The following is a 57449-nucleotide window of genomic DNA, read 5'->3' on the forward strand; positions in this document are numbered from 1 at the left end:
AGCCGGTGGAGCATCTGACGTTCAGCGGTTCGCTCGGTTATCTGCAGAACGGCTTCCGGAACTTCATTTCGCAGGGCTCGGTCAGCCCGCTGCAGCCGGCCGTGCGGACGATCGACTATTCGAACGTGGACATGATCTACGCGCCGAAGATCACCGCCTCGCTGAACGCCGAATATGCCCAGCCGCTCGACTTCGGCAAGTGGACGACGAACGTCGGCTACCGCTTCATCTCGCGCTACGACCAGCAGGTCGCGCTCGATGCGACGGCCACCTATCCGGCCACCGGCACGCTCGTGATCCCGCGCAACGATCCGCGCGTCCGCTCCGATCGGCAGAACCTGCTCGACGCCAGCACCTCGCTGACGTTCGATCTGGGCGGCAACGAGGCGCGCGTCACCGGCTTCGTCCGCAACCTGCTCGACGATCGCGGGCCGAACGCGGCGTTCACCGTGGCGGGCCTCTGGTCATTCTCCTCGGGTCGCGAGCCGCGCACCTACGGCGTGCAGCTCGGCTACAAGTTCTGATCTCCGCGTGCGATCGCGGGGAGGGGCGGGTCCGCTTCTTTCCCCGCGATCGCCGACGGTTCAGAAAGCGGGTAGGGGGGCCTGCCCCGGCACGGCTTCCCGGCGTAGTGGGGCAGGGCCGGCGTAGCTCTTCTCCTCGACCAGCTCGGATTCCAGCAGCGCATTGATCCGCCGCTTGATCGCAGCCCGCTCGTCGTTGCGCTTGTAGACCGCGCGGGCCAGCCGGATGAAGTCGGCGCCGAACCGCGCATCCGCCTCCTCCTCGCGGATCGCGTCCTCGATCTCCCACAATGTCTCGTTCACCTCGCGCAGCGCCGCGACGAGGGGCGTCACATCGGCCCGGCGCAGCGCCGGCCGGCCGATCGCGCGCAGCAGGCGAAGCTCCCGCGCCACATTCGCGCGCGCCTCCGGCCGGGCGATGCGGGCGCGCTTGATCTCCAGAATGGTGATCTTGTCGAGCAGTTCGCCCCAGGAAACCGGCACCGCCGGGCTCGCCAGTTGCTTCATCTCCTATCCTTTCGCCACGCAGAGGGTGCGCGCCGCCAGATCGCGCTCGATCCGCTCCACCACCGCCGCCCAGTCGCCCGCGCCCGGCTGGGGATAGAGGCGGATCGAGGGATACCAGGCGCTGCCGGTCTGGTCGGGCGCCCAGCGCCAGTCCGGCTCGTCCTTCAGCATCAGCCAGGTCGGCTTGCCCATGGCGCCGGCGAGATGGGCGATCATCGTGTCGACGGTAACGACCAGATCGGCCCCGGCCACCAGCATCGCGGTCGCCCCGATATCGAACGGGCAACCCTCCGGGTTCAGCACGGCGAGTTCGGTCGGCTCGGGCATCAGCGTGACGACGGGCGCGTGGCGGCACAGCGGCGCGAGCAGCGCCGGCGGCACGCAGCGCGATCTGTCCCAGTCGCCGGCGCCGTAGCACAAGGCGACGGTGCCGGCGGGCAGCACCGCCCGGCGAGAGCCGAGATAGGGCGGCGGCGCATCGGCGGGCGCGGCGCGCAGGGCGAAATCGAGCTCGGTGATCTCGACATCCACCTCCGCCGGCGGCAGCGGATGCGCCTGATCGAACGGTTTCAGCGCGATGCCTGTTGCCAGCGGCGCGATCAGCTCCATCAGCCGCGGCTGGATCTCCAGCGTCACCGATGCCGCCCGCGCCGCCAGCAGCGGCAGGAAGCGGGCGAACTGGATGGTGTCGCCAAGCCCGTGATAGCAGCGCACCAGCACGTGCCGCCCCTCCAGCGGCCGGCCGTCCCACACCCAGCGCAGATGGTAGGGCAGGCTCGGATCGTCGCGCAGCGCCGGATCGCGCTCGGCCAGCGTCTCGCCGGCCAGCGCCCATGCGTCGGCGTAGCGCCCGCCGCGCATCGCCGCCACCCACATCCTCATCCGATCGGCCATCAGGATGCAAAGTCGCGCGCCGCGCGGCTGGTTCCACGGCCCGCGCGATAGCAGCGCGATCGCGTGCCCGCCGCCGGGGAACAGCCGTCTGCGCTGCCCGTTGGCGAAACGAGGCGGGCCTCTGTAAGGACTGGTCCATCGAACGATTTGGGCGGCCGCCAGCGGGCTGCCGCCCGTGAAGCCAGGGGGTGCCGTTGAACCAGATCGTCGACCTCGCCGAGATGCGGGCGGACGCCGATGCGCTGCGGGGCAGGATTGCAGCGATCGGCCCGTGGTTCCACAATATCGATCTCGGCGGCATCCACACGGCGCCGGATCATTTCCTCGGCGACTATCCGCGCGACAAGTTCCTCCGCTTCGCATCGGCGCTGCCGGCCGATCTCACGGGCAGGACGGTGCTGGACATCGGCTGCAACGCGGGCTTCTACTCGGTCGAGATGAAGCGCCGGGGTGCCGCCCGCGTGCTGGGCATCGACAGCGACGAGCGCTACCTTGCGCAAGCCCGGCTCGCGACGCAGGCGCTGGGCTTCGAAGGGGTCGAGTTCGCCAACCTCTCGGTCTACGATGTCGGGGCGCTGGGCGAGCGGTTCGATCTCGTGATCTTCATGGGCGTGCTCTACCATCTGCGCCACCCGCTGCTGGCGCTGGACCTGATCCGCGAGCATGTGGCCGGCGACATGATGCTGTTCCAGACGATGCAGCAGGGATCGACGGCGGTGCTGGACGTGCCGGCCGACCATCCCTTCTTCATGCCCGGCACCACGACGCCGCCACCCTTCTTCGACGATCCCGGCTATCCCCGGCTGCACTTCATCGAGCGCGAGTTCGCCCACGACTGGACGAACTGGTGGGCGCCGAACGCCGCGTGCACGCAGGCGATGCTGCGCGCCGCCGGCTTCTCCGTGCAGACGACGCCGGAACCCGACGTCTATCTGTGTCGCACGACGCCCGTACCCTACGCCAAACACGGGCCGGCGACGGTCTACCCCGCGCGGCGGGCCGGTGGCGCTGCCGGCCCGGCGGTGGCCGGGTGAAGGTCGGCGTCCTCACCTTCCATCGCTGCATCAACTATGGCTCCTACTGGCAGGCGCGATGCCTGGTGGAAGGGCTGCGCGGCATGGGCCACGATGCGGAACTGCTCGACCACGATTCGCCGCAGGTGCGCCGGGCCGAGTGGCGCTGCGCCTTCCAGCCGCAGCTGCCGCTGCGCACCCGGCGCGACGATCTGCCGCGCTACGCCGCCAAGGGGCGCCGCTTCCTGGATGCGTTCGATCGGCTGCCGCAGTCGCCCCGCTTCGCGCTCGACCGGCCGGAGGATGCCGGCGCCTACGACGCCGTCCTGGTCGGCAGCGACGAGGTGTGGAATTTCCGCCACCCCTGGTACGGCTTCAAGCCGATCTTCTTCGGGGAGCGGCTGCAGTCGCGCCGGCTGGCATCCTATGCGGCCAGCTTCGGCAACCACGACGCCGCGCATGGTATCGATCGTGACTGGGCGGCGAAGCTGGAACGGTTCGACGCCCTGTCCGTCCGCGACGAGAACAGCCGGCGGCTGGTGCGCGATGGGCTGGATCGGGAGCCCGCGCTCGTCCTCGATCCGTGCCTGCAATTCCCCCCGCCGGTGCCACAGCCCACCGGCGAGCGATCGCCCTACCTCGCCCTCTACGGCCACGGCTTTCCCGACTGGTTCGCCGCCGCCGTGCGCGGCTGGGCCGGCCAGAGCGGCCGCCGCATCGTCAGCATCGGCTATCGGACGGAGTGGGCGGACGAGCAGCGGATCGAGGCCGGGCCGGAGGAATTCTCGTCGCTGATCGCCGGCGCGGATGCGGTCGCCACCAACTTCTTCCACGGCTGCGTATTCGCGCTGCATCACCGCCGGCCGTTCGTCTGCGCGCCGTCCGACTATCGTCTCAACAAGGTGCGCGATCTCACCCGGTCGCTCGCCGCCGGGCGGCACATGGTGACGGCGGAGACGTCGGCCCAGGACTATGCCGATCTGCTCGGCACGCCGCTGGATCCCGCGATCGACGCGCGGATTGCCGCGATGCGCACGCGATCGAGCGCCTATCTGGCCTCCGTCCTTGGCTGAGGCGCCGCTCGCCCCGCGCGACGTGGCGGCGGCGGGGCTCTGCATCGGCTGCGGCGGATGCGCGGGCGGTGCGGGCGCGATGGGATGGGATCGCTTCGGTCAGCTGAAGCCGGAGGGCGCCTGGGCGGCGGAGGCGATGCCGGCCTTGTCGCGCATCTGCCCCTTCTCGCCGGATGCCCGCGACGAGGATGCGATCGCCGCCGATCGCTTCCCGCAGCCGGCGCACCGCGATCCGCTGATCGGCAGTTTCGAGACCGCCTATGTCGGCCATGTCGCGGAGGGCGGCTTTCGCGCGGGCGGCAGCTCCGGCGGCATGGTCAGCTGGGTGGCGGCGGAGCTGCTGCGCCTCGGCCTCGTCGATGGCGTCGCCCATGTCGCGCCGGCCGATCCGGTCGGCGACGGACGCTTCTTCGGCTATCGCATGTCGCGGACGGAAGGCGAGATCGGGCAGGGCGCGCGATCGCGCTACTATCCGGTCGAGATGTCGGCCATGCTCGCCGAGATCAGGGCGGTGCCGGGCCGCTACGCGGTGGTCGGCGTGCCGTGCTTCATCAAGGCGGTGCAGCTGCTGCGCGCCGAGGAGCCGGTGCTGCACGAGCGGATCGCCTTCACCCTGGGCCTGTTCTGCGGCCACATGAAGAGCGCCCGGCTGGTCGACAGCTTCGCCTGGCAGCTCGGCGCGCCGGTGGATCAAGTGCGGGCGGTGGAGTATCGCCGCAAGGATCCCGATCGGCCGGCCAACTGGTACACCGCGCACCTGACCCTGGCCGACGGCACCGCCCGCTGGCAGGATTGGTGGCATCTGGTGGATGGCGACTGGGGCGCCGGCTTCTTCCAGAATCCGGCCTGCAACTATTGCGACGATGTGGTCGCGGAAGCCGCCGACATCGCCTTCGGCGACGCCTGGGTGGAGCCCTACTCGTCAGACGGGCGCGGAACCAACGTGGTGATCGTGCGGCGGCCGGAGGTGCAGCGCATCGTCGCCGACGCCGTGGCGGAGGGTCGGCTGGCGCTGGACGAGGTGGATGCGGCGTTCATTTCCGGCACGCAGGCGGCCGGCTTCCGCCAGCGGCGCGAAGGGCTCGGCTGGCGGCTGCGGGTCGCGCCGCCACGCCTGCCGCTGCGCAAGCGCGTGGCGCCGGGCGGGCGGGACCTGCCGTTCCGCCGCAAGCTCGTCTATGCCAGCCGGCTGTGCATCAGTGCGGGCAGCCACCGCATCTTCGCGCTCGCCCGTGCCACCGGCTGGCACGGGTTGTATCTCGGCTGGGCGCGTCTCTCGCTGCGCACCTACGAGGCGTTCGCCTATCTGCGCTGGCCGCTCGGCCGCCTGCTGCGCCGGCTGGAAGGCGGCGCAGCAGGCGAGTGACGGCGCGCCGTTACGTGCCGGCCAGCCGCAGCTTCGCGCCGACATACAGATAGCGGCCGACTGGCGAGATCGGGATGTTGGTCTCGAAGCCGATATCCGGCTTCTGGTCGGTCAGGTTGTTGACGCCGCCGTAGATCGAGAAGGCCGGAGCGACCGCCACCTGCGCCTGCACGTCATGCAGCCACAATTCCTTGTAGCGGAAGTAGCGCGGATCGACGAGGCTGGGATTATTGTCCGTCTCCACCCGCGTGAAGCGGCGCACGCCATCCTGCCAGCGCAGATTGTAGCTGATCGTCACCGCCTCGTACGTCCATGTCGGCGAGAAGGTGAGCGTGTATTTCGGCCGGAACGGCTGATCGACATTGTTCTCGATCGCGGCGCCGGGCGTGGCGATCTGCTCCAGCCGGTGGAGGTAGCCGCCGACCAGGCGTAGGTCGAACAGCCCCAGCCGCGCGGTGCGGATCTGGTAGCTGGCGTTCAGCTCCAACCCGGCCGTGCGGAATGCCGCCACGTTCTGCGGCTGCACCACATAGCCGTCGATGAACCCGGTGCCGCGCATGCGGCTGATCGCCCCGCAATAGACGTTGTCCAGGCTCGGCTGATCGACGCACAGATTAGCGACGACGTTGGCATCGGGCGTGTTGATCGCATCCTTCAGGCGGATGTCATACCAGTCCAGCGCGACGGTGAGGCCGGGCACGAAGCGTGGGCGCAGCACCGTGCCAGCCGTCCAGGTGCGCGCCACCTCCGCTCGCAGATCGCGATTGCCCTGCTGCGTGCCGGGGATGAAGATGGTCGCGTTCGGGTTGTTGGCCGCCGTGAAGGTGGCGATGTCCCCGCCCAGCCCGCCGATCAGCGCGCGGCAGTTCGCCTCGCGGAAGCTGGTGCCGCTGCCCCGGTTGGCGGCGTAGCAGGGATCGGAGAAGAAGTTGCTTGTGCCGGTCTGCGGGCGGAAGATCTCGCCCACGTTCGGCGCGCGCACCGATCGCCCGTAGGAGCCGCGGATCGTGATGTCCCGCATCGGCGCGTAGATGCCGTTGAACTGGTAGGCGTAGGTGCTGCCGACCGTGGAATAGTGCGAGTAGCGGCCCGCCGCACCCACAGACAGCAGCGAGGCGAACGGCCGATCGCGCAGCAGCGGCGCGTTCAGCTCACCGAACAGCTCGGCCACGTCGAAATGCCCGCTGGACGGCGTCGGGATGATATATTCGTCATACTGGTAGAACAGGTTGCGCGTGAGCGCGTCGGCCGGGCGGAAGCTGCTCGATTCACGCCGATACTCGCCGCCGGCGGCGAACTGCACCGGGCCGCCCGGCAGTTCGAAAAACTGGCCGAAATCCCCGGTCAGCGATGCGTTGACGACGTGTTGCGTGAGGCGCGCCTGGCTGGCCGGATTGCTGAGGTAGAAGCCGAAGGAGGCCGGATCCACCCTGTTCCCGCCAAAGGTGTTCACCGGCACGCACCCGCTGCCCGCGCCGGGCGTGAAGGTGAGGGACGGCGTCGACACCGCCGTGGGATCGAGGCTGGAGCGGCAGACCGGCTGGCCGGTGCGGGGATCGCGCACCACGTCCAGCGCCGCCAGGAAGCGATCGTTGAGCCTGTCGTTCAGCTTGGTCGCGCGCACGTCGGTGCGGCCGTAGGTGTACGACACGTCGTAATTGGCGTGATCGGATATGCGGCCCGAAACGTCCACCACGCCGCGATAGGTGCGGCGCCGGTCCCGCTCGCCACGGCGGGGTATGTCGAAATTGTTGCGGCTCACGTCGATCGCGGTCAGCCCGGCGGCCCGTGCGGCGGAGAGGATGCTCGCCGGGATGAACGGATTGTCGAGCGCGATCGTGGCCGGATAGTTGCCGCTATAGCCGCTGAACGTCGTCACCGTGCTCTGGACGAACTTGCCCTCCAGACTCAGCTTGAACGCGTCCGACGCCTCGTAGCGGGTCAGCAGATTGACGGCGTGGCGGCGGGTGCGCGGCAGGATGTCGCCGATGTAGCCGGCCACCGGCGTATCGTCGCCGCCCACCGAATAGCCGTCGTTCAGAAGGAACCGTCCCGGCGTGTAGATCGCCCCGTCGCCGCGGAACGTTTGGTCGCCGATGCCGATAATGCCCTGGTTGGAGCTGAACGGATAGCGCAGATCGCCGACCGGCCCGCGCTGGTAGCTGCCGGGCCGGGCCGGATCGTAACCGTCCACGTTCACGAAGTAGACACGCCGGCCTTGCGCCAGATAGTTGCGATCGTCGTTCGCCAGCGGATCGTCGGCATTATATTCGTAGGCCAGGGTCACGTTGCCGCGCCCGCCGGCGAAGTTGCGCCCGACGATGACGGAGGCGAAGCGGTTGCCGGCATCGCCGCGCTCGGAAATGCCCATCTGGCTGCGCGCCGCGATGCCGTCGAAATCGCGCTTCAGGATGAAGTTGACGACGCCGGACACGCCATCGGCGCCGTAGACGGCGGAGGCGGCGCCGGTCAGCACGTCCACCCGCTCGATCAAGTCGGCGGGGATGGCGTTGATGTCGACGGCGGCGGTGTCCGGCTGGCCGGCGACGTGGCGGCGCCCGTCCACCAGCACCAGGGTGCGGTTCGGCCCCAAGCCGCGCAGATCGAGCAGGTTGAGGCCCACCTGCCCGAAGGTGCCGTCCGTCTGCGAGCGGCCGGCGGTGCGCGTGCTGTCCAGCGAGTTGGTGAGGGCCGGCACGCGCTGCAGGAAGGTGGTAACGTTGGTGTTGCCGGATTGCTGGAGGCTCGTCGCGTTGAACGACGTGACCGGCGTCGGCGCGGCATAGTCCGGCCGCTGGATGCGCGATCCGGTGACGACGATCTCCGCGTCGCCACCACTCGCCGCCGCCTCGGGCGCGGCGTCGGCCGAGGCCGTGCCGCCCGCGACCGGCGGCGTCTGGGCGATCGCCGGCGCGGCTGCGCAGGCGGCCCCGGCCAGCAGCAGCGCACGACATCTTGCATGGATCCGCATGACGATATCTCCCCCTTATCGCGGGGCCGCTCGAATGCGCGGCCCTCTCCCCACGGCGATCGGGTGATCCCGTAGCGCCGACAGGCTGTAACGCGCGTGCGCGGGATGGGTTCAGGCGATCGCGCGCAATCCGTTGCTTTCGCTTCCAGTTCGGGCTGGCGGTGGCGCGCCGGCAGTGTCACGCTGGCGCGCGTGGCAATGATGGCTCCAGAACGGATAGGGCGTCGCGCGGTGATCGCCGGCGCGGCGGCGGCCGCGCTGGCGGCCGGCGGATGCGTCGGCCGCGGCGATCGGCCGGGGCTGACCTTGTGGGCGATGAGCTACGAGGGCGATTACGCGCCGCACCTGATGCCAGCCTTCACCGCCGCCACCGGCATCCCGGTGGAGGTGCAGTCGCTGCCGTGGACGGCGGCGCACGAGAAGCTGCTGACCGCGCATGCCGGCGGATCGCTGCCCGACGTGATAATGCTGCCGAACGGCTGGGTCAGCGAGTTCGCGATGATCGGCGCCATCGCCGCCGTGCGCGACCCGAGCCTGATCGGCGACATGTTCCCCGGCGTGCTCGACACGATCCGCTTCGCCGGGCAGGCCCACGCGGTGCCCTGGTCGGTGGCCCCGCAGGTGCAGTTCTTCCGGCGGGATCTGCTGGCGCGCGCCGGCTACGACGCGCCGGCGACCGACTGGGACGGCTGGCGCGCGATGGGCCGCCGCCTGAAGGCGCTGGCGCCGGACAATTACGCCTTCCTGATGCTGCTGAACTGGTGGGACGCGCTGTTCACCTTTATCGGCCAGACCGGCGCTCGCCCCTTGCGCGAGCACGATACGCTGGGCGCGTTCCGCCAGCCGGCGATCCGCGAGGCGCTGGCCTACTATGTCTCGCTGTTCGACGAGGGGCTGGCGCCGCGCGTGCTCTCCACGGAGGTGCAGGATCCGCTCGCCGCCTTTGCCCAGGGCTATTTCGCGATCTATCCGTATGGGCCGGCGCTGCTCCTCGATCTCAGGCGCCGCGCCGCCGAGATCCCGCCGCACCTGTGGGGCGTGGCCCGGATGCCCGGCCCGCACGGGCCGGGCGCGGCATCCGGCGTGGCGGCCAGCCTCGCCGTGACGCGCACCACGCCGCAGCCGGATCAGGCCTGGGCGCTGGTGCGGCACCTTACCTCGATCCCCAGCGAGCTCCGTTTCCAGCACCTGATCGGCAACCTGCCGGCGCGGGTGAGCGCGTGGCGCGATCCGCAGCTCGCCACGCCGGCGATGGCGCCTTTCGCCGCCCAGATGCGCGAGCCCGCCGCCGGGCCGCCGATCGTCGAGTGGGAGCGGATCCTCGCCGAAGTGCAGCTGATCGCCGAGCGGGTGGTGCGGCGCCTCCTGACGATCGACCAAGGGCTGGCCGAGATGGACCGGCGGGTCGATGCCCTGCTCGCCAAGCGGCGGGCGCTGGTGGCGGCGGGGCGCATCGCGTGACCCGGGGCGAGCGCACCGCCTGGATCTTCACGGCGCCGGTGCTGGCGGTGATCGCCTTCGTCTTCGTGCTGCCGACGACGCTCGCGCTCGCGCTCAGCGTGACGGACTATTCGATCTACGCGCTGGCCGATCGCCGCAACCTTGATTTCGTCGGCCTCGGCAACTTCATCGATCTGGCCCGCACGCCCCTGTTCTGGCGGGCGCTGGCGAACACCGCGCTGTTCGCGCTGCTGGGCGTGCCGATGGCGATCGGCACATCGCTGCTGGCGGCGCTGCTGCTGAACGACGCCACGGTGCGCTGGAAGCCGCTGTGGCGCGTGCTGCTGTTCGCCCCCTACGTCACCAGCGTGGTGGCGACGGCGGTGGTGTGGCGCTTCCTCCTCAACACCCGCTTCGGCCTGGTCAACTGGCTGCTGGACGCGATCCATGTCGCCCCGATCGACTGGCTCGGCGATCCGCGCGCCTCGATCCCGGCGATCCTGCTGTTCGTGACGTGGAAGATCTTCGGCTACAACATGATCGTGTTCACCGCCGCGCTCGCCGCCGTGCCGCAGGATCTGATGGAGGCGGCGCGGCTGGACGGGGCGGGGCGGTGGGGCCGCTTCCGCCACGTCACCCTGCCGGCGATCGGGCCGACCCTGCTGCTGGCGGCGGTGATGAGCGTGGCGGGCTTCCTCCAGATCTTCGCCGAGCCCTATGTGATGACCCTGGGCGGCCCGGCGCAGAGCACGGTGACGGTGCTGTACTTCATGTTCGACGAGGGCTTCAAATGGTGGAATCTGGGGCAGGCGAGCGCCGTCGCCTTCATCCTCTTCCTGATGATCCTGGCCGTGACGATGGTGCAGACGCGGATCGGGCGGCGCCACGAATGGCTGTGAGGCGGCGGGCGATCCTGGCCAATGCGGCGGTGGCGCTGCTGACCCTGGCGACGCTGGCGCCGCTCGCCTGGATGGTGACGGTGTCGTTCATGCCGCGCGGCCAGTCCAGCCACTTCCCGCCGCCGCTCTGGCCCAGCCGCTGGACGTGGGAGAATTATCACGAGCTGCTCGCCCGGCGCGAATATGACGGCGTGTGGTTCGATTACCGGATCATGCCGGCGCTGTGGAACAGCCTGTTCGTCGCCGGCGTCTCCACCGCGCTCGGCCTGCTGCTGACGGTGCCGGCGGGCTACGCCTTCGCCAAGCTGCGCTTTCGCGGGCGGGATCGGCTGCTGCGGCTGCTGATCGCGAGCCTGGTGGTGCCGGGGCAGGTGGCGATGCTGCCGCTGTTCCTGATCTTCAAGGAACTGGGGCTGGTAAACAGCTATGCCGGCGTGATCCTGCCGAGCCTGGCGGGCATCTTCGCGATCCTGTTCGTGCGGCAGGCGACGCTCTCCATCCCCGACGAGATGCTCGATGCGGCGCGGCTCGACGGGGCGAGCGAGGGCCGCATCTTCGTGTCGATCGTGCTGCCGCTGCTCGCCCCGATCACCGTGACCCTGGCGCTGTTCATGTTCCTCGGCAGCTGGAACGACTTTCTCTGGCCGCTGATCGTGCTGGCCGACCAGCATCTCTACACGCTGCCGGTGGCGGTCGCCGCCATATCGCGCGAGCATTCCGCCGATGGCGAGCTGATGATGGCGGCGGCGGTGGTGACGACGATGCCGGTGCTGCTCCTGTTCCTCGCCCTGCAGCGCTACTACATGACCGGGCTGCTGGGCGGCAGCATCAAGGGCTGAGCGGAGGCCGGCCGCCGACGCCGATCGCCCGGCCATCCTCGTCGAACAAGTGCACCATGCCCGCAGGGGCGGAGAAGCACAGCCGCTCGCCCAGGGTGACGCCGCGATCGCCGGGCAGCTGCGCCACGACGGCGCCGCCGCCGCCGGTGCCGAGATGGGCGAAAGAGAGCGGGCCGAGCCGCTCGAACAGCTCGACCGGGCCGCAGAACGGGCCGTTCGCGTCGGGGATCAGATGTTCCGGCCGGATGCCCAGCGTGGCCGCACGGCCGGCCGCCCCGGCCGGGATCGCCGCGTCGACCGGCAGCGTGCGCCCGTCGCTCAGGCGCACCGCGCCGTCCGCCACGATCGTCACCGGCAGCAGGTTCATGCCGGGCGAGCCGATCGCCCGCGCGACGGCTAGGCTGGCCGGACGATGGTAGAGATCGAGCGGGGTGCCCACCTGCGCGACGCGGCCTTCCGCCATGACGACGATGCGGTTGGCGAGCGTCATCGCCTCCAGCTGGTCGTGCGTCACATAGATCATCGTCGCGGCGAGCGACTGGTGCAGGCGGGCGAATTCGTGCCGCATCCGCACCCGCAGCTCCGCATCCAGGTTGGAGAGCGGCTCGTCGAGCAGCAGCACCTTCGGCTCCCGCACGATCGCCCGCGCGATCGAGACGCGCTGCCGCTGCCCGCCCGAGAGCGCGCGCGGGCGGCGCGAGAGGAGCGGGCCGAGTTCCAGCGAGCGGGCCACCGCCGCCACCCGCTCGGCGATCTCGCGCTTCGGCCGGCGCGCCACCTTCAGCGGGAAGGCGATGTTCTCGGCGACGCTGAGATGCGGGTAGAGCGCATAGGATTGGAACACCATCGCCAGATCGCGATCGGCCGGCGCCGCGTTCGTCACGTCGCGGTCGCCGATCGCGATGGTGCCGCTGCTCGGCTGTTCCAGCCCGGCGATCAGCCGCAGCAGGGTGGACTTGCCGCAGCCGGACGGCCCGACGATCACCACGAACTCGCCATCCTCGATCGCCAGATCGGTGGGATGCAGCACGGTGGTCGCATCGAAGCGCTTGCTCAGCCCGGCAATCTCGACACGTGCCAATGGCGATCCCCTCTCGTTCGTTGTCGCGCGCATCGCGGCCGGATTCAAGCAGTTGCGAGCAGACGTGCCGCCTCCGCCAGCGTCTGCCGGATACGGGCGGCCACCTGCGGGCTGGTGCACACATAGGTGGGGGAGGGGTGCGGCATGCGCAGCACGGCCACCGTCGGCCGCTCCCGCGCGATCACCGGCGCCGCCTCCGCCGCGACCGCGCCGGCGAGCACCGCGACGCGCAGCCGCGGCAGCAGCGCGACGAGCGGCGGCAGCATCGCCAGCCCCTCGCGGATCTCGCCACGGCGCAGCGGCCGGTTGCGGGCGCCGGGCGCGTGAACGATCCACGGCACCGCGTTCCACAGCATCGTGTCCGCCCGCGAGATGCTGGCCTCCGCGAGGAAGCGGGTGAGGTTGCGCGCGGTGCCGGTGGGATTGTCCCGCGAGACCAGGCGCGGGCCATCGCCGCCGGGGCCGGGCGTCTCCAGCAGCAGGATCAGCCGCGCCGCCACGCCCCCGTCACGCGGATCGAAATCCGGCACGCGGCGGCCAGTCGCGGCGATCGCGCGGCGAAAGGTAGCGAGGGGGTCGGCCGTCGCCCGGCTCACTCCGCCGCGACCGCCAGTCCCTCGTCCACGTCGGGCGCGTCGTCCGCGTCCACCCCGCGCTCCAGCCGCGCCTCGTCGGCGGCATAGGCCTGCGCATCCTTTTCGGTGATGCCGAAGCGGGCCGCGACGTCGGGCGCGAAGCGCAGCAGATCGGGCCGCAGCCGCAGCAGGCTGAGATCCTTCGACTTGCCCTCCATCATCACGTCGAACACCAGCCCCTCGGCCATGCGCATGAAGGTGGCGAACTCGAACGGATTGGTGAAGTCGGCGTGGCCGGTCCAGATCGGCGGGCGGAGCACCGTCTTCACCCGCGCCGTCGCCTTCACCGGCGCCTTCAGCAGCTCGCCCGCCTTGCCCTTCGCCTGCCCGGCCTTGGCGGCGGCGCGCTGGCGGGGGGTGATCTTCTGCTTGATCTCGCGCAGCTCCGTGCGCGGCGAGGAGAAGTGGATCTTGGGGCGCACGCCGCGCGGCCAGGTGGCGAGGAACCGCTCCAGCGTGGCGCGCATGTCCAGCCGCTCCGGGTTGAGGCACCAGAAATGCTGATAGTCGAAGATCAGCCGCACCCCCGTCCGCTCGTGGATCCAGAGCGCGTCGGCGGCGGAGAAGCGGACGTCGTCATTCTCCAGCACCAGGCGGCGGCGCACATGCTCCGGGCACTGTTCCCACCCCGCGATCCAGCGGGCGCGGCTGGCTTCGTGATCGCCGTACACGCCGCCCACATGGGTGATCATCACGGCCTCGTCGTCCAGCCCCATGCGGTCCAGCATCTCGGCCTGGCTGGCGAGATCCCAGATGCTCCTGCGGGTCAAATCCGCGTCGGGCGCGTTCAGCAGCACATATTGCGAGGGGTGGAAGGACAGGCGGATGTCATAGGCGCGCGCCTTCGCGCCGAAGGCGCGCAGCTCCGCGTCGCTCTCCGCCACCATGCCGTGGAACTGCGGCATGTCCGGGTGGGTGGCGTAGGGCGCGATGTCCGACGACAGGCGGTACATGTCCAGCCGCTCGGCCTTCAGATAATCGAGCACCGCGTCCAGCAGCTCCAGCGAGCATTTCAGGTGCGGGTTCTTCTGCCAGCGGCGCGTATCCTGCGTCTTCATGCCCGCCCGCCCCATCACCTTGACGGGGAAGCCGAGCCGGAGCGGTCTGGTATCGTCGGTCATCGTCGCACAACGCGGCGCACCCGCTCCGGCTCCGTGCCCTCAGCGGCGGCGTTCGCCGCGTGCGCGCCGGGCGACGTCCAGCACGCGGGAGAGCTCGTCCGCCGAATAGGGCTTGTGCAGCAGATCGAAGCCGTGCCGCGCATCGCCGGCGAGGACGTGGCTGTACCCGCTGACGAGCACGATCCTGATCTCCGGCCAGCGCGCCTGCACCTGCCGCGCCAGCTGGACGCCATCGACGCCGGGCATCACCACGTCCGAGAACAGGATGTCGATCGTCGCATGGTCCCGTTCCAGGATGCCCAGCGCATCGCGCGCGTTGGCCGCGTAGCGCGTGGTGTAGCCGAGATCGTCGAGCAGCTGGGCGGCGAACTCCCCCACCTGCTCATTGTCCTCGACGATCAGGATGCTCGCCTCGCCGGCGACGCCCGTGTCGTCGGGCGCGTCCTCCCGCTGCTCTGCGGGCGGCTGCACGCGCGGCAGGTACAGGCGGAAGGTGGTGCCCTTGCCCGGCTCGCTGACGACCTCCACCTCGCCGCCCGACTGCTTGGTGAAGCCGTAGACCTGGCTCAGGCCCAGCCCCGTGCCCTTGCCGACCTCCTTGGTGGTGTAGAATGGCTCGAAGATGTGGTCGAGCTGCTCCGGCGTCATGCCCGATCCGGCGTCGATGACCGAGATCCTAACGAAATCCCCCTGCGCGCCCGCATGGCCGCGCAGCGGCGGCACGCCCGCCGCCTCCTCCACCACGATCGCGAGCCGGCCCTCGCCGTCCATGGCGTCGCGCGCATTCACCGCCATGTTCACCAGGGCCGTTTCGAACTGGCTGGCGTCCACCTCGACGAAGCAGGGTGCGCAGACCGGATCGACCGTCAGGTCGACGCGCGTGCCGACGACCGAGCGCAGCATGTCCGCCACCGTGGCGACGCGCGCCGCCACGTCGAACACCTCCGGCCGCAGCGCCTGGCGGCGGGCGAAGGCGAGCAGCTGGCCGGTCAGCTTGGCGGCGCGATCCGCCGTGCTCGCGATCGCATCGATGTAGCGCTGGCGCTTGTCCGCCGTCAGCTCCCACCGGCTGAGCAGTTCCGCGGACGACCGAATGATCGTGAGCAAATTGTTGAAATCGTGCGCGACGCCGCCGGTGAGCTGGCCGATCGCCTCCATCTTCTGCATGTGGCGCACGCGATCCTCGGCGGCCACCAGCTCGCGCGATCGCTCCTCGACGCGGCTCTCGAGCGTCTCGTTCAGCTGTCGCAGGGCATCTTCGGATGCGCGCTGCTCCGTCACGTCGCGCGAGATGGCGAGCAGCTTCTCCGGCCGGCCGGCCTCGTCGGTGATCGCGGAGACGGCGACGTCCCAGAAGCGCGGCGATCCCTTGAAGGTCGGCGCGGCGCCCTGGAAGCGACCGACGCCGCCGCTCCGCGCGACCTCCAGCGCCGCGAGCACCCGGCGATGCTCGTCGCCGCTCCAGAAATCGGGCCACCACGCGCCCGCTACCGAGCAGAAATCGTCCACCTCCATCACGCACATGCCGCCATCGGACATGAATTCCAGATGGGCATCCAGCGACAGCACCTTGATGCAGTCGGCCGAGCTTTCGAGGATCCGGCGGCTGAACTCCTCGCTCGCGCGCAGCGCGTGCACGGCATCGTGCCGCGCCGTCACGTCCGCGGCCATCCCGAACCACTCGACGATATCGCCGCGATCGTCGAGCACCGGGATGCCGCGCGAGAAGGTCCAGCCCACCGTGCCGTCCGCGCGGCGGACGCGGTGCTCTAGCTCGAAGATGCCCTTCTCCGCGACGGCTTTGCCGATCGCTTCCAGGATGCCGGCCTGATCCTCGGGGAGCAGATATTCGTCGATCCACCTGATGCTGGGCGCAGCGGTGTCGGCGATGAAGCCGCGGCCGTCCAGCTTGCGCATCTCGGTCCAGTCCGGGCTCATCGTGTAGACCACGTCGGAACTGGCGTTGACGAGCGTTCGCAGCCGCGCCTCGTTCCGGCGCAGCTGCGCCACGGCGACATCGCGGTCGCGCTCGGCGTGCACCCGGCCCGTCGCTTCCAGCGTGACGTTCAGCAGGCCCGCCACCGCCCCGCTCTCGTCGCGCACCGGCGAATAGGAGAAGTCCCACCAGGTATCCTCGCGCCCGCCGTGGCGGGTCATCACGAGATGCAGGCCCTGAAAGGTCACGGTCTCGCCGGACAGGGTACGGCGCACCAGCGGCGCGATATCGGCCCACACGTCGGGCCAGGCCTGCGCGAAGGTGAGGCCGATCGCGGCGGGATGCCGATCGCCCATCAGCGGCGCATAGGCATCGTTGTAGAGGAACGTCTGTTCCGGCCCCCATGCCAGGCACATGGCGTGCCCGGATGCCAGCATCAGATCGACGGTGGTCTTCAGGCTCTGCGGCCAGCCCGCCATCGGGCCGAGCGGCGTGGCCGCCCAGTCGTGCGCGCGGACTCTTTCGGCCACGCTGCGCCCGTCGCGCAGGCTCGTTTCCGTTTCACGTTCGACAGCGACACTCGTCATTCAGATCGGACCCTGGTTCATCGCCGGGATCAACCGACACCGCGCCCCTCGCGTTCCGATGCCGCGACGACCATCGCCGGCCCGATCGCGACAGCGCGCCCGGCTGCCGCCATGTCGGTCCTCCCGCGGCGGATCTCACTTGAGCCGCAGCGGCAGGCCGGCGGCGACGAACACCACCTCGTCGACGGACGCGGCGACGGTCTGGTTCATACGCCCGGCGACATCCCTGAACCGGCGCGCAAGTGCGTTGTCGGGCACGATGCCGAGACCGACCTCGTTCGCGACGAGCACGACAGATCCATCGTGATCGGACAGTGCCGCGCACAGATGGTGCGTCGCTTGCTCGGCGTCGCGGTCGGCGTGGATGAGGTTCGATGCCCAGAGCGTCAGGCAGTCGATCAGCAGCACGGCCCGCTCGCCACGGCGGGCGATCACGGCGTCGGCCAAATCGAGCGGCGTCTCGATCGTCCGCCACGCGGGGCCGCGATCGTCGCGGTGGCGGCGTATGCGCTCCGCCATCTCGGCATCGAACGGCTCCGCCGTGGCGATGTAGATGCGTGGCGAGCCGAACGACTCGGCCCGCATCTGGGCGTAGCGGCTCTTTCCCGAGCGGGCGCCGCCGAGCACCAGCAGCGACGTCATGGCCGCCCCCCGCGCCCGGCGGGATCGGCGGCGAGGGCGATCATCGCGTCGATGTCGAGGGCGCGTTCCAGCGCGGCGGCGATCTCGTCGAGGGCGCCCTCGACGCTGGCGGCATGATCGGCGCCGCTGGACCGCGCGCCCAGGCTAGACAGGATCGCCCCGCGCAGCGCCGCGCTCGCCAGCAATCCATGGACGTAGCTGCCCATCACGAGCCCATCCGCATCCATCGCGCCGTCGGATCGGATGCCGTCCAGGCAAGCGAACGGGCGTGCCGTGGCGGACACGTCGGTCTCGCCCATGTGCATCTCATAGCCGCCGAACGACGCCCCCAGGGCGACACCCTCGACATGGCGGAGGACCTTCACGGGGGAGAGGCGGGTGTCCACATCCAGCAGGCCGAGGCCCTCGACGCTGCCCGGCGGCCCTTCGAGGCCGTCGGGATCGCTGATCCGCCGGCCGAGCATCTGGTAGCCGCCGCATAGTCCCAGGATCGCGCCGCCGCGACGGCGATGGGCCAGTATGTCGATATCCCATCCCTCCGCGCGCATGGCCGCGAGATCGGCGATGGTGGCCTTCGATCCCGCCAGCACGATCAGCGCGGCCTCCGCCGGGATCGGCCGGCCGGGCGGCACCATGACCACCTCCACCTCCGGCTCCAGCTTCAGCGGATCGAGATCGTCGAAGTTAGAGATGCGCGGCAGGATCGGACAGGCGACGACCTTGCGGTGCGTTGCAAGGTGGGCCGGCCGCTCCAGGATCACGGCATCCTCGCTGGGCAGCCGCGCGGCCGCCGGCAGCCACGGCACCACGCCGAAGCCGCGCCAGCCGGACAATTGCGCGATCTGCCGGTAGCCGTCCTCGAACAGCGCCGGATCGCCGCGGAACTTGTTGATGAGGAAGCCGCGGATCATTGCCGCGTCTTCCGGATCGATGACGGCGCGTGTACCGACGATCGCGGCGATCACGCCGCCGCGATCGATGTCGCCCACCAGCAGGACGGGCACGTCCGCCGCCCGCGCGAACCCCATGTTGGCGATGTCGCCGGCTCGCAGGTTGATCTCCGCCGGAGAACCCGCACCCTCGACCACGACGATGTCGCTCGCAGCCTCCAGCCGACGGAAGCTCGCCATCACCTCGCCCAGCAGCGCGCCCCTGGCCTCGCGGAAGTTGCCCGCGCCCAGCGTGCCCCTCACTCTGCCGTGCACGACGAGCTGCGACGTGCGATCGGCCTGCGGCTTCAGCAGCACCGGGTTCATGTCCGTATGCGGGGCGACCCGGCAGGCGATCGCCTGCAGCGCCTGCGCGCGGCCGATCTCGCCCCCGTCGATCGTGACGGCGGCGTTGTTCGACATGTTCTGCGGCTTGAACGGCAGCACGCGCACGCCCCGGTTCGCCAATGCGCGGCAGAGACCCGCGACCAGCACCGACTTGCCGACGTCCGATCCGGTGCCCTGAAGCATCACCGCACCCATGCGATCCCTCCCGCGACAATCCACAGCAGCAGGCAGGCGCGAACGTAGATCGCCAGCGCGTGCTTGATGGCGGCGGCGTCGTCCGCGCCGCCTTCGTCGCCGATCCAGGCCCTGTCACGAAGAAGGCCGTCATACGCGACCGGACCGGCCAGGCGCAGCCGGAGCGCGCCGGCCATCGCCGCCTCGGTCCACCCGGCGTTGGGCGAGGCGTGCCTGCCGGCGTCGCGAACCATCACCCGCCAGCCGCCGCCGCCGGCGAGGCAGATCGCCGGCCCGGCCAGTCGCGCGGGGATCAGGTTCAGCAGGTCGTCGGTACGCGCCGCCGCCCAGCCGAACGCCCGCCAACGCTCCTCCCGGTGGCCGATCAGGCTGTCCGCCGTATTGACCGCCTTGTAGGCCCACACCCCCGGAAGCCCCAGGACGACCAGCCAGAAGAGCGGCGCGGCGACCCCGTCGCAGAAGCTCTCCGCCAGGCTCTCGATCGCGGCGCGGGCGACGCCGGCCTCGTCGAGATCGCCGGTGTCGCGGCCGACGATCATGGCCAACCGCCGCCGCGCGGAGGCGAGATCGCCTGCGGTCAGGGCCGAAGCGACGGGCCGGACATGATCGTGGAGGCTCCGCTGGGCGAGCGCGGGACAGGCCAGCAGCGCGACCAGCGGCCAGCCTTCCGGCCCGATGAAGGCGTGGATGGCGGACTGGATCAGCCAGGCGCCGCCGCCCGCGACCGTCACGAGGATGCAGATCGTGACCACGCCCAGAAATCGGCGTCCGCCCTCCGTCCGCTCGGGCCGGTTCCAGCGACGTTCGCACATCCCGATGATGCGGGCGAACGCACCCACGGGATGGCCGATGCGCGCGTAGAGCCACGCCGGCCAGCCGAGCGCGGCGTCCAGCACCAGGGCCACCGACGCGACGGGCTCAGCCACGCGCGAGCGCCCGTCGCAGCCGGGAGAATGCCGCTTCGTCCGGCGGCAGGCCGATCCGCAGCCATCGCGGCCGATCGGCGAAGGGCCGTGTCAGGATCGCGTGGCCGGCCAATCGCTCGAACAGGCCGTGCGCGTCGTCGGTCTCGACGAGGCGGAACAGCGGACATCCGCCGATCGGGCGATAGCCGGATCGGCGGAGCATGACGTCGAGACGCCGGGCGTCGCCCAAGAGACGGTTCGAGGCGGCTTCGATCCAGTCGCGATCGCGATAGGCCGCGGTGCCGATCGCGATGGTCGCCGCCGGCAGCGGCCAGGCGCCCAGTTTTCGGCGCACGTGCGCGAGAAAAGACGGCGGACCGAGGACGAAACCGAGCCTGAGGCCGGCGAGGCCGAAGAACTTGCCGAACGAGCGGAAGGCGATCAGCCGCCGATCCTCGCCGATGATGCCGGCGATCGATAAAGCGGGCGTGGTGTCGGCGAACGCCTCGTCGACCAGCAGCCAGCCCCGGCGCCCCCGCCCCAGGAGCATGTCCTGCAGCACCACCGGATCGAGCAGCCGGCCGTCCGGATTGTTGGGGTTGGCGAGGATCAGCGTCGCCCCATCGGCCTCCTCCACCCGCGCCACCGCGAGCGGCTCGCTGCCGCCGAGCATCTCGCCATGGCTGCGGTAGCTCGGCACCAGATGGTAGGCGGGGCCATCGATGAGGCCGTCCATCAGCCGCAGGCCGATCTCGGTGCCGGGCACCGCGCAGACGCACGCCGGATCGGCCCGGAAATGCGCGGCGGCGGCCGCCTCCAATCCTCTCAGGTCCAGCTCGTCCGGCAGGCTCGCCCAGTCGAAATCGCGGACGGGTACGGGCCAGCCGCGCGGGTTGATGCCGGTCGAGAGGTCGATCCACGGAAGCGCGCCGTCGCCATAGTGCGCGCGGGCGGCACGCAGACCGCCGCCATGCCAGGTCCAGCGATCGATCATCGCACCGCCGCCCAGGCCAGGATCGCCAGCATCGACGCGCTCTCGACCACCTCTATACCGGCGCCATGCCCGTCACCGGACAGGCCGCCGATCCGCCGTTCGAGCCAGGCGGCCCACAGCAGCATGATCGCGGGCGCGACGAGCAGGCCCGGCACGAACCAGCTTGCGACCAGCAAAGCCGCGAAACACAGGGCGAGGTCGATCGGCCTGACGATGCCGTTGAAGCGCGCCGCCAGGCCGTCGTGCAGGGGCGTCATCGTGCGGGTCCACAGTAGCGGCCCCATCCGCGCGACGCAGGGAATGACGATCAGGACGGGGAGCAGCCCGCGCCCGGCGATCGCGTGGATCAGGATCAGCTTGGCGAGAAGCTGAATGCCGATCGTCACGACGCCGAAGCTGCCGACATGCGGATCGGCCAGGACGGCGAGCAGCCGGTCGCGATCCTTGTGCGCGGCGCCGGATGCGTCCGCGATGTCGGCAAGCCCGTCGAGATGCAGGGCGCCCGTCACGCCTACCCACAGGAGCAGGCCCAGCCATGCCGCGATCCACGGATCGATCAGCGCGCCGAGCCACGCGCCTGTCGCCACGAGGCCGCCGACGACGAGCCCGACCGCCGGGAACCAGCGCATCGATCGCGCGAAATCCTCGGCGGAGACGGTGACGCGCGGCATCGGCAGCCGGGTGAGGAACCCCAGGGCGACGATCAGGCCCTTCACGGCCAGAGGCCGACGATCTGGGCGGCGGGGCGCGGCCCCGGCCAGACCTTGAGCGTCAGGAGCGCGCCATAGGACAGATCGAACGCCCAGAGTTGCGGTTGGGCGAACCCGCAGAGATAAGCGAGCGCCGCGCGCATCGCGCCGCCATGGGTGACGACGAGCGTGGCAGGCCCATCGAGCGCCGCGATGCCCGCCGCCACGCGCGCGATCAGCCCCGACCAGCGTTCGCCACGTGGCGGCGGGTGCGCGTCGGGATCGTCCCAGAAGCGGGACAATGCCGCCGGATCGATCGTGGCGGGCGCCGAACCGTCCCAGTCGCCGAAGTCGAGCTCCCGCCACCGGGCGTCGATCGACGGGACAATCCGATGATGCTCGCCGATCGCCTCGGCGGCACGCCGCGCCCGTGCCAGATCGGATGCGACGATCGCCCCGATCGCTAGGTCGGCCGTCTGTTCGACGCATGCGGCGATACCCCTCGCCGTGGGAGCGCCGTCCGTCCGCCCCATCAGCAGTCCGGGCGTCTCCGGTTCGCCGTGGCGGAGGAGATGCAGGATGATCGCGCTCATCCGCCGGCGGCCACGCCCGCCTCGGCGAAGGTCGCCATGCGGCCATGCGCCGCCAGCGCCGCCCGGACGATGCTTGCGGCGACGGCCCCGCCGCTGCCCTCGCCCAGACGCATGTCGAGGCTGAGGAGGGGATCGAGCCCCAGCTTGCGCAGCAGGCGCTCATGCCCTGGCTCGGCCGAGCAATGCCCGGCGATGCAATGCGCCGTGATGGCCGGGGACGACGCAGCCAGCGGCGCGACGGCCGAACTGCTGATGAAGCCATCGAGGATCACGGGGATGCGAAGCTGGCGCGCGCGCAGCACGGCGCCCGCGATCGCCGCGATCTCCCGCCCGCCGACACGGCGCAGCGTTTCGAACGGATCGAGCGGCGCCGCGCGGTGGAAGGCGAGCGCGCGATCGACGACATCGATCTTGCGCGCCAAGCCGCCGGCGTCGACGCCCGTACCCGGCCCCACCCAGTCCGCCGCGCCGCCGCCGAAGCTGCGCGCCGCCAGCGCCGCCGCCGCCGTGGAGTTGCCGATCCCCATCTCGCCCAGGACGATCAGGTCGAGGCCGGGATCGACCGCGTCGGCGCCGGCCGTCAGAGCGGCGAGGCACGCGGCCTCGGTCATGGCGGGCGCCAGCGTGAAATCGGCGGTGGGCGTATCGAGGTCGAGCGGCACGACATCGAACTCCAGCCCGGCCGCCGTGGCCAGAGCATTGATGGCGGCACCGCCCGCCGCGAAGTTCGCGACCATCTGGGCGGTGACGGCAGCGGGAAAGGCGCTGACGCCATGGACGGCCACGCCATGATTGCCGGCGAAGACGAGCACGCGGCCACGATCGATCGCCGGTCGTTCGCGGCGCTGCCAGCCGGCGAAGAACACCGCCAGCGCCTCGAGCCGGCCGAGCGAGCCGGGCGGCTTGGTCAGCTGCATCTGTCGTGCCTGCGCCATCGCGGCGGCATCGGCATCGGCTTCGGTCAGGGCCGACAGCGCCTGCGCGATGCACGAGGGAGACGAGAAGCTCATTCGGCGACATGTCCTTCCGGCGGCGAGCGCGTGATGAAATGGCCTTTCACGCCCTGCGGCCAGTCCCTGAAGGGCACGCGGCCGTGCTCGCTGGCCGCATAGTGGACGGCGTAATCCAGTATGGCGCGCGCGGCCTCCTCGTCGGGCGTGAAGCGGCCGAGCACGTAGCTGATCTTGCCGGGCGCGCGCAGATGGATCGTGCAGAACTCGGCGCAGGCGAATAGACACGGCATCTCCTGCACGGCTATGCCCGCATAGCGCCCGTCGGATGCCTTTACCGCGCGGAGGGCCTCGGCGAGCCGGGCGCCGCCGCGCACGCCGGCTTCATCCTCCTGCTCCTCCCGGCTCAGGCGACAGGTGGTGCAGGCGACCACCGCCGGGCCGGCCTCGACACGCTTCAGCATCGGCTTTCACTCCAGTTGGTCACGCAGGCCTGGCCGGCGCGCGGACGCGATCCACGGGTGTCCGGTCGGGCGACGAACATCCTCAGAGCCGCCCACGCATGCCGACATAGAGGCTGCGGCCGAGCGTGCCGTAGCGATAGGCGGTCATATACCCCTCGTCGAACAGGTTCTCGACGCGGGCGAACAGCCGCAATTGCGGGCTGACGGCGAACTCGCCGCGCAGGTCGACCAGCGTATAGCCGTCGAGGCGCTGCGCGTTGGACGCATTGTCGAAGCTGTGGCCGGACCAGCGCACGGCGGCACCCGTCGTCAGGCCGAACGGCCAGGCATAGCTGATCGAGCCGTTGGCGGTGTCGCGCGGCCGTCGCGGCAGCCACCTGCCGAAATTGGCGGCTCCGGCGGAGCTGTCCTCCGCCACCGTCCAGCTGTAGTTCCCGTCGATCGTGAACCCGTCGACGGGCCGCGCCGCCAGCTGCACCTCGACGCCGTGCGCCTCCGCGCGCGCGACGTTCTGATAGTAGCCGGAGCGGCGGATCGTCGTTCCGGGCTGGAAGCAGAGCGGCAAGGCGGCGCCCGCGCCGCAGCCGTTGAAGATGATCTGATCCGTGGCGGTCCGCCTGAAATAGGTCGCGCCGGCGCTGACGCGATCGCCGAGGATCCCCTGTTCTGCGCCCACCTCCCAGCCATGCGCCCGTTCGGGCCGGAGCGTGACGTTCCCGAACTCGGAGAACAGCTGGTAGAGGGTCGGCGCCTTGAAGCCCTCGCCGTAGCTTGCGCGGAGGATCGTGTGCGTCGGCAAGGACCAGATGCCGCCGGCGGAGAACAGGGTCCGGGCGCCGAAGCGACTATGATCGTCGCTGCGCACGCCGCCAATGAGCGTGAGGCCGCCGATCGGCCGCGCACTCAACTGCCCGTAGACGCTGGTGATGCCGGCGCTGCCGCGGGCGGGCGCCGGGACCGGCACGGCGAGCGAGGCCGGCGGCGAGACGCTGCGGAACCGGGATCTCTCCTTCTCCGCGCCGAACAGCGCCGTCAGCCCATCGACGATCGCCAGGCTGCCCTGATATTCGAGCCGCTCGTTGCGACCGGCGGCGTCGAACGTCCGGGCGCGCCTGTTTCGCGGATCGTAATTGTCGCGATCGGTATCCGTGTAGCCGTAGCCGAGGCGGTTGCGGAGGCGGCCGCCCATCAGGTCCACGTTCAGCCCCGCATAGCCGACGAACTCGCGGTTCAGGCCGAAGGCGGGGCTGTCCCCGGTCGTCGCGTCGAAATCGGTATGCCCGCGTGAGTAGTAGCCGCGCAACTCGGCCGATATCCGGTCGGTGAGCTTGACCTGCGTCCGGCCGGTCACGCTGCGATTGGTATAGCCGTCCTTCTCGCGACCGCCGGATGCCGGCGCGATGGCGGAGATGCCGTCGGTCGTGAACGTCTGGCCGCCGAGCCGCCACGTGAGCGGACCCGATTTGCCGCCAACCGCCGCGCGCGCGCTCACGGTCTGGCGGGAACCGGCCTCGACGTCGAAGCTGCCCTCCAGTGCTTTCTGCGGCAGCGCGGAGACGATGTTCACGACGCCGCCGATCGCCTGGCTGCCCCAGAGCGTCGACTGCGGGCCACGCAGCACTTCGATCCGGGATGCATCGCCGACCAGGAGGTTGGCGAAGTTGTAGCCGCCGCCGGCCGAGGAGGGATCGTTGAGCTTGACCCCATCGATGACCACGACGGTCTGGTCGGCCTCCGCGCCGCGGATGCGCAGCGAGGTCGCCGTGCCGTAGCCGCCGTTGCGGGAGAGGCTGACGCCCGGCGTGCGCAGCAGCAGATCGGCGACGCCGATATCCTGCGTGCGGTCGATGGCCGCCTTGTCGAGCACCGTGACCGATGCGGGCACCTGATCCGCCGGCGTGGCGACGCGGGTCGCCGTGACGATGATCGCACTCGCGGCGGCGTCGGCGGCCGCATCCGGCGGTGGCGCGGCCTGCGGTGCCTCCTCCGCATGGGCGGCGGCCGAGAGCAGGAGGGAAAACAGGCTGGCGAACTTCCACATCGAACGGGCACCCACGACAAAGGGCCGCGTCCGGGGCTGGGTCGATGCATTCGCACGCACGACACAGGCCCGCGAAAATCGCGGCCACGCCTGTCGTCGCTCGGGTTCACCCCCGTTCGCTCGGCACACCCTGTCCGCGCGAAGGACGACCGCGACGGGCAGGTCTCCTGGCTCGCGGGTCAGTGCCGGTTCGGACCGCCTTCTCAGGATCTCTCGATCCCAATGGCATGTGGCCCGATGGCTCGCCGCTCACAGTTGCAGGGGCAGCCGGGGTCTTGAACCCCGTTCCCGTTTTCATCCCCCCCTAGGGGGAACCTGTCGCAAGCGGGGCGATAGGGCAGCGGTGGAGAAGCGTCAATCGGAACCGCCGGGCGGCCCGCCGGGGGCGTGCCCGCGCTTGTGCCGGGGAATCGCGTCGATAAAGGTGCCGGGATGGCGCGACGAACCCGGAAACTGACGACGGCCGGCCTGTCGATGGCGGTAGTCTCTGCGCTCGCCGGAAGCGCGCTCGCCGGCGCCCCACTTCCGCCCGCGCACCGCGCTGCCGCGCCGAAGCGGATCGTCTCGCTGAACCTGTGCGCCGACCAGTATCTGCTCGCTCTCGCCGATCGGTCGCAGATCGCCGGCCTCACCCGGAACGCGACCAGCACGGAGATGTCCGCCGCGGCGGCGCAGGCGCGCGGCCTTCCCATCCTCAGGGGATCGGCCGAGGAAGTCCTCGCGATCGATCCCGACCTGATCGTCGGCGTGCCGGCGCGGCGCAGCGGCATGATGGCGGCGCTCTCGCGCGAGCATTACGCGATGGTCGATCTGAAGCCCGCGAGCACCTATGCCGACATCGTCGCGCAGATCCGCGCGGTCGCCGGCGCGATCGGCCATCCTCGCCGCGGCGAGGCGCTGATCGCGCGCATGGACCGCGCTCTCGCAACCCTGCCGCGTCCACACCGGGCCGGCGTCGCCGCTTACTACCAGCGGCGCGGCTATCTCACCGGCACGGGCACCCTGATCGACGAGCTGATGGTGCGGGTGGGGCTTGCGAACCTCGCCGGCAAGCTGGACAAGCCGGCCCTCTCGCAGCTCACGCTGGAGGAGCTGATGGTGGCACAGCCCGACTACCTCATCGTCGAGAGCGCGTCCGATCGCGTGGTCGATCAGGGCACCGAGATGCTGCACCATCCGCTGCTGAGGAATATCAGGCGCCTGCATATACCCCAGGCGTGGACCGTCTGCGGCGGCCCCGCTTATGTCGATGCGGCGCGCAGCCTCGCACGGCAGATCGCGGATGCGGGGGCGTGCGCCCCCGCGCCGGGCGGCCGCGTCAATATTCGATGCCCGGCTGCGCCTTGACGCCCTGTTCGCGGAACGGATGCCTGACGAGCGTCATCTCGGTGACGAGGTCGGCGGCCGCGATCAGCGCGTCCGGCGCATTGCGGCCGGTGACGATGACGTGCGTCATCTCGGGCCTGGCCTTCAGCACCTCAAGCACCTCGTCGAGCGGCAGATAGTCGTAGCGCAGCACGATGTTCAGCTCGTCCGCCAGCACCATGTCGTAGGCCGGGTCGGCGATCATGCGCCGCACCTCGTCCCACGCCCTTCTGGCCGATGCGATGTCCTGCGCGCGATCCTGCGTGTCCCACGTGAAGCCGTCGCCCATCGGAAGGAACTCGACCTGCTCCGGGAAGCGGGCGAAGACCGCCTTCTCGCCGGTCTCCATCGCGCCCTTGACGAACTGGACGACGCCCACCTTCCGGCCGTGGCCGATCGCACGCACCACCATGCCGAGTGCAGCGGTCGTCTTGCCCTTGCCCTTGCCGGTGTGGACGACGAGAAGGCCCTTCTCCACTGTCTTGCCGGCGACGATCCGGTCGTGGGCCGCCTGCTTCCTCTTCATCTTCTCGGCATGCTGCTCGTCGGTTCGCCCGGCCATCGTCATCCTCCCGCAAGCTCGGCGAGCAGGATGCCCGCGCTGTTCGATCTGGGCCGCCACAATCCGCGCTCCAGCGCCTCGGCCAGCCGCGCCGCAGTCTCGCGCAGGGCCGCCGGATTGGCCTCGGCCATGAAGGCGCGCACCGCCTCATCCTCGATGAAGGCGGCATGGACGGCGTCGAAATGATGATCCCGCACCGCGTGCGTCGTCGCGGCGAAGGCGAACAGATAGTCGACCGAGGCCGCGATCTCGAACGCGCCCTTGTAGCCGTGCCGCATCACGCCCGCGATCCACTTGGGATTGGTGACGCGGGCGCGCACGACGCGGCCGATCTCATCCTCCAACGTCCGGATCACGGGCCGTTCGGGGCGGCTGTGGTCGTTATGGTAGGCGCGCGGCCGCTTGCCGGAAAGATGCTCGACCGCCGCCGCGATGCCGCCCTCGAACTGGTAGTAGTCGTCGCTGTCGAGCAGGTCGTGCTCGCGATTGTCCTGGTTCTGGATCACGGCATCGGCCTGGACGAGCCGCGTGGCGAAGAGATCGCGCTCGGCATCGCCCTCCACGCCGGCGCCGTAGGCGTAGCTGCTCCAATCGAGATAGACGTCGGCCAGATCCGCGCGATCGTGCCAGATCCTCTCGTCGATCATCGCCTGCAGGCCGGCGCCATAGGCGCCCGGCTTCGATCCGAAGACGCGGAACCCGGCACGAAGGGCCGCCGCCTTCGCCTCGCCGCCGGCCTCGATCAATCGTGCGGTCTCGGCGCGGTGGCGTGCCGCGGCGGGATTGTCCTCCGCCGGCTCGTCCAGCGCCATCACCGCCCGTGCCGCCGAGTCGAGCAGGTCGATCTGTTCGGGAAAGGCATCGCGGAAGAAGCCCGAGACGCGGAACGTGACGTCGACGCGCGGATGGCCGACCTCCGCGACCTTCATGATCTCGAAGCCGATCACGCGGCCCGAGGTCCAGTCCCAGCGCGGCCTTACGCCCATCAGGGCGAGCGCCTGGGCGATATCGTCGCCGCCGGTGCGCATGTTGGCCGTACCCCAGGCGGACAGCGCCATCGCCTGCGGATAGCTCCCCTCGCGCTGAAGATAATCGTCCACCAGCAGTCGCGCGGAGCGCCGGCCAAGCTCCCACGCGGTGGCGGTCGGCACCGAACGCGTGTCGACCGAGTAGAAATTGCGCCTGGTCGGCAGTACGTCCGGCCGCCCGCGCGTCGGCGCACCGGAGGGGCCGGGAAGCACGAAGCGGCCGTCGAGCCCTGCCAGCAGCGCCGCCTTCTCCGCCGCGCCGCATTCATCGACGCGATGGGCAAGGTCGCCCAGCACCGATCGCATCACCGCGGCGGAGGCCGGCCCCGGCGCCGCGCCGCCCTCGACGAGCGCCGCCGCCAGCAGTTCCAGCCGCTCGATCGTGTCGCCGTGCGTGCGCCAGGGGTCGTCCGACACCGTCGCGAGCCGATCGGGCCGGGCGCCCGTCCAGGCGTCGCCCATCCTGCAGTCCAGCGGATCGAAGCCGAGCGCGAGATCGTCGGCCAGCGCGCGGAGCAGGGATGCCTGGCCGGCATCGTCATAGCCGCGCGGGGTGCGGGAGAGGGCGATCAGCAGATCGGCGCGAAGCCGCCCGGTCGGCGAGCGGGTGAAGACATGCAGCCCGTCACGGATCTGCATCTCCTTCAGCTCGCACAGATAATTGTCGAGCGCCGCCAGCGCGTCGTCACCGTCGCCGATCGCGCCGGCATCCGCATCTAGGCCCTGGGACCGGGCGAGATCGAGGATTTCGGCCTTCAGATGACTGATCCGGCGCGGATCCATGCCGGCGGCGAGATAATATTCGTCGACCAGCGCCTCCAGCGCCTTCAGCGGCCCGTAGCTCTCGGCGCGGGTCAGCGGCGGCGTCAGATGATCGATGATGGCCGCGCCGATGCGGCGCTTGGCCTGCGTCCCCTCGCCCGGATCGTTGACGATGAAGGGGTAGAGCTGCGGCACCGGGCCGGCGCAAACCTCCGGAAAGCAGGTGGCCGACAACGCCAGCGCCTTGCCGGGAAGCCATTCCAGATTGCCGTGCTTGCCGACATGGACGACCGCGTGCGCGCCAAAATCGCGGTTCAGCCAGACGTGGAAGGCGAGGTAATGATGCGGCGGCACCAGCGCCGGATCGTGATACGTCGTCTTCGGATCGACATCGTAGCCGCGGGCGGGCTGCACCGCGACCACCACATTGCCGAAGCGATGGGCGGGCAGGTGGAACGCACCGTCGCGGACGAACGGATCGTCCTCCGGCGCGCCCCATCGCGTCGTGATCGCTTCCCGCGTCTTCGCGGGCAGGGTTGCGAACGCCTCCCCGTAACGCTCCAGCGTGACGTGGATCTCGCGCGGGCGATCCACCGAGCATCGCGCATTGGTGATGCCCGCCAGCATGATCGCCATCAGTGCCGCCCCGTCCTCCGGCGCGCCGCCGGCATCGTAGCCCGCCTGACGCAGCGCCGCGAGGATGGCGGCCGCGCTGGCAGGCGTATCGAGGCCGACGCCGTTGCCCACCCGCCCGTCACGGTTGGGATAATTGGCCAGCACCAGCGCCACCCGGCGCTCGCGGGCAATCGTTCGCCGCAGCGTCGCCCAGTTGGCGGCGAGATCGGCGACGAAGGCGACGCGATCCGGCGCGACGCGCGGCACGACGATGCCGCACTGCGTCCGCGCATCGAAGCGTTCGGCCGCCTTGAAGGCGACGGCGCGGGTGAAGAGACGCCCGTCGACCTCCGGCAGCGCGACGTTCATCGCCAGGTCGCGCGGGCCGAGACCCCGCGGGCTCGCGGCCCAGCCGGCCTGGTCGACGCCGGCGAACACCGTCTGGAGGATCGGGCAGTCGGCCTCTTCGAGAATCGCGGGAGCGCGCTTCTCGCCGGGGGAGGAGGCGGCGAAGGACGTCGCGTTCAGTATGACGTCCGGCCGGGTCGAGGCGATCACTTCCCGCAGCCAGTCGATCGCGAAGGGCTCGCGCAGCGCCCGGACATGGACGACCACGACGTTCAGCCCCCGCTCCGCCAGCGCGGCGACGAGCGCGTCCACGGCATCCAGCGTCCCCGCCATCATCAGCGCGCGGTAGAAGCACAGCAGCGCCACGGGGCGCCCCGTGATCCAGCCCGCCCTCACGTCGTCGAGCGTGGGACGCTCGCTGCCGGCCAGGTAGAGGCCGGCATCGGCGACCGGGATCGGATCGTCAGGCGTGCCGATGTCCGCGCCGATCAGGCGCGCCGCGTGGCGCAGAAAGCCGATCGCGTTGGCGACGCCGCCCTGCCGCAGATAGTCGCGCAGGCGCTCGCCCGTCGCGCGGGGAATTGTGGAGGCGGCATCGAGCGAGAGATCGGGCTCCCGCCCGTCGGCGATGGCGGCGAAGGCGATGCCCTGCTCGCGCGAGACGCGGGCGATCTCGTCGACGCCATAGGGCCAGTAGGCCTTGCCGCCCAGCAGCACCACGCAGACGAAGCGCGCACGGGCGATCACCTTCTCGACATACAGGTCGACGGAGTAGGGGTGCTTCAGTTGCAGCAGATTGACGAGGCGGATCGAGGGTGCGCGCCCGCCCAGTTCGTCTTCCAGTTCCGCCGCCGCCTTCGCGAAGCAGGCGAGTTCGCTGTCGGCCACCGTCAGGAACACGATCTCGCCCGGCGACTGATCGAGGTCGATCGCCTCGTCGCCGTTCGAGACCGTGCCCGGGCTGGCGGCCAGGAGATGCATCAGGTGAGCGCGGCGGCGAGGGCCGCTTCGATCGCGGGCCGATCGAGACCCTTCTGGCCGATCACCACAAGCTGCGAGAGGCGGGCCTCCTCCGCCTGCCAGGCGCGATCGTAATGATGCTGGATGCGCGGCCCGACCGCCTGGAGCACGAGGCGGGCCGATCGCCCGGAGACGGCGATCAACCCCTTGATCCGCAGGATGTCGTGGGATCCGATCAGCGGCGCCAGCGCCGCGATCAGCGGCTCGATGCTGGCGATCTCGCCGGCCTTGACGACGAAGCTGTCGAAATCGTCGTGATCGTGGTCGGGCTCCGCATCGTGGTGCGAAGGCCGTGCCGCCAGATCGTCCTCGGCGCCGGCGAACAGGCCGAGCAGGACGCCGGCATCGACCGCGCCATGGGCCGCCCGCACGATCTTCACCCCGCCGCGCGTTTCGCCCGCGATATCGCTCTCGATCCGGGCGAGCGCATCGCCGTCGACGAGATCGGATTTGTTGAGGATGACGAGATCGGCGCAGGCAAGCTGATCCTCGTACAGCTCCTCGAGCGGGCTGTCGTGATCGAGCGAGGGATCGGCGGCGCGCGCCAGGGCCAGCGCCGCCTCGTCGGTGGCGAAGCGGCCTGCCGCTACGGCATCGGCATCGATCAGCGCCACGACGCCATCCACGGTCGCACGGGTGCGGATACCGGGCCACTGGAACGCCTTCACCAGCGGCTTGGGCAGCGCGAGGCCGGAGGTTTCGATGATGATGTGCTCGGGCGGATTGGGCCGGTCCAGAAGCTTCTGCATCGTGGGCAGGAAGTCGTCCGCGACGGTGCAGCAGATGCATCCGTTGGCCAGCTCGACGATATCGTCCTCTGGGCAGGCCTCGTCGTTGCAGCCGCGCAGCAGTTCGCCGTCCACGCCGACATCGCCGAACTCGTTGACGATCAGGGCGAGCCTGCGACCCTTGGCGTTCTGCAACAGGTGCCGGATCAGCGTGGTCTTGCCCGCTCCCAGGAACCCGGTGACGACGGTGGTCGGGATCTTGCTCACGCTTCTTCTCCTTCTTCGCTTTCCACCGGCGCGCGGTCGTGCAGGATCCGCCAGGGTTTCACGCGCCCGTCGCCGGCGGCCGCCAGCCGGCGCAGCAGGATGCGCGCCCTGGTCCGCCCGCGTCGGGTCGCCGGCCATCCGGCAAGCTCCGGGGCGGCGCGGCGCCGCAGCGCGTCGAGTAGGCCCGCATCCACCGCCGCATCGTCGGCCAAGCCGTAGCGTGCGAGCATTGGCGCGAAGGCGCGATCGGTCGCCGGATCATAGGGCTGCTTCTCGCCCAGCGGCGTGCGCCAGGGCGAGCGGGGATGCATCGAGAGCGCGGATTGCAGATCGTCGGGGATCGGCACGTTGGCCGAGTGCGGCCTGTCCGTGCCGATCAGCTTCGGCAGAAGGTGGGTGTGCGGCCCTGCGGGAGACTTGCCGCCCGGCGGCGGGATCGGCTGGAACACCTCTATGCGCCCGGCCGGGGAAAGGAGCACGCGGTGCGGCTGGGCGCGCAGCACCTCGCCCATCAGCGCGGGAACGGAGAGAAGCGGCACGCCTTCCGCCGCGATCATCGCCTCGGCCAGAGCCCGATCGGCGGTGCGCAGGCACATGCCGACCGCGCCCGATCCCACGCCGAGATCGAACAGCATGGCATCCCGATCGCTCTCGCGGATGGCGTCCCGATCGGCACCCAGACGGCGGATCGTCCGCCCGGCCGTCGCGGGCCGTGGGATGCAGAAGGCGAGGGTGTGGCTCCAGCCCTCGCCATCGGCGGCAAGCCCGTCCCAAGCGATCGGCCGCAGGGGCTCTACCGTCGAAATCCGCATCGCGCCGCGTGCCGTCGTGGTCTCGATGCGGCGGTCGCTCTCCTCGATGCTTGCGGGCTCGTCGGCGTCGCGGACGAACTCGCCGATCGCGCCGAAGCTGCCGATGCTCCAGCCATTGGCGGGATCCCGGACGAGGGTTCCGAGCAACTCCAGGCTCGCTGGCTCCATGACATGTCCCATCAGTCGGTGAACCGTATCGAGGCGCCGTCCTCGTCCCGTCGGATGCGGATCGTGACGTCGTAGAGCGAGCCGAGCAGGGCCTCGGTCATCACCTCGCTCGTCGAGCCACAGGCGCGGACGCGACCATCCCGCAGCGCCACCACGTCGTCGGCGAAGCGCAACGCGAGATCGAGATCGTGGATCGCCACGACGATCGTGCGCCCGGCATCCGCCCGCGCGCGCAGGCGGCGCATCGCATCCAGCGCGTGACGCGGATCGAGATCGGCGGTCGGTTCGTCGACGATCAGCAGCTCGGGATCGCCGACGATGGCGCGGGCGAGAAGGGCCCGCGCCCGTTCACCCCCGGACAGGCTGGTCGCCTGGCGAAGCCGCAACGCACCCAGGTCGCACGCCGCCAGCGCCTCCTCGATCGCCGGTTGCAGCGCATCCGGCAGCTCGCCGAAGGCCGGCAGCGACGGCGTCAGGCCGAGCGCGACGACGCGCTCCACGGTGATGGGCCACTCGACGTTGGATCGCTGCGGCAGATAGGCACGCCGGCGCGCCAGCGAGCGGCGCCCGAGCGAGGTCAGCGCCGTGCCGCCCAAGGTCACGGCCCCGGACTTGGGCTTGAGCAGACCGGCGGCGACATCGAGCAGCGTGCTCTTGCCCGCGCCGTTCGGGCCGATCACGGCCGTGAGGCGGCCGGGCGCGAAGCGTGCGTCGATCGCCGTCAGGATCGTGCGGCCGGCGCGCGCGGCGGTGACGTTCCGCAGGACCAGTTCGCTCATGGCGTGCGCTTCCGGACGTGGAGGACGAGCCAGAGGAAGAAGGGCGCGCCGATCATGCTGGTGAACACGCCCAGGTTGAGCGGCATGCCGCCGAGCACGATCGTGCGGGTCGCGATGTCGGCCAGCGTGACCAGGATCGCTCCCGTCAGCGCGGCGGGCAGCAGGATGCGGCCGGGTTGATGGCCGACCAGCGGGCGCATCAGATGGGGTGCGACAAGGCCGACGAAGCCGACGATGCCGGCTACCGCCGTGGCGGCGCCGACGCCCAGCGCCGTGCCCAGCAGGGCGAGCAGGCGGGTCTGCGCGACGTTGATGCCGAGGCTCTCCGCCTGCGCCTCCCCGAGCGCCAGGGCGTCGAGGGATCGCCGCGTCAGGAACAGGAGCGCGCCGCCGGCGGCCATGAACGGGGCCGTCAGCTTCACATGATCCCAGCTGCGGTCCACCAGCGAGCCCATCAGCCAGGTCATGATCTCGTAGGCGGCATAGGGATTGGGTGCCAGGTTGAGCGCGAGGACGACGCCGGCGCCCGCGATTGAGCTGAGCGCCGACCCTGCCAGGATCAGCGACAAGGTGCCTCCTCCGCGCGAGAGGATGAGCGCGACGGCGGCGGTCACGAACGCGCCGGCCAGCCCGAACAGCGGCGTCGCCAAGGTGAAGCCGGCGGCGAAACCGAAGTAGATCGCGATCACCGCGCCGAAGGATGCGCCCGCCGAGATGCCGAGCAGCCCCGGCTCGGCCAGCGGATTGCGCAGCAGGCCCTGCAGGCAGGCGCCGGTGAGGCCCAGCATGCCGCCGATCATCATGCCGAGGATGACGCGCGGCATGCGGATCTCGGTAACGATGAGCCCGGCGACCGACGGGCGGTCGCCGAAGACGGCGGCAAGCGCCTCTCCGGGCCGCAGCCAGACGGTGCCCGCCAGCAGCGACATCGCTGCGGCCGCGATCAGCAGCATGGCCAGGAGCGGCACGAGCCAGCGCTGCGGGCGCCCGGTCATCGGCGCCCCGCCGGCGCGAAGGGCAGGGGCGCGTGGATCTGCCTGGCCGCGTCGCGCAACTCCTGCCGCAGCCTGGCGATGGCCTTGCCGATCATCGGCGTGCCGCAGACATAATAGGCCTGCCGGATGGTCAGCGTCCGGGCGCCGTCCCAGTAGCGCCGGACCACCGGGTGGCGGTCCAGATTGTCGTGCATCCCCGGCGCGCGGCCCACGCCCGCGCCCTTGACCAGCAGGGCAGGCGCGGACAGCAGCAGGACCTCGGTATCGGGCTTCCCGTAACCGGACGCGGGCGGCTGGTTCGCCACGTTCACCGCGCCGGCCGCGCCCAGCACCGCATCGAACAGCGAGCCTTTCGTCGCGCTGAAGCCCGCCCCGTCCCACGCGGCGACACGAAGGGGCGGACCCGGATTGCGCGCAAGCTCCGCGAGATCGCGATCCATCCCCGCGATCAGCGCCTCGCCGCGCCTTTCCTCGCCGACGGCGGCGGCGATCTGGCGCGTGGCCGTGCGGATCGCCGCGAAGCTGCCGGTGTGATCGACCTCGATCATCGGATAACGCAGCCGCCGGAGGAGTCCGCGGGTCGCCGGCGTCGTGAAGCTGCCGGTAATGACCAGGTCCGGCTCCTGTCGGACCACCTCCTCGGCCAAACCGTGGTTGATGCCGACGCGGAGCGCCTGCCGGTACATCAGCGAGCCGCCGGCATCGCGGGCGAGCCACGTGACCGAGGCGATGCGCGCGGGCGGCAGCAGCGCCAGGACGATCTGATCGGTGCACTGGTTCATCGACATCACGCGCATCGGCCGGGCCGTCGCGGCCGCGCGGGCCGCGCCGCCGATCGGGATCGGCAGCGCGGTTGCGATCAGTCCGGCAAGGAGGACCGACGCGCGCATCAGAGGCGGACGCGCACGCCGCCATAGGCCGCGCGGCCCGGCGTTGCGAAGGTGAAGACCTCCTGATAATCCCTGTCGAACAGGTTCTCCACCCGACCGAACAGCTGGAGGGTCCGGCTGATGTCGTACGTCGCGTTGAGGTTCACCAGGGTGAAAGCTCTCAGGTCGACCAGCAGGCGCTGAAATCTCGAGTTGAACGCATAGTCGCGCTGCCTGCCATTGTACCGCACCGTCAGCGTCGCGGTGAACGGCGTGGCTTCAGGCGCGTAGCTCAGGTTGAAGCTGGCTATGCTCCTCGGACGCCGCACGGCCTGCGTCTCGACCGGAACGGCGGCCTGGAAGCCGCCGCCCGCCGGCGCGGGCGCGACGAGCGCCGCGACGACCTGCGGAGCCTTGAGGTAGGTGTAGCTGGCGTCGACCCGCCAGTCGCCGATCCGCGCGTTGGCATACGCCTCTACCCCTCGCTGCCTGGCGACCACGTCGTTGTTGATGCTGGTCGAGATGAACTGCCCGTTCGCGACCGTCCCGACCGTCTGGATCTGATCGAAGAAGCGGCTGCGGAAATAGGTCGCGCCGAACCGCAGGCCGCCATCCAGCAGCGACTGCTCGACGCCGGCCTCCCAGCCGCGCGACCGCTCCGGGCTTAGGGCGGGGTTGCCGATATACTGGCCGGTGGAATAGCCGAACAGCTCGCCCATCGTCGGCGCCTTCACGCCGTTGCCATAGGCGGCGTGGACCCGCGTGCCGGTGTCGAACAGGTAGCTTCCGTTGACGCGAACCGTGGTCGCGTCGCCGAACCGGTCATTGTCGTCGATCCGCGCCGATGCGCCGAGCGCGAGGCGATCGTCGACCGTCACATCATATTGGGCGACGAAGCCGATCGTATCGATGCGGTTGGTGCCGGTGAAGGCGAAGCCGCTCGGATCGATGTTGCGCGATTCCTCGCGTTCGGCGTCCACCGCGAAGGTGAAGCGGTTCCTCACCCGCTCGCTGCCGAAGCGCACCGTATTCTCGAAAGAGCCGCGATAGCGGCGCCCGCGATCGCCATAGCTGTAGCCGGACGCGTCGTAGGCGTCGCGGTTGGCATCGGTGATCTGGCCCGACAACGCCGTCGTGAGGGCATCGTCGAACAGGTTGAGTTCGGCGCGCACCAGCCCGTAGAGCGCCTTGTTGCGGTAGTCGGAGCCCGGCGTGTCGATCACCGTCTGCACCGGATAGCCGAGCACCCGCGGCGAGGACGCGTCGATGCCCTGGTCGTTGAGATCGGCTTTCGTGTAGCTGTAGCGGGCGACGGCGGTGATCTTGAGGTTGGGCGCCGGCGACCAGTTCAGCTTGGCCGATGTTCCGAGATTGTCGGAACCCAGGTCGCGGCTTCCGGCCGGTGCGGTGGCGTAGCCATCGGTCGTCAGATAGGTGCCGGACACGGCATAGTCGAGATCGTCGCCGACCGTTCCGGCAACCCGGCCTGCCGTCGAGAAGGTGCCGAAGGAGCCGCCTTCCGCCCGCGCGGTGATGCCGGGCGCCTCGCGCCCCGACAGGGTGGTGTAGGTGATGACGCCGCCGATCGCGTCGGAGCCGTAGAGCGAGCTCTGCTGCCCGCGCAGCACCTCGACGCGGGCATTCTCGTCGGCGATCAGGTTCCCGAAGTCATATTCGCCATAATAGGGATCGCTGGCCTTGATGCCGTCGATGAAGACGAGGACGTGATTGCCCTCAGAGCCGCGGATGCGGATCTGGGTGAGGCCGCCGACCGCGCCGGTGCGGTTGACCGCCACGCCCGGCACGTCGCGCAGGATGTCCGACAGAATGCGGGTCTGCCGGCTCTCCAGCGCCTGGCTGTCGAGGACCGTGACGGACGATCCGATGAGGTTGGCGGGAACGGCGTCGCCGGATCGCGACGCGGTCACGACGATCGTGTCGTCGGCCGCGCCGGTATCGCCCGTGGCGGCGGCCGATTGAGCAAACGCCGGCGTTGCCGCCAGAAGTGCGGTGAGGGAAACGAAAATCCTGATCATCGAACAGCCCTGCGCGCCTGAGCGACATCTCGGGCGGGGCCTGCCGTCATCGTATTGTGCCGGCGATGGCCGGCGCACGAACGAACGGTCGGCACGCGACGACGGACGGGCGCGTGTCGCCCGCTGTCGCGTGACCGTGCGGCCCCAGCCGCATGGTTCGTCGCTCAGACGGAGAGAGACCGTGCCTTGGCCATTCCCTGGACCACGGCAAAGAGCGACCGGTGCGCTGGCAGGTCTCCTGGCTCGCGGGTCGTCGCTCGGTTCACGGCCTTCCCGGGTCTCGCATGACTTAGCGTCCGACCCAGTGACTGTCCGTCATCCATCGGGATGGCGGACGATGTGCACCTCACTCACCGCTCACAGTTGCAGGGACAGCTTCGGATTCGGGCGGGTCGCCCCGTCCACACCGAATTCCCGTTTTAAGTCCTTTCGGACACCAGCGCGATCTTGAACCCGGCGGAGGCCGCCGGGCTCGACCGGAGCTCATAGAGAGCTTTGCCCGTCAGGCCAATCCCTCATCGCGCCGCGATGAGGGCGGTGCCTGGACGCACCCGCGCCGCGCCCGGCCACGCTTGCTCTGGGTGGACCGGCGGCTAGGAAAGCGCCTTCGCCTGCGCGAAGCGGACGAGGCTGCCGAAGCTCTCCAGCAGCTCGCCGTCCACCTCGTCATCCTCGATCACGATGCCCAGGCGATCCTCCAGCTCGGTCAGCAGGCCGGCGACCGCCATCGAATCGAGCTCGGGCAGCGAGCCGAACAGCGGCGTCGTCGCGGTCAAAGCATCGGCGCGGGCGCCGAGCCCCAGCACGTCGCGCAGCACCGCGCGGACCGCCGCCTCAACCGCCGCCGCGTCGCCCCGTGTCGCCATGCCCGATCCTCTTCGCCCCCGCCCAAGACGTGCGGACCTAGCGACTCGGCGGCGGATCGACAAGCCGGGCCACGCCGGCCGTTTACCGGGCGGTTCCACCTTGTCGGGCAAGAGGCTATCGGTGCCGATGAGGAGACGACGACGCGTGCCCGATCCCGACCAGTCATCCTGGCCAGCCGAGCGCCCGGCCGCCGGCCGCGTGCCGGCCGATCCCGCGCCGCGCCCGCTCGATCATCTGGCGCTGCGCGGCGCACGCGATGCGCCGGCGCTGGTCGACCGGACCGGCATCCTCGATCATGCCGGGCTGGATCGCGCCGTCGGCACGGTGGCGGCGGGGCTGCTGGGGCGCAGGCTGGCGTCGGGCGACCGCGTCGCCTCGTGGCTCAACAAGACGCGGCTCGCCTGCGTCCTGCCGCTCGCCTGCGCACGCGCGGGTCTCGTCCACGTGCCGGTCAACCCGCTGCTGAAGCGGGCGCAGGTCGCGCATATCCTGGCCGATAGCGGCGCGGCGCTGCTGATCGCCGGCGCCGGCCGCGCGACCACGCTGGAGGCGGGCGATCGGCCGGCCGGCACCGCCCTGCTGATCGAGGAGGACACGGCCGACCTGCTCGACCCGCCGGGCGGCGGCGATCCGCTGCCGCCATCCGCCGCTGCGGCCGACGCGATCGCCGCGATCCTCTACACGTCCGGTTCCACCGGCCGGCCGAAGGGGGTGGTGCTGAGCCACGCGAACCTGTGGCTCGGCGCGATCGCGGTCGCCCATTATCTGGCGCTCGCGCCCGACGACCGCACGCTGTGCGTGCTGCCGCTGAGCTTCGACTATGGCCAGAACCAGTTGCTCTCCGCCTGGGCGGCCGGCGGCTGCGCGGTGCCGCTCGACTATCTGACCGCGCGGGACGTGATCCGCGCCGTCGATCGGCACGCGATCACCACTTTGGCGGGCGTGCCGCCGCTGTGGGTGCAGCTTGCCGAGGGTGCCTGGCCGGCCGAGACGGCGGCGCGGCTGCGGCGGCTGACGAACAGCGGCGGGCGGCTGCCGGTGCCGCTGATCCGCCGCCTGCGCGGCCTGTTCCCGCAGGCGGACCTGTACCCGATGTACGGGCTGACGGAGGCGTTCCGCTCCACCTTCCTCGATCCCGCGCTGGTGGACACTCACCCCGACGCGATCGGCGACGCGATCCCCTTCGCCGAGATCATGGTGCTGCGGCCGGATGGCAGCGAGGCGGCGGCGGGCGAGGCGGGCGAGCTCGTCCATGCCGGGCCGCTGGTGGCGCAGGGCTATTGGCGCGATCCGGAACGCAGCGCCGTGCGGTTCCGCGCGGCGCCGGCGGCGGCGCGATCCGGCGGGATGGCGGTGTGGTCCGGCGATACGGTGATGCGCGGGGCGGACGGGCTGCTCCGCTTCGTCGGCCGCGACGACGAGATGATCAAGACCTCCGGCAACCGCGTGTCGCCGAACGAGGTGGAGGAGGCGGCGATCGCCAGCGGCGCCACGGCGGAGGCGGTGGCGCTCGGCGTGGCGGACGAACGGCTCGGCCAGGCGATCCTGCTCGTCGCGCGTGGCGATGGCGGCGCGGAACCGGCGCTGCTCGCCTATCTGAAGCGGGAGCTGCCGGGCTTCATGCAGCCGCAGCGGGTGGTGTGGCGGCAGGCGCTGCCGCGCAACGCCAACGGCAAGCTCGATCGCAGCGGGTTGCGCGCGGAGATGACGTCATGAAGCCGATGGGTCCGATCCCGCCCGATTTCGCCGCCGCCGGGCCGCTCGCCATCGGTGGCCGCAGCGCCGCCTCGCTGATCGCGGAGGCGGGCGATACGCCGCTGTTCGCCTATGACTTCGCCGCCGTGGCGCGGCGGATCGCCCGCTTTCGCGCGGTCTTTCCAGGTGTCGCGCTGCATTATGCGATCAAGGCCAATCCCTATGCGCCGCTGGTGGCCGCGATGGCGCCGCTGGTGGACGGCATCGACGTCGCGTCCGCCGGCGAGATGGCGCGGGCGATCGGCGGCGGCGTGGGTGCGGCCGACATCTCCTTCGCCGGCCCGGGCAAGCGCGATCGCGAGATCGAGGAGGCGATCCGCCTCGGCGTCACCCTAAACCTTGAGTCGGAGGCGGAGGGCGCGCGGGCGCTGGCGATCGGCGAGCGGACGGGCATCCGCCCGCGCCTGGCGGTGCGGGTGAACCCGGAGTTCGAGATTCGCGGATCCGGCATGCGGATGGGCGGCGGCGCGCGGCCGTTCGGCGTGGATGCGTCGCGCGCGGCGGCGCTGGTGCAAGCGATCGTGCGCGGCGGGGCGGAGTGGCGCGGCTTCCACATTTTCGCCGGATCGCAGGCGCTGGACGCCGCCGCCATCGCCGAGACGCAGGCGGCCACCGTCGCGCTCGCCGCCGCGCTGGCGGAGGAGGCGGGGGAGGTGCCGCCGCTGGTGAACCTCGGCGGCGGCTTCGGCATCCCCTATTTTCCCGGCGACACGGCGTTGGACGTGGAGGCGATCGGCACCGCGCTCGCCGCCACCCTGGCGGCGCGGCCGGCGGTGCTGGGCGAGACGCGCTTCGCCATCGAGCTCGGCCGCTGGCTGGTGGGGGAGGCGGGCGTCTACCTGACGCGGATCGTCGATCGCAAGACGAGCCATGGCGAGCTGTTCCTGGTGACGGACGGCGGCATGCACCACCAGCTGGCCGCCAGCGGCAATTTCGGCACGGTGGTGCGGCGCAACTATCCGGTCGCGGTGGCCGATCGGCTGGGCGACGCGGCAGAGGAGACGGCGAGCGTCGTCGGGTGCCTGTGCACGCCGCTGGACCGCCTGGCGGACAAGGTCGCGCTGCCGCGGGCGGAGGTGGGCGACGTGATCGCCGTGTTCCTGGCCGGCGCCTATGGGGCGACCGCCAGCCCGCAGGCGTTCCTCGGTCATCCGCCGGCGCGCGAGATCCTCGTCGGTGTCCCGGCGGGGGACGATCGCGCCGGGCAACTCGCCGGCCAGCCTCAATTCAGCTAGACTAAGATTATATTTACCTCGCTTGGGCACAGGGGACGCTGAAACGGTCTCCGTCCTCGCAGGGCGGGCCGGGTGTGCGCCGATCGAGGGGGTTCGCGATGACGATGTCGAAGGCCGGGTTGAAGGCCGGATCGGGGCTGATGCTGGCGCTGGCGGCGGGCGGGCTGCTGTCCGGCTGCGCATCGCAGACGGCGGCGACGGAGCTGCCACCGGCCCCGTTCGTTGAGAATCGCGAGCAGCCGGGCGAGGATTATCTGATCGGCCCGCTGGACCAGCTGACCGTGTTCGTCTGGCGCAATCCGGAGCTGGGCGGCAAGGTGCAGGTGCGGCCCGACGGGCGCATCACCACGCCGCTGATCCAGGACATGCCGGCCGTGGGCAAGACGCCGGCGCAGCTGGCGGCGGACATCAAGGCGGCGCTGGGCACCTACATCAAGGATCCGCTCGTCTCGGTGATCGTCGAGAATTTCTCCGGCACCTACTCGCAGCAGGTGCGCGTCGTCGGCGCGACCGAGAAGCCGGCCTCCGTACCGTATCGCGCGAACATGACCTTGCTGGACGCGATGATCGCCGTGGGCGGCCTCAACGAATATGCCGCCGGCAACCGCGCCCGCCTAGTCCGCTTCGACAAGGCCACCGGCAAGCAGAAGGAATATGCGATCCGCATCGACCGGCTGCTGAAGCGCGGCGACGCCACCGCCAACGTGCGGCTGGAGCCGGGCGACGTGATCATCATCCCCGAAAGCGTCTTCTGATCCGGTCGGGCGGAGGCGATGCGGTGAGGCAGGGGCACAGATGAACGGCATCTACGACGAGATCAGGATCGCGGTGCACACCGTCTGGCGGCAGCGGTGGCTGGCGCTGGCGGTGATGTGGGGCATCTGCCTGCTCGGCTGGCTGGTGATCGCGCTGATCCCGAACAGCTACGAGAGCGGGGCGCGGCTGTTCGTCTCGATGCAGTCGATCCTGCCGGAGAAGATCGGCATCAGCACCGGCGACCGCATGGCCGATATCGAGCGGGTGCGCCAGACGCTGACCTCCGCCGAGAATCTGGAGAAGGTCGTCCGCTCCACCGATCTGGTCACGCAGGCCAGCAGCGATCGCGACGTGGGCGACATGATCGCCCGGCTCCAGCGCAACATCACGGTGAAGAGTCCGCAGGACAACATGTTCCAGATCACCGCGCGCACCAGCGCGGGCGGGCTCACCGATGGCGAGAACGCCAGGCTGGCGATGACGGTGGTGCAGAAGCTGATCGACCTGTTCGTGGCCGAGAACCTGGCCGGCGACCGGGTGGAGACCAGCCAGACGATCCAGTTCCTCGACGGCGAGCTCGCCCGCCGCGAGAAGGGCCTGCAGGACGCCGAGGCCAAGCGCGCCGCCTTCGAACAGAAATATATGGGGATGCTGCCGGGCACCGGCTCCGTCGCGGAGCGGATGACGGCGGCGCGATCCGAGTTGCAGGATGTCGAATCCAATCTGGTCGCGGCGCAGAGCGCGCTCGCGGCGCTGAACGGGCAGATGGCCTCGACGCCCGCCACCGTGGCGGCGCCCAGCGTGGGCGGCGGCAGCGTGGGCGGCGCGCGCGGGCGCATCGCCGCGCTGGAGGCGCAGATCTCCGACGATCAGGCCAAGGGCTGGACGGAGCAGCACCCCGACGTGATCGCCACCCGCCAGCAGATCGCCCGGCTGCGCGGCCAGGCCGCGAGCGAGGGGCGCGGCGGCGGCACCGCCGGCACCACGCCGAACCCGATGTACATGACCTTGCGATCGATGCAGGCCGAGAAGCAGGCGACCGCCGCCGCGCTCTCCGCCCGCCGCGCGCAGCTGGCCAACGACATGGCGCAGTTCGCCGCCAAGCAGGTGGAGGAGCCCGGCGTCGCCGCCGAGCAGGCCCGGCTGAACCGCGACTATGACGTGCTGAAGCAGCAATATGACAAGCTGCTCGGCGATCGCGAGGATGTGCGCCTGCGCAACGACGTGGCGAACAAGACGGACGCGATCAGCTTCCGCGTGATCGATCCGCCCTATCTGCCGCGCGTGCCGGTGGCGCCCAACCGGCCGCTGCTGCTGGCGCTGGTGCTGGTGGCGGGCATCGCCGGCGGCATCGGCGCGGCCTTCGCCAAGGGCCAGCTGCGCACCACCTATCCCACCGCCGAGCGGCTGGCCCGGGCGAGCGGCCTGCCGGTGCTGGGTGCCGTGTCCGAGGTGCTGACCCCGGCCAACGTGGTCGATCGGCGCAAGCGGCTCGTGTGGTTCGCCAGCGGGGCGGGCGCGCTCGTCGGCTGCTTCCTGCTGCTGCTGGTCGTCGAATTCGTCCAGCGCGGACTGATGGCGTGAGGGGAAAGCGATGAACATGCAGCCCAAGCGCCCGTCGCTGCTGGAACGCGCGGCGCAGATCTACGATTTCAACGCGGCGCTGAAGGCGCGGCCGGCGCCTGCCGCCGCCGACGATCTGCCGCCGCCGTCGCCCGCCGGCTTCGCCGCGCCGGCGCCGGCCGAGCGACACCATGCCCGGCCCGGACGCACCGGCACGATCGACCGTGAGGAGCTGCGCGAGGCCGGCTACATCCTGCCCGACGCCCCCGTCAGCGCGCTTGCCGAGGAGTTCCGCATCGTCAAGCGCCAGCTGCTGCTGGCGGCGATGGACGGCGCGGACCCGCGCAGCCGCCGCATCCTGGTGGCGTCGGCCATGCCGGACGAGGGCAAGACCTTCTGCGCGGTGAACCTGGCCCTCTCCATGGCGAACGAGCGCGATATCGAGGTGCTGCTGGTCGACGCGGATGTCGCCAAGCCCTCGATCCTTTCTACCCTTGGGCTGGAGGCCGGGCCGGGCATCATGGACGCGGTGGAGGATGCCGCGATAGATCCCGAGAGCTGCGTGATCCGCACCGATCTCGCCAACCTCTCGGTGCTGCCGGCCGGCCGGCCGAGCAACGAGGCGACGGAGCTGATCGCCGCCGATCGCACCCGCGTGGTGATCGAGGCGCTGGGCCGCGTGCCCAACCGCATCACGATCTTCGATTCGCCGCCGGTGCTGGCGGCCTCGCCCGCATCGGTGCTGGCGCTGCACGTGGGCCAGACGATGATGGTCGTCCGTGCCGACCGCACGAGCGAGGCCGATCTGAAGGACGCGCTGCGCCTGCTGGAAGGCTGCGACGATATCCGCCTGCTGCTGAACGCCGCCTCCGCCGGCCTCGGCCGCCGGCGCTTCGGCACCTATTACGGATATGGCGCGTGATGCGGCGATCGACCGTTCTGCGCCACGCGCTGACGGGCGCCGCCTGCGCCGCGCTGGCGGCCGGGCCGGCCTATGCCGCGCGCAAGCAGATACTGCCCTATGTCGAGGTGCAGCAGGTCATCGACTTCGATATCGCCGGCAATGACGGGCGCGGCACCAACACCTACACCTCGGTCGCCGCCGGGGTGAACGCCTCGATCGACGCGCGCAACGCATCGGCCACGCTCGACTATCGCTACGAGCATCGCTTCGGCTGGGGCGACGGGCTGGACGATCAGGACATCCACACCGGGCTGGCGCGCGGGCGCGTGGCGTTGGTGCCGAACCTGATCTCGCTGGAAGGCGGCGCGCTCGCCACCCGCACCCGCACCGACATTCGCGGCGCGGCGCCAGAACTGCTGATCGGCGACCAGTCTAACCTGTCGCAGGTCTACGGCCTCTATGTCGGCCCGAGCCTCGCCACCACGATCGCGGACCTCGACGTCACCGCCGCCTACCGCTTCGGCTATGTGCGGGTGGAGAACAGCGCCGATTTCCGCATCGGGCCGAACCAGCCGCGGCTCGATTACTATGACAGCTCAACCAGCCACCTCGCCACCGCCAGCGTCGGCCAGACGCCGGGCCGGGCGCTGCCGTTCGGCTGGACGATCTCCGCCAGCTACGATCGCGAGGACGTCAACCAGCTCGACCAGCGATACGAGGGCAAGTTCGTCCGCCTGGACGTGACCCAGCCGATCACCCCCACGCTCGCCCTGCTGGGCGGCATCGGCTACGAGAATATCGAATCCAGCCAGCGGGCGCCGCTGCTGGACGCGAACGGCTTTCCCGTCGTCACCGGCGGCGGCCGCTTCGTCACCGATCCCGCCTCGCCGCGCCTGCTCTCCTACGATACGGACGGGCTGATCTACGATGGCGGCATCCTCTGGCGGCCGAGCCGGCGGACGACGCTGACGGCGCGGATCGGCCACCGCTACGGCGGCACCATCTTCAACGGATCGTTCGACTGGCAGATCGATCGCGACAGCGGCCTCCAGATCGTCGCCTACGATCAGATCGATACGTTCGGCCGCGGCCTCACCCGCGGTCTCGCCACGATCCCCACGCAGTTCGCCGTGGTGCGCAACCCGTTCGGCAACGCGTTCACCGGCTGCGTGTTCGGCACCACGCCGGGCGAGGGCGGGTGCCTGGACGGCGCCTTCCAGTCGATCAACACCGCCGCCTTCCGCAGCCGCGGCGTCTACGCCGTCTACTCGCACCGGCGCGGGCCGTGGAGCTTCGGCCTGGCCGGCGGCTATGCCCAGCGCAAGTATATCGCCCCGCGCATCGGCGACACCTTCTCGCTGGACGGCGTGAAGGACGAGAGCTGGTTCGTGCAGGCCAGCGTCGATCGCCGGCTGGACGCGCAATCCGGCATCAACCTGGCGGCCTATGGCGATCTGTACGAGAGCGGCATCCCCGGCGCGGGCGAAGTGCGCAGCGGCAGCGCCTTCGCCTCCTACTACCGCACCTTCGGCAACCGCCTGAGCGCGAACGCCGCGGTCGGCATCTACGCTTATGATACGGAGTTCTTCGAAACGGATGTTTCGGGTTCGCTGCTGCTCGGAATGCGCTACGCTTTCTAAACGGGTGCCGCGCCATAAGGCGAGCGGAGACGCATGATGTACACAGATCATTACGGACTGACGGGCCGGCCCTTCCAGCTGACGCCGGATCCGGCCTTCTACTTCGACAGCGCCACCCACCGGAAGGCGATGGCCTATCTGGGCTACGGCCTGGCGCAGGGCGAGGGCTTCATCGTCATCACCGGCGATATCGGCGCGGGCAAGACGACGCTGGTCGGCCACCTGATGGCGACGATCGATCGCGCCCGCCTGGCCGTCGTGCGGCTGGTTTCCACGCAGGTGGAGGGGGATGACATGCTGCGGCTGGCGGCGCAGGGGCTCGGCCTGGCGACGGAAGGCGTCGCCAAGGCGCAGCTGCTCGATCGCGTCGAACGCTTCCTCCACGCCCAGACGCGCGAGGGCAAGCGCACGCTGCTGATCGTCGACGAGGCGCAGAACCTGCCGGTTTCGGCGCTGGAGGAGCTGCGCATGCTCTCCAATTTCCAGTCGGGCGGGCAGTCGCTGCTGCAGATCTTCCTGCTGGGCCAGCCCGAGTTCCGCGAGAAGCTGCAGAAGGCCGAGAGCCTGGAGCAGCTGCGACAGCGCGTGATCGCCACCCACCATCTCGACCCGATGGACGCGGACGAGGTGCAGCCTTATCTCGAACATCGCCTGGCGCTGGTCGGCTGGAGCGGCAATCCGCGCTTCACGGCGGCGGCGTGCGCCGCGCTCTACGATCATTCGCGCGGCGTGCCGCGTACGCTCAACACGCTTGCCAACCGCCTGCTGCTGCACGGCGCGATGGAGGATCTGCGCATCATCGACGCGGACGCGGTGGAGGCGGTGGCGGACGACATGGGGCATGATGCGGAGGCCGGCCGCCCGGCGGCGCACGCCGCGCCGGCGGCCGATCACGCCGTGCTGGGCCGCATCGCCGCGCTGGAGGCGCGGGCGCAGGAGCCGGCGACCGATGCCGCCCTCGTCGCCCGCATCGCCGCGCTTGAGGCGCGCGTCGAGGAGCAGGATGCGGCGCTGCGCCGCGTGCTCACCCTGCTGATCGACTGGGCCGAGGACGACGGCACGCCGCAGCGCCCCGGCGCCTTCCGCCGCACCGGCCTCGCCTGATCCGCCCGTGCGCAACGCGCTGTCCGTCGATGTCGAGGACTGGTTCCAGGTCGGCGCGTTCGAGACGGTGATCGATCGCGCCGACTGGGCCGGCCTGCCCGCGCGGGTGGAGCGCAACAGCGACGCGGTGCTCCGCCTGTTCGCCGACGAGGGCGTGAAGGCGACCTTCTTCACGCTCGGCTGGGTGGCGGAGCGGCACCCCGCGCTGATCCGCCGCATCGTCGCCGCCGGGCACGAGATCGCCAGCCACGGCTGGGATCATGCCCGCGTCTTCACCCTGACGCCCGATCAGTTCCGCGCCGATCTGGCGCGGGCGCGCGCCGCGATCGAGGACGCGGGCGGCGTGCGCGTCACCGGCTATCGCGCGCCCAGCTTCTCCATCGACACCCGCACGCCCTGGGCGCACGCGATCCTGGCGGAGGAGGGCTATGCCTATTCGTCCAGCGTGGCGCCGGTGAAGCACGATCATTACGGCTGGCCGGAAGCGCCGCGCTTCGCCTTCCGCCCGGTCGCCGGATCGGCGATGATCGAGCTGCCGGTGACGACCGCGCGCTTCGCCGGGCGCACCCTGGCGGCGGGCGGCGGCGGCTTCTTCCGGCTGCTGCCCTACGCCTTTTCGCGCTGGGCGATCGGGCAGGTGAACCGCACGGAGCGGCGACCCGCCATCTTCTACTTCCACCCGTGGGAGATCGACCCCGGCCAGCCGCGCGTGGCGAACGCGCCGCTGCGCTCCCGCGTGCGCCACTACAGCCGACTGGGCGCGATGGAGGGCAAGCTGCGCCGGCTGATCCGCCGGTTCGACTGGGGCCGCGTCGACCAGGTCGCGGCGGCGCAGGCCGCCGGCCTGTGAACGCGATGACGCAGGTGCGGGCCGAGGGAATCGTGGTGGAACCCCTCGATTCGGCGGCCGCCGGGTCGGGCGAACAGGTTCTCTCCTGGCTGCGGGCGCGGCCCGACGCCACCCCGTTCCACCTGCCGGCGTGGAGCCTCGCCGTCGCGGTCGGGTGCGGCCAGCCGGCGCATTATCTGGTCGCCCGGCGCGGGGCGAGGATCGCCGGCGTGCTGCCGCTCAGCGCCATCCACTCGGCCCTGTTCGGCCGCGCGCTCGTCTCCAGCGGCTTCGCCATCGGCGGCGGCATTCTGGCTGAGGATGCGATCGCGGCCGAGGCCCTCTGCGCCGAGGCGTGGCGCCTCGCCGAACGGCTGAGCTGCCCCTCGCTGGAGCTGCGCGGCGGCTGGCTGCCGGAGGGGGAGGGCTGGCACGTGTCCGGCGGCAGCTATGCCGGCTTCGTCCGCCCGCTCGCCACCGACGACGCGGCCGAGCTGCTCGCCATCCCGCGCAAGCAGCGCGCCGAGGTGCGCCGCGCGCTTGGCTTCCCGCTGACGGTGGAGATCGGCCGGGGCGAGGCGGATCGCGCCGCCCACTATGCGGTCTACAGCGCCAGCGTGCGCAATCTCGGCACCCCGGTCTTTCCGCGCGCGCTGTTCGATGCGGTGCTGGAGGGGTTCGGCGAGGATGCCGACATCCTCACCGTGCGGCACGAGGGGCGGCCGATCGCCAGCGTGCTCAGCCTCTACTTCGCCGGCGCGGTGATGCCCTATTGGGGAGGCGGCACGGCCGAGGCGCGGACGTGGCGGGCCAACGACCTCATGTATTTCGCGCTGATGCGGGCCGCCCGCGAGCGCGGCTGCACACGCTTCGATTTCGGCCGGTCCAAGCCCGGCACCGGCGCCTTCGCGTTCAAGCGCAACTGGGGGTTCGATCCCGCGCCGCTGAGCTACGCGGTGCGCACCGCCGATGGCGTGCGCCCGCGCGAGGTGAACCCGCTGAACCCGAAATATCGCGCGCAGATCGCCCTGTGGCAAAGGCTGCCGCTGTGGCTCGCCAACCGGCTGGGGCCGCCGATCGCGCGCGGGCTCGGCTGATGGGGGACATGTTGTTCCTCGTCCACCGCGTGCCGTTTCCACCGGACCGGGGCGACAAGATCCGTTCCTATCACCTGCTGAAGGCGCTCACCGGGCTGGGCCGCGTCCACTTGGCCTGCTTCGCCGACGATGCCGCCGATCTCGCGCATGCCGAGGCGCTGCGCCCGCTCGTCGCCTCGCTGCATGTCGAGCGGCGGACGCGCTCGCGCGCGGCGGCGCTGCTGGCCGCCGGGCGGGCCGGCGGGCCGGTCTCGGTCGCCATGTTCGACAGCCGGACGATGCGCCGCTTCGTCGCGGAGAAGGTAGCCGGCGGGCGGATCGCCACGATCGTCGCCTTTTCCGGCCAGATGGCGCAGTTCGTGCCCGCCCGGCGCCACGGCGCGCGCTTCGTCATGGACTTCGTCGACGTCGATTCGGCCAAGTTCGCCGCTTATGCCGCCGATGCGCGCGGGCCGATGCGGCGGCTGCACGCGCGCGAGGCGCGGACCCTGGAAGCGTTCGAGATCGCCGTGGCGCGGGATGCGGATGCGAGCCTGTTCGTCAGCGAGGCGGAGGCGGCGCTGTTCCGCCGGGCGAGCGGTTTGGGCGCGGATCGGGTGCGCGCGCTGGGCAACGGCGTGGATCTCGCTTACTTTGATCCGACGGCGGATTTCGCGAAGGTGGCCGCGCCGCTGCCCAAGCCGCTTCTCGTGTTCACCGGGCAGATGGACTATCGGCCGAACGTCGCCGCCGTCACCCGCTTCGCCACGCGCAGCCTGCCGGCGATCCGCGCCCGCTTTCCCGCCGCCGCCTTCGCCATCGTCGGCCGCAACCCGGCGCCGGCGGTGCGCGCGCTGGACGGGCAAAGCGGCGTGATCGTCACCGGCGCCGTGGCGGACGTGCGCGGGTGGCTGGCCGCCGCCGACGTGGTGGTGGCCCCGCTCGATCTGGCGCGCGGCATCCAGAACAAGGTGCTAGAGGCGATGGCGATGGGCCGCCCGGTCGTCGCCTCGCCCGCCGCGTTCGAGGGGATCGCGGCGGAGCCGGGGCGCGAGCTGATCGTGGCGGACGCCGGCGGCGAGGCGGACGCCGTCGTCGCCCTGCTCGCCGCGCCCGACCGCGCCGCCGCGATCGGCGCCGCGGCGCGGGCGCGGCTGGTGGCGGACTATGCTTGGGCGCGGCAGCTGGCGCCGCTCGCCGCGCTGGTGATGCCCGAGGCCGCGGCGCTCGAAGCGGCGGCATGATGGCGCTGGAGCCGGCCCTGGCGGCCGCGATGCCCGACCGCACCCACGCCGATCCATGGCGCCTGCATCTGGCGCTGGTCGGCGGGGTGTGGCTCGCCATCCTGCTGATCTTCGCGCGCGATGCCGCGACGATGGCGGATATCTGGTGGAACAGCTCCACCTTCGGCCACTGCCTGTTCGTCGGCCCGATCATCGCCTGGCTGGTGTGGCAGCGCCGCGCCGAGCTCGCCCGGCTGGTGCCGCACGCGTGGGCGCCGGGCCTGTTGGTGGTGGCGGCGGGCGCGGCCGGCTGGCTGCTGGGCGCCGCCGCCGGCGTGGCGCTCGCCCGGCATCTGGGGCTGGTGGTGATGATGCAGGGCGCGGTCGTCGCCTGCCTTGGCCGCGACGTGGCGCGCGGCCTGCTGTTCCCGCTCTGCTATATGCTGTTCCTGGTGCCCGCGGGCGACACGCTGGTGCCGCCGCTGCAGACGCTGACGGCGCGGATGTGCATGGGGCTGCTCGGCGCGTTCGGCGTGCCGGCGCGGATCGAGGGCGTCTTCATCACCATCCCGAACGGCTATTACGAGGTGGCCGAGGCCTGTTCCGGCGTGAAGTTCCTGGTGGCGATGATCGCCTACGGCGCGCTGGTGGCCAACGTCTGCTTCCGATCGTGGACGCGGCGCGGACTGTTCATGCTGGCGGCGATCGTGGCGCCGGTGCTGGCCAACGGGGTGCGCGCGTTCGGCACCATCTATGTCGGCTATCTGACGGACGGCGACGTGGCGGGCACGTTCGATCATGTCGTCTACGGCTGGGTGTTCTTCGCCGTGGTGATCGCCGCGCTGATCGGCCTCGGCTGGCGCTTCTTCGATCGCGGGCCGAACGATCGCTGGTTCGACGCGGCCGATCTCCAGCCGGTGGCGCCGCTGCCGGACCGGCCGGGCCGCGCGCTGGCGATCGCGGTGGCGGCGATCGCGGTGGCGGTGGCGCCGATCCTGTGGTCGGCGGCTATCGCGGCGGGCGGCGCGGCGACGCTGCCGCGTCATATCGAGCCGCCGGTGGTGCCGGGCTGGACGCGCGTGGTGGACCGATCGCATCCGTGGACGCCGCGCTTCACGGGCGCGGATCACCGCATACAGGCCTATTATGGTGATGGGCGGGGGCATGTCGTGACGCTCGCCATCGCCGTCTACGGCGATCAGGCGGAGGGACGCGAGATCGTCGGTTACGGCCAGGGGGCGATCGATCCGGAGGGCGACTGGGCGTGGACCGACGATACGGTCGCGCCGCCCGCCGGCCGCGCCTTCCGCATCTCCGCGCCCGGCCCGCTGGTGCGCGAGGTCGCGACATTCTATCGGGTGGGCGGCATCGTGACGGGCAGCGAAGTGGGCGTGAAGCTGGAGACATTGCGGGTGCGCCTGCTGGGCGGACGGCGGCGGGCGGTGGCGGTGCTCGTCTCCGCCGTGCAGCCCGATCGCGCCACCAGCACGCGACCGGCGATCGACGCCTTTCTGAAGGCGCTCGGCCCGATCGACCGGCTGGCCGACGGCATGGCGGGCGGCTGACATGTGCGGCATCGCCGGCATCTTCCACATCGGCACGGCCAAGCCCGTGGATCCGCAGCGCGTGCGCGCGATGACGGACGCGCAGGCGCATCGCGGTCCGGACGGCGAGGGCGTGTGGACGGCGCCGGGCGTCGGCCTCGGCCACCGCCGCCTGGCGATCATCGACGTCGCCGGCAGCCCGCAGCCAATGGCGACGGAGGACGGCGCCCTCACCATCACCTTCAACGGCGAGATCTACAATTTCATGGAGGTGCGGCGGGAGCTGGAGGCGCTGGGCCACGCCTTCACCACCCACGGCGATACCGAGGTGATCCTGCGCGGCTGGCGGCAGTGGGGGCCGGCGGTGCTGCCGCGGCTGAACGGCATGTTCGCCTTCGCCATCCACGATGCGGCCGAGAACAGGCTGTTCCTGGCGCGCGACCGCTTCGGCGTGAAGCCGCTGCATTATGCCGAGCTTTCCGACGGCGCGGTGATCTTCGCCTCGGAACTGAAGGGCCTGCTCGCCCATCCGCTGCTGCGCCGCGCGCCCGATTTCACCGCCGTCGACGATTATCTCGGCCTCGGCTACGTGCCGGACGACGCCTGCATCCTGGCCGGCGTGCGCAAGCTGCCGGCCGGTCACTGGCTGGCGCTGCGGCGCGGCGAGCCGCTGGCGTGGCCGACCAAGTGGTGGGACATCAGCTTCGCCGATCGCGCGCGCGGATCGGTGGCGGCGCGCGAGGCGGAACTGCTCGATCTGCTGCGCCAGGGCGTGCGATCGCGCATGGTGGCGGACGTGCCGCTCGGCGCCTTCCTGTCGGGCGGGGTCGATTCCTCCGCCGTCGTGGCGATGATGGCGGAGGCGAGCCCGCACGCGGTGGAGACCTGCTCGATCGGCTTCGACGAGGCGAGCCACGACGAGACGCGCTACGCGAGGATCGTCGCCGATCGCTTCGCCACCAGCCACCGCACCCGGCACGTGGCGGCCGGCGATTTCGGGCTGATCGACACGCTGGCGCACGCCTTCGACGAGCCGTTCGCCGATGCCTCCGCCTTGCCCACCTATCGCGTGTGCGAGCTGGCGCGCGAGCGGGTGACGGTGGCGCTCTCCGGCGACGGGGCCGACGAGGCGTTCGCCGGCTACCGCCGCCACGCCTTCCACCTGGCCGAGGAGCGCGCCCGCGCGCTGCTGCTGGGCGGCGCGCGCGCGGCGATCGGCGCGCTGGGCGATCGCTTCCCGAAGCTCGACTGGGCACCGCAGCGGTTCCGCGCCAAGACGACCCTGCAGGCGCTCGGCCGCAGCGGCGAGGAGGCCTATGCGCTGAGCGTGGGGGTGACGCCGCCGGCGTTGCGCCACCGCCTCTACGCCCCGGCGGCGCTGGCGGCGCTGGCCGGCCACCGGGCGGAGGATCGCTACGTGGCGGCGATGCGCGCGGCGCCGGCGCGCGACGCGCTCGACCGCGCGCAATATGCCGACCTCAAGATCTGGCTGCCGGGCGACATCCTGACGAAGGTGGATCGGACGAGCATGGCCGTATCGCTGGAGGCGCGGGAGCCGCTGCTCGACCATCGCCTCGTCGAGTTCGCCGCGCGGCTGCCCGTATCGATGCGGGTGCGCGGCGGCAGCGGCAAGTGGCTGATGAAGCGCGCGCTGGGCCGTTATCTGCCGGACGAGATCCTGCACCGCCGCAAGATGGGCTTCGTCACCCCGATCGGCGCGTGGTTCCGCGGGCCGCTGGCGGGCGCGGCGGACGCGATCGCCCACGGATCGGCGCTGGCCGAGACCGGCTGGTTCGACGCGGGCGCGATCGCCGCGCTGGCGGCCGATCATCGCGCCGGCCGCAGCGACCATGGCCGGCTGCTGTGGCAGCTGCTGATGCTGGACAAGGCGCTCGGCCGGCTGTTCGGGCTGGGGCAGGCGCGCGCGGCGTAGCGGCCTTTGCGTAACGAAATGTGGCCGGGGGCGGCACGGCTGGACGCGGCCGTGCGGCTGCGGCACAGGCGCGCGCGATGCGCCACCCCGCCTTCCTGATCGCCGCCGGCCTCGCCGCGACGGCCGCCCCGGCGGCGGCGGAGACGGTGACGGACGAGCAGGTCTGGCTGAACGCAACCGTGATCGGCACCGTGCCCGGCAGCAGGCTGGCCTATTTCCTGGAGGCGCAGCCGCGCTTCGTGGACGGCGCCGGGCGGCTCGGCCAGCTGATTCTGCGGCCGGCGATCGGCTGGAAGGCGTCCGACCGGGTGACGGCCTATGCCGGCTACGCCCATGTCGTGCTGCCAGTGGAGAGGGCGCGCGACCGCAATGAGGACCGCTTGTTCCTCCAGCTGAGCTGGACGCTACCCAAGTCGGGCGCCGGCACGCTCTCGTCCCGCACGCGGCTGGAGCATCGGCGGCTGTCGACCGGCTCCGACACCGGCTGGCGGGTGCGCGAGATGATCCGCTACGTCCACCCGCTCGGCCGGCCGCAGCGCACGCGGGCGCTCGTCTCGGCGGAGGCGTTCGTGGCGCTGAACGACACGGACTGGGGCGCCCGCGCCGGCTTCGACCAGCTGCGCGGCTTCGCCGGCGTGGAAATCCCGCTGGCGGGCAGGACGACGATCGAGGCGGGCTATCTGAACCAGCTGATCAACGATCCGGGCGGGCGCAGGCGGATGAACCACGTGGCGTCGCTGAGCCTGTTCGTCCGGCCGTGAACGGGCGAGGTCTGGCTTTGGTGGAAAGCGGACGAACGACGGATCGCCGCAAACTCTAACGCAAGCGACACTTCCTGTTCTCGCGACTTAGTTCCGTTGGCTCGGCGGCGGATCGGAAGGTAATCTCAACCCGGCGGTTCCACCTAATGTCTTCACCAGCCTCAGGCGTAAACAGCGGTCTCTGCTCGCCGAAGCTCACTAGGTCTATACGATCAGAGTTAAATCCGTATCTAATGAATTCTGCTGCGACTAGGCGCGCGTAGCGGCAACCGCGATTTAGATTGGCAGATATAGATTGTCCGGCCTCGGTAAATCCCGATATTGTGAGCCAGACATTCTCACGGTCTCTCAACTTTGAAACCCATTCAATGATAGATAGTTTGTGCCGATTCTCAAGCTTACCTTGAGGAATTACTATGATCGGAGGCCCCTGGGGGATTTCAGCACTAGCTGGAAAGATCACAAAAGCCGCTGAGGCGGCTACAGCGGTCAAGGCGTCTTTCATAATCGGTGCTTATCATCGTCGAATGTTCAAGCCAAACCGGCTCTGAAGCGTCCGTTTCTGCGCGACATCCGCTATCCCCGCGCCGCTACCCCGCCATCCATCCCGCCAGCGCCTGCCGCGCGCGTGCCGCCATGGCCGGCTTGCGCTCCTTCTTCCTCGCTTCGGGCATTGGCGGGAACAGGCCGAAATTGACGTTCATCGGCTGGTACGTCTCCGCCTTCGCGCCGCCGGTGATGTGGCCCAGCAGCGCGCCGAGCGCCGTCTCCACAGGCGGCGGGGGCAGCGCGCGGCCGGCCAGTTCGGCGGCGGCGAAGCGGCCGGCGAGGAGGCCGATGGCGGCGCTCTCGATATAGCCCTCGCAGCCCGTGATCTGGCCGGCGAAGCGGATGTGCGGCGCGCTGCGCAGCCGCAGCTCGCCATCCAGCAGGCGCGGCGCGTTGAGGAAGGTGTTGCGGTGAAGGCCGCCGAGCCGGGCGAACTCCGCTTTCTCCAGCCCCGCTATGGTGCGGAACAGGCGCACCTGCTCGGCATGTTTCAGCTTCGTCTGGAAGCCGACGATGTTCCACAGCGTGCCCAGCGCATTGTCCTGCCGCAGCTGCACCACGGCATAGGGCCAGCGGCCGGTGCGCGGATCGTCCAGGCCCACCCCCTTCATCGGGCCGTAGCGCAGGGTCTCAACGCCGCGCTCCGCCATCACCTCGATCGGCATGCAGCCGTCGAAATAGGGGGTGTCCGCCTCCCATTCCTTGAAGGCGGTCTTCTCGCCGGCGATCAGGGCGGCCTGGAAGGCGAGATATTCGTCCTTCGTCAGCGCGCAGTTGATGTAATCCTTGCCGTCTCCCTTATTCCAGCGCGACTGATACCACGCGACATCCATGTCGATCGTCTCGAAATGGACGATCGGCGCCAGCGCATCGAAGAAGGCGAGCGCCTCCTCCCCCGTCTCGCCGGCGATCGCTGAGGCGAGGGAGGCCGCGGTGAGCGGGCCGGTGGCGACGATCGCCGGCCCGTCCGGCAGCGCATCCACCCGCTCGCGCACCAGCTCGATCAGCGGGTGATCGGCGATGGCCTGCGTGACGGCGGCCGAGAAGCCGTCGCGGTCCACCGCCAGCGCGGAGCCGGCGGGCACGCGGTGCGCGTCCGCCTCGCGCAATATCAGCGAGCCGAGCGTGCGCATCTCGGCATGCAGCACGCCCACGGCGTTGCGCTCCGGATCGTCGGAGCGGAAGCTGTTCGAGCAGACGAGCTCGGCGAGGTCGCTGGTCTTGTGCGCGGGCGTGCCTTCCACCCCGCGCATCTCCGACAGGCGGACCGGGATGCCGGCCTCCGCCAGCTGCCAGGCCGCCTCGGAACCGGCGAGGCCGCCGCCGACGATGTGGATACGATGCGTCATCAGGCGAGGCGATAGGCGAGCGGTGCGAGCGGGGAAAGCCCGGCCTTGCCCGGCGCCGCCGCACCGGCCGCAAATCGGTTCCACCCGCCTAGCAATCGCTCTAGGTCAAACCAACCGACGGGAGGGGCGGATGACGGACGAACTGCTGTGCGAGAGCGAGGACGGGGTCGCCCTCGTCACCCTGAACCGGCCGGACACGCGCAATCCGATCTCCGATCAGCCGATGATCGACGCGCTGGTCGCGCTGATGCAGCGGCTGGACGCGGACGAGGCGGTGCGCGCGATCGTGCTCACCGGCGCCGGCAGCGCCTTTTCCACCGGCGGCAACCTGCGCGAGATGGCGGCCGGCACCGGCCTGCACGATCCGCTGC

48 protein-coding genes and 2 riboswitches (2 of these 50 running past the window's edge) are annotated in these 57449 nt (G+C 70.8%); of the genes, 22 read left to right on the forward strand and 26 right to left on the reverse strand.

The genetic code is table 11. The features are described 5' to 3' along the window. A protein-coding gene (locus tag GNT64_RS03155) for a TonB-dependent receptor (protein WP_156678189.1) crosses the window boundary here: on the forward strand, positions 1-524 show its 3' portion. Its footprint begins 1858 nt before the window's first position; only the last 524 of its 2382 coding nucleotides appear in the window; its start codon lies off the left edge, out of view; its stop codon occupies positions 522-524. A 60-nt stretch (positions 525-584) separates the two neighbouring features. Here GNT64_RS03155 and GNT64_RS03160 read toward each other — a convergent pair whose 3' ends face one another. Together GNT64_RS03160 and GNT64_RS03165 are read right to left on the reverse strand one after the other, a co-directional pair. Beyond that, a complete protein-coding gene (locus GNT64_RS03160; RefSeq protein WP_231639220.1) occupies positions 585-1031 on the reverse strand; it encodes a DUF6165 family protein in 447 nt (148 codons plus the stop codon). Positions 1032-1034: 3 nt separating this feature from the next. Beyond that, positions 1035-1925, reverse strand: a complete 891-nt coding sequence (locus GNT64_RS03165; RefSeq protein WP_156678190.1) for a glycosyltransferase family 9 protein — start codon at positions 1923-1925, stop codon at positions 1035-1037. Positions 1926-2119: 194 nt separating this feature from the next. On the opposite strand from GNT64_RS03165, the gene GNT64_RS03170 reads away from it, so the two are divergent. The 3 genes from GNT64_RS03170 to GNT64_RS03180 are packed head-to-tail and all read left to right on the forward strand — an operon-like array spanning position 2120 to position 5377. After that, a complete protein-coding gene (locus tag GNT64_RS03170) occupies positions 2120-2959 on the forward strand; it encodes a TIGR04290 family methyltransferase (RefSeq protein ID WP_231639221.1) in 840 nt (279 codons plus the stop codon). Then, on the forward strand, positions 2956-4011 hold the full coding sequence (locus GNT64_RS03175) for a polysaccharide pyruvyl transferase family protein (protein ID WP_156678191.1): 1056 nt from the start codon (positions 2956-2958) through the stop codon (positions 4009-4011). The genes GNT64_RS03170 and GNT64_RS03175 overlap by 4 nt, the downstream gene beginning before the upstream one ends. Further along, entirely contained in the window at positions 4004-5377 is a 1374-nt protein-coding gene (locus GNT64_RS03180; RefSeq protein ID WP_197277265.1) for a Coenzyme F420 hydrogenase/dehydrogenase, beta subunit C-terminal domain, read from the forward strand. The genes GNT64_RS03175 and GNT64_RS03180 overlap by 8 nt, the downstream gene beginning before the upstream one ends. Positions 5378-5387: 10 nt before the next feature. Here the strand turns inward: GNT64_RS03180 and GNT64_RS03185 are convergent, their stop codons facing one another. Beyond that, positions 5388-8348, reverse strand: coding sequence for a TonB-dependent receptor plug domain-containing protein (locus tag GNT64_RS03185; RefSeq protein ID WP_156678193.1), 2961 nt, complete (start codon positions 8346-8348; stop codon positions 5388-5390). 231 nt (positions 8349-8579) lie between these two features. Between GNT64_RS03185 and GNT64_RS03190 the strand changes: the two genes are divergently transcribed. Genes GNT64_RS03190 through GNT64_RS03200 form a run of 3 tightly spaced genes read left to right on the forward strand, consistent with a single transcriptional unit; the run spans position 8580 to position 11526 of the window. Then, entirely contained in the window at positions 8580-9809 is a 1230-nt protein-coding gene (locus GNT64_RS03190) for an extracellular solute-binding protein (protein ID WP_197277266.1), read from the forward strand. Continuing rightward, positions 9806-10687, forward strand: a complete 882-nt coding sequence (locus GNT64_RS03195) for a carbohydrate ABC transporter permease (protein WP_156678195.1) — start codon at positions 9806-9808, stop codon at positions 10685-10687. Before GNT64_RS03190 ends, GNT64_RS03195 begins: the two co-directional genes overlap by 4 nt. Beyond that, on the forward strand, positions 10678-11526 hold the full coding sequence (locus GNT64_RS03200) for a carbohydrate ABC transporter permease (RefSeq protein WP_231639222.1): 849 nt from the start codon (positions 10678-10680) through the stop codon (positions 11524-11526). The genes GNT64_RS03195 and GNT64_RS03200 overlap by 10 nt, the downstream gene beginning before the upstream one ends. On the opposite strand, the gene GNT64_RS03205 is transcribed toward GNT64_RS03200, so the two are convergent. The 13 genes from GNT64_RS03205 to GNT64_RS03265 all read right to left on the reverse strand — a co-directional run bounded on the left by GNT64_RS03205 (position 11516) and on the right by GNT64_RS03265 (position 25636). Beyond that, positions 11516-12607, reverse strand: coding sequence for an ABC transporter ATP-binding protein (locus tag GNT64_RS03205; RefSeq protein WP_277873258.1), 1092 nt, complete (start codon positions 12605-12607; stop codon positions 11516-11518). The two genes, GNT64_RS03200 and GNT64_RS03205, sit on opposite strands and share 11 nt — an antisense overlap. Positions 12608-12651: 44 nt before the next feature. Continuing rightward, positions 12652-13203, reverse strand: a complete 552-nt coding sequence (locus tag GNT64_RS03210; protein WP_156678197.1) for a uracil-DNA glycosylase — start codon at positions 13201-13203, stop codon at positions 12652-12654. Continuing rightward, complete coding sequence (gene uvsE / locus GNT64_RS03215; RefSeq protein ID WP_156678198.1) at positions 13200-14363, reverse strand: UV DNA damage repair endonuclease UvsE; 1164 nt, start codon at positions 14361-14363, stop codon at positions 13200-13202. Before uvsE ends, GNT64_RS03210 begins: the two co-directional genes overlap by 4 nt. Before the next feature lie 39 nt (positions 14364-14402). Then, on the reverse strand, positions 14403-16829 hold the full coding sequence (locus GNT64_RS03220; protein WP_197277267.1) for a PAS domain-containing protein: 2427 nt from the start codon (positions 16827-16829) through the stop codon (positions 14403-14405). 192 nt (positions 16830-17021) lie between these two features. Next, positions 17022-17528, reverse strand: coding sequence for a bifunctional adenosylcobinamide kinase/adenosylcobinamide-phosphate guanylyltransferase (cobU, locus tag GNT64_RS03225; RefSeq protein ID WP_156678199.1), 507 nt, complete (start codon positions 17526-17528; stop codon positions 17022-17024). Next, positions 17525-19000: a cobyric acid synthase gene (locus GNT64_RS03230; protein WP_156678200.1), complete on the reverse strand. Its 1476-nt coding sequence runs from the start codon at positions 18998-19000 to the stop codon at positions 17525-17527. Before GNT64_RS03230 ends, cobU begins: the two co-directional genes overlap by 4 nt. Next, positions 18988-19926 (reverse strand): adenosylcobinamide-phosphate synthase CbiB, encoded by a 939-nt coding sequence (gene cbiB, locus GNT64_RS03235; protein WP_156678201.1) that lies wholly within the window; start codon positions 19924-19926, stop codon positions 18988-18990. The genes GNT64_RS03230 and cbiB overlap by 13 nt, the downstream gene beginning before the upstream one ends. Further along, positions 19919-20899, reverse strand: coding sequence for an aminotransferase class I/II-fold pyridoxal phosphate-dependent enzyme (locus GNT64_RS03240; protein ID WP_156678202.1), 981 nt, complete (start codon positions 20897-20899; stop codon positions 19919-19921). The genes cbiB and GNT64_RS03240 overlap by 8 nt, the downstream gene beginning before the upstream one ends. Continuing rightward, a complete protein-coding gene (cobS, locus tag GNT64_RS03245) occupies positions 20896-21615 on the reverse strand; it encodes an adenosylcobinamide-GDP ribazoletransferase (RefSeq protein WP_156678203.1) in 720 nt (239 codons plus the stop codon). Before cobS ends, GNT64_RS03240 begins: the two co-directional genes overlap by 4 nt. Further along, positions 21612-22181 carry a histidine phosphatase family protein gene (locus tag GNT64_RS03250; RefSeq protein WP_156678204.1) on the reverse strand — a complete coding sequence of 190 codons (570 nt, stop codon included), beginning with the start codon at positions 22179-22181 and terminating at the stop codon, positions 21612-21614. The genes cobS and GNT64_RS03250 overlap by 4 nt, the downstream gene beginning before the upstream one ends. Next, a complete protein-coding gene (cobT, locus tag GNT64_RS03255) occupies positions 22178-23191 on the reverse strand; it encodes a nicotinate-nucleotide--dimethylbenzimidazole phosphoribosyltransferase (RefSeq protein WP_156678205.1) in 1014 nt (337 codons plus the stop codon). Before cobT ends, GNT64_RS03250 begins: the two co-directional genes overlap by 4 nt. Continuing rightward, positions 23188-23595, reverse strand: a complete 408-nt coding sequence (locus GNT64_RS03260) for a DUF1636 domain-containing protein (RefSeq protein WP_156678206.1) — start codon at positions 23593-23595, stop codon at positions 23188-23190. The genes cobT and GNT64_RS03260 overlap by 4 nt, the downstream gene beginning before the upstream one ends. 82 nt (positions 23596-23677) lie before the next feature. Next, complete coding sequence (locus tag GNT64_RS03265; protein WP_156678207.1) at positions 23678-25636, reverse strand: TonB-dependent receptor plug domain-containing protein; 1959 nt, start codon at positions 25634-25636, stop codon at positions 23678-23680. A gap of 140 nt (positions 25637-25776) precedes the next feature. Beyond that, positions 25777-25970, reverse strand: a riboswitch (cobalamin riboswitch). A gap of 140 nt (positions 25971-26110) precedes the next feature. On the opposite strand from GNT64_RS03265, the gene GNT64_RS03270 reads away from it, so the two are divergent. Next, positions 26111-26983 (forward strand): ABC transporter substrate-binding protein, encoded by an 873-nt coding sequence (locus tag GNT64_RS03270; RefSeq protein WP_156678208.1) that lies wholly within the window; start codon positions 26111-26113, stop codon positions 26981-26983. On the opposite strand, the gene cobO is transcribed toward GNT64_RS03270, so the two are convergent. From cobO to GNT64_RS03310, 9 genes are all read right to left on the reverse strand, one after another. Continuing rightward, positions 26955-27563, reverse strand: coding sequence for a cob(I)yrinic acid a,c-diamide adenosyltransferase (gene cobO, locus GNT64_RS03275; RefSeq protein WP_156678209.1), 609 nt, complete (start codon positions 27561-27563; stop codon positions 26955-26957). The genes GNT64_RS03270 and cobO overlap by 29 nt on opposite strands. A 2-nt stretch (positions 27564-27565) precedes the next feature. Further along, positions 27566-31297 (reverse strand): cobaltochelatase subunit CobN, encoded by a 3732-nt coding sequence (gene cobN / locus GNT64_RS03280; protein ID WP_156678210.1) that lies wholly within the window; start codon positions 31295-31297, stop codon positions 27566-27568. Continuing rightward, the gene (cobW, locus tag GNT64_RS03285) at positions 31297-32331 is read right to left on the reverse strand and encodes a cobalamin biosynthesis protein CobW (protein WP_197277375.1); all 1035 of its coding nucleotides are present in this window, start codon (positions 32329-32331) and stop codon (positions 31297-31299) included. The genes cobN and cobW overlap by 1 nt, the downstream gene beginning before the upstream one ends. Beyond that, positions 32328-33311 carry a DUF6925 family protein gene (locus GNT64_RS21495; protein WP_197277268.1) on the reverse strand — a complete coding sequence of 328 codons (984 nt, stop codon included), beginning with the start codon at positions 33309-33311 and terminating at the stop codon, positions 32328-32330. The genes cobW and GNT64_RS21495 overlap by 4 nt, the downstream gene beginning before the upstream one ends. Before the next feature lie 11 nt (positions 33312-33322). After that, positions 33323-34090: an ABC transporter ATP-binding protein gene (locus tag GNT64_RS03290; protein WP_156678212.1), complete on the reverse strand. Its 768-nt coding sequence runs from the start codon at positions 34088-34090 to the stop codon at positions 33323-33325. Then, positions 34087-35085 carry a FecCD family ABC transporter permease gene (locus tag GNT64_RS03295; RefSeq protein WP_156678213.1) on the reverse strand — a complete coding sequence of 333 codons (999 nt, stop codon included), beginning with the start codon at positions 35083-35085 and terminating at the stop codon, positions 34087-34089. The genes GNT64_RS03290 and GNT64_RS03295 overlap by 4 nt, the downstream gene beginning before the upstream one ends. Beyond that, positions 35082-35975: an ABC transporter substrate-binding protein gene (locus tag GNT64_RS03300; protein ID WP_156678214.1), complete on the reverse strand. Its 894-nt coding sequence runs from the start codon at positions 35973-35975 to the stop codon at positions 35082-35084. The genes GNT64_RS03295 and GNT64_RS03300 overlap by 4 nt, the downstream gene beginning before the upstream one ends. Further along, on the reverse strand, positions 35975-37990 hold the full coding sequence (locus GNT64_RS03305) for a TonB-dependent receptor (RefSeq protein ID WP_231639224.1): 2016 nt from the start codon (positions 37988-37990) through the stop codon (positions 35975-35977). Before GNT64_RS03305 ends, GNT64_RS03300 begins: the two co-directional genes overlap by 1 nt. A 211-nt stretch (positions 37991-38201) precedes the next feature. Further along, positions 38202-38446, reverse strand: a riboswitch (cobalamin riboswitch). A 137-nt stretch (positions 38447-38583) separates the two neighbouring features. Then, positions 38584-38856 carry an acyl carrier protein gene (locus tag GNT64_RS03310; RefSeq protein WP_156678215.1) on the reverse strand — a complete coding sequence of 91 codons (273 nt, stop codon included), beginning with the start codon at positions 38854-38856 and terminating at the stop codon, positions 38584-38586. A gap of 127 nt (positions 38857-38983) precedes the next feature. On the opposite strand from GNT64_RS03310, the gene GNT64_RS03315 reads away from it, so the two are divergent. The 13 genes from GNT64_RS03315 to GNT64_RS03375 all read left to right on the forward strand — a co-directional run bounded on the left by GNT64_RS03315 (position 38984) and on the right by GNT64_RS03375 (position 55180). Next, positions 38984-40573 carry an acyl-CoA ligase (AMP-forming), exosortase A system-associated gene (locus GNT64_RS03315; protein ID WP_156678216.1) on the forward strand — a complete coding sequence of 530 codons (1590 nt, stop codon included), beginning with the start codon at positions 38984-38986 and terminating at the stop codon, positions 40571-40573. Next, positions 40570-41847 (forward strand): pyridoxal-dependent decarboxylase, exosortase A system-associated, encoded by a 1278-nt coding sequence (locus GNT64_RS03320; protein WP_156678217.1) that lies wholly within the window; start codon positions 40570-40572, stop codon positions 41845-41847. Before GNT64_RS03315 ends, GNT64_RS03320 begins: the two co-directional genes overlap by 4 nt. 140 nt (positions 41848-41987) lie before the next feature. Then, a complete protein-coding gene (locus GNT64_RS03325; protein WP_156681398.1) occupies positions 41988-42602 on the forward strand; it encodes an XrtA/PEP-CTERM system exopolysaccharide export protein in 615 nt (204 codons plus the stop codon). Positions 42603-42642: 40 nt separating this feature from the next. Then, positions 42643-44187, forward strand: coding sequence for an XrtA system polysaccharide chain length determinant (locus GNT64_RS03330; protein WP_156678218.1), 1545 nt, complete (start codon positions 42643-42645; stop codon positions 44185-44187). A 10-nt stretch (positions 44188-44197) separates the two neighbouring features. Next, positions 44198-45088 carry a P-loop NTPase family protein gene (locus GNT64_RS03335; protein WP_156678219.1) on the forward strand — a complete coding sequence of 297 codons (891 nt, stop codon included), beginning with the start codon at positions 44198-44200 and terminating at the stop codon, positions 45086-45088. Then, positions 45085-46710, forward strand: coding sequence for a porin family protein (locus GNT64_RS03340; RefSeq protein ID WP_156678220.1), 1626 nt, complete (start codon positions 45085-45087; stop codon positions 46708-46710). Before GNT64_RS03335 ends, GNT64_RS03340 begins: the two co-directional genes overlap by 4 nt. Before the next feature lie 36 nt (positions 46711-46746). Further along, the gene (locus GNT64_RS03345) at positions 46747-47814 is read left to right on the forward strand and encodes an XrtA/PEP-CTERM system-associated ATPase (protein ID WP_156681399.1); all 1068 of its coding nucleotides are present in this window, start codon (positions 46747-46749) and stop codon (positions 47812-47814) included. Positions 47815-47821: 7 nt separating this feature from the next. Next, positions 47822-48664 (forward strand): XrtA system polysaccharide deacetylase, encoded by an 843-nt coding sequence (locus tag GNT64_RS03350; RefSeq protein WP_156678221.1) that lies wholly within the window; start codon positions 47822-47824, stop codon positions 48662-48664. Between the two features lie 5 nt (positions 48665-48669). Next, the gene (locus tag GNT64_RS03355) at positions 48670-49740 is read left to right on the forward strand and encodes a FemAB family XrtA/PEP-CTERM system-associated protein (RefSeq protein WP_156681400.1); all 1071 of its coding nucleotides are present in this window, start codon (positions 48670-48672) and stop codon (positions 49738-49740) included. After that, positions 49737-50963 carry a TIGR03087 family PEP-CTERM/XrtA system glycosyltransferase gene (locus GNT64_RS03360; protein ID WP_231639465.1) on the forward strand — a complete coding sequence of 409 codons (1227 nt, stop codon included), beginning with the start codon at positions 49737-49739 and terminating at the stop codon, positions 50961-50963. The genes GNT64_RS03355 and GNT64_RS03360 overlap by 4 nt, the downstream gene beginning before the upstream one ends. Then, positions 50960-52507, forward strand: a complete 1548-nt coding sequence (gene xrtA / locus GNT64_RS03365) for an exosortase A (RefSeq protein WP_231639228.1) — start codon at positions 50960-50962, stop codon at positions 52505-52507. The genes GNT64_RS03360 and xrtA overlap by 4 nt, the downstream gene beginning before the upstream one ends. A gap of 1 nt (position 52508) precedes the next feature. Beyond that, positions 52509-54419, forward strand: coding sequence for an XrtA/PEP-CTERM system amidotransferase (locus tag GNT64_RS03370; RefSeq protein WP_156678223.1), 1911 nt, complete (start codon positions 52509-52511; stop codon positions 54417-54419). Positions 54420-54496: 77 nt separating this feature from the next. Next, positions 54497-55180: a DUF2490 domain-containing protein gene (locus GNT64_RS03375; protein ID WP_156678224.1), complete on the forward strand. Its 684-nt coding sequence runs from the start codon at positions 54497-54499 to the stop codon at positions 55178-55180. Between the two features lie 590 nt (positions 55181-55770). Here GNT64_RS03375 and trmFO read toward each other — a convergent pair. Next, the gene (gene trmFO, locus GNT64_RS03385; RefSeq protein WP_156678226.1) at positions 55771-57078 is read right to left on the reverse strand and encodes a methylenetetrahydrofolate--tRNA-(uracil(54)-C(5))-methyltransferase (FADH(2)-oxidizing) TrmFO; all 1308 of its coding nucleotides are present in this window, start codon (positions 57076-57078) and stop codon (positions 55771-55773) included. Between the two features lie 130 nt (positions 57079-57208). Between trmFO and GNT64_RS03390 the strand changes: the two genes are divergently transcribed. Then, positions 57209-57449 carry the start of a crotonase/enoyl-CoA hydratase family protein gene (locus GNT64_RS03390; RefSeq protein ID WP_156678227.1) on the forward strand. Its footprint extends 548 nt past the window's final position, so 241 of the gene's 789 nt are visible here — the first part of the coding sequence; the start codon lies at positions 57209-57211; its stop codon lies off the right edge, out of view.

This window comes from Sphingomonas profundi (genome assembly GCF_009739515.1).
In the GTDB taxonomy this organism is placed as follows: domain Bacteria; phylum Pseudomonadota; class Alphaproteobacteria; order Sphingomonadales; family Sphingomonadaceae; genus Alterirhizorhabdus; species Alterirhizorhabdus profundi.

What these genes read in the sequence shown, in the direction of transcription:
- GNT64_RS03270 (WP_156678208.1), top strand. Translation starts at nt 26,111, where the DNA reads ATGGCGGTAGTCTCTGCGCTCGCCGGAAGCGCGCTCGCCGGCGCCCCA.
- cobN (WP_156678210.1), bottom strand. Translation starts at nt 31,297, where the DNA reads ATGCATCTCCTGGCCGCCAGCCCGGGCACGGTCTCGAACGGCGACGAG.
- GNT64_RS03265 (WP_156678207.1), bottom strand. Translation starts at nt 25,636, where the DNA reads ATGTGGAAGTTCGCCAGCCTGTTTTCCCTCCTGCTCTCGGCCGCCGCC.
- cobO (WP_156678209.1), bottom strand. Translation starts at nt 27,563, where the DNA reads ATGGCCGGGCGAACCGACGAGCAGCATGCCGAGAAGATGAAGAGGAAG.
- uvsE (WP_156678198.1), bottom strand. Translation starts at nt 14,363, where the DNA reads ATGACCGACGATACCAGACCGCTCCGGCTCGGCTTCCCCGTCAAGGTG.
- GNT64_RS03305 (WP_231639224.1), bottom strand. Translation starts at nt 37,990, where the DNA reads ATGATCAGGATTTTCGTTTCCCTCACCGCACTTCTGGCGGCAACGCCG.
- GNT64_RS03200 (WP_231639222.1), top strand. Translation starts at nt 10,678, where the DNA reads ATGGCTGTGAGGCGGCGGGCGATCCTGGCCAATGCGGCGGTGGCGCTG.
- GNT64_RS03355 (WP_156681400.1), top strand. Translation starts at nt 48,670, where the DNA reads ATGACGCAGGTGCGGGCCGAGGGAATCGTGGTGGAACCCCTCGATTCG.
- trmFO (WP_156678226.1), bottom strand. Translation starts at nt 57,078, where the DNA reads ATGACGCATCGTATCCACATCGTCGGCGGCGGCCTCGCCGGTTCCGAG.
- GNT64_RS03370 (WP_156678223.1), top strand. Translation starts at nt 52,509, where the DNA reads ATGTGCGGCATCGCCGGCATCTTCCACATCGGCACGGCCAAGCCCGTG.
- GNT64_RS03335 (WP_156678219.1), top strand. Translation starts at nt 44,198, where the DNA reads ATGAACATGCAGCCCAAGCGCCCGTCGCTGCTGGAACGCGCGGCGCAG.
- GNT64_RS03345 (WP_156681399.1), top strand. Translation starts at nt 46,747, where the DNA reads ATGTACACAGATCATTACGGACTGACGGGCCGGCCCTTCCAGCTGACG.
- GNT64_RS21495 (WP_197277268.1), bottom strand. Translation starts at nt 33,311, where the DNA reads ATGGAGCCAGCGAGCCTGGAGTTGCTCGGAACCCTCGTCCGGGATCCC.
- GNT64_RS03320 (WP_156678217.1), top strand. Translation starts at nt 40,570, where the DNA reads ATGAAGCCGATGGGTCCGATCCCGCCCGATTTCGCCGCCGCCGGGCCG.
- GNT64_RS03240 (WP_156678202.1), bottom strand. Translation starts at nt 20,899, where the DNA reads ATGATCGATCGCTGGACCTGGCATGGCGGCGGTCTGCGTGCCGCCCGC.
- GNT64_RS03290 (WP_156678212.1), bottom strand. Translation starts at nt 34,090, where the DNA reads ATGAGCGAACTGGTCCTGCGGAACGTCACCGCCGCGCGCGCCGGCCGC.
- GNT64_RS03310 (WP_156678215.1), bottom strand. Translation starts at nt 38,856, where the DNA reads ATGGCGACACGGGGCGACGCGGCGGCGGTTGAGGCGGCGGTCCGCGCG.
- GNT64_RS03165 (WP_156678190.1), bottom strand. Translation starts at nt 1,925, where the DNA reads ATGGCCGATCGGATGAGGATGTGGGTGGCGGCGATGCGCGGCGGGCGC.
- GNT64_RS03300 (WP_156678214.1), bottom strand. Translation starts at nt 35,975, where the DNA reads ATGCGCGCGTCGGTCCTCCTTGCCGGACTGATCGCAACCGCGCTGCCG.
- GNT64_RS03250 (WP_156678204.1), bottom strand. Translation starts at nt 22,181, where the DNA reads ATGAGCGCGATCATCCTGCATCTCCTCCGCCACGGCGAACCGGAGACG.
- GNT64_RS03315 (WP_156678216.1), top strand. Translation starts at nt 38,984, where the DNA reads ATGAGGAGACGACGACGCGTGCCCGATCCCGACCAGTCATCCTGGCCA.
- GNT64_RS03185 (WP_156678193.1), bottom strand. Translation starts at nt 8,348, where the DNA reads ATGCGGATCCATGCAAGATGTCGTGCGCTGCTGCTGGCCGGGGCCGCC.
- GNT64_RS03230 (WP_156678200.1), bottom strand. Translation starts at nt 19,000, where the DNA reads ATGGGTGCGGTGATGCTTCAGGGCACCGGATCGGACGTCGGCAAGTCG.
- GNT64_RS03295 (WP_156678213.1), bottom strand. Translation starts at nt 35,085, where the DNA reads ATGACCGGGCGCCCGCAGCGCTGGCTCGTGCCGCTCCTGGCCATGCTG.
- GNT64_RS03375 (WP_156678224.1), top strand. Translation starts at nt 54,497, where the DNA reads ATGCGCCACCCCGCCTTCCTGATCGCCGCCGGCCTCGCCGCGACGGCC.
- GNT64_RS03260 (WP_156678206.1), bottom strand. Translation starts at nt 23,595, where the DNA reads ATGCTGAAGCGTGTCGAGGCCGGCCCGGCGGTGGTCGCCTGCACCACC.
- GNT64_RS03160 (WP_231639220.1), bottom strand. Translation starts at nt 1,031, where the DNA reads ATGAAGCAACTGGCGAGCCCGGCGGTGCCGGTTTCCTGGGGCGAACTG.
- GNT64_RS03325 (WP_156681398.1), top strand. Translation starts at nt 41,988, where the DNA reads ATGCTGGCGCTGGCGGCGGGCGGGCTGCTGTCCGGCTGCGCATCGCAG.
- cobU (WP_156678199.1), bottom strand. Translation starts at nt 17,528, where the DNA reads ATGACGTCGCTGCTGGTGCTCGGCGGCGCCCGCTCGGGAAAGAGCCGC.
- cobT (WP_156678205.1), bottom strand. Translation starts at nt 23,191, where the DNA reads ATGAGCTTCTCGTCTCCCTCGTGCATCGCGCAGGCGCTGTCGGCCCTG.
- xrtA (WP_231639228.1), top strand. Translation starts at nt 50,960, where the DNA reads ATGATGGCGCTGGAGCCGGCCCTGGCGGCCGCGATGCCCGACCGCACC.
- GNT64_RS03330 (WP_156678218.1), top strand. Translation starts at nt 42,643, where the DNA reads ATGAACGGCATCTACGACGAGATCAGGATCGCGGTGCACACCGTCTGG.